The organism is Microbacterium luticellae, from assembly GCF_050408645.1.
In the GTDB taxonomy this organism is placed as follows: Bacteria; Actinomycetota; Actinomycetes; order Actinomycetales; family Microbacteriaceae; genus Microbacterium.
This window is the reverse complement of the sequence record NZ_JBNTKE010000006.1, coordinates 55,710-111,920: the sequence shown is the minus strand read 5'-3', so window position 1 is coordinate 111,920 and position 56,211 is coordinate 55,710. Positions and strand designations below refer to the sequence as shown.

Sequence of the window (56,211 nt, the reverse complement as noted above, 5' to 3'; positions counted from 1 at the left end):
GTGCTGTTTTCTTTGTTCGTATGGATGATATTGCGGTCGGTGAACCCAAGTGCCGCCTTTCCTCCGACCATGGTGTGGGCAAACCTTGCGCTTTTGCCAGTGAACGTTGTTTGCTTCGTGCTTGTGCGCCGCTGGTACCGCGCCGACAACAAAAATTTTTCTGACGTGCTCGGTATTCAAATAGGCCGCGTGGGGCGCGATGTGCTGTGGGGCCTGCTGTGGCTTTTTGTCATGAACATCCCGTTCAGTCTGGTCGTCGCGGGCACCGTGTTTGCTATGTATGGGGCCGATGCGCCTCGGGCATTTGAGACCATTTTTTACAATGCAAACGATGATGTGATCACGAGCCCTGCGTGGGCACTCGCAGTTGCGATAATCAGTGTCATACCGTTCATGCTGATCAACGCGCCGACCGAGGAACTGGTATACCGGGGCTATGCTCTCACCGGCATCTCCCGTCGGTTCGGACCAACAATCGGTGTGCCCTCTACTTCGCTGCTATTTGGTGCGCAACACGTTCTCTTTGCTGCAAGTGCGTCGGGAATGCTCGTTTATTTCATCGCCTTCACCGTATGGGGCGCGATCGCTGCGGTTATCGCTCGCCGTCAAGGGCGTCTGTTTCCCATCGTGATCGCACACTGGCTCATCAATATCATGATGTCGGCACCGGGGATTATTTTCCCTGCCCTCGCGCTTGCCGGCTTCGCCGTGTTCTAGCGCGGCAACTCACGACGCTCACGTGTGTCGGTGCTCGCGGCGGCCGGGCAAGGATATTCCACGTGACTGATCGATGAAGCGTCGATGACAATGAGCTAGCTGCGGCCCGTGGCTTCGTGTCACAGGTTTGCGGGTGTCCAGAGCCGCACCTACCCGACCACCGCATTCGTTTCATAGGTGCCGTGAAATAGTAGCGTTCCCGTGCGCGGACGACAGTTTCATAATTGTGAAATCGGGCTCGGTATGGTGTGCGGTACAGCGGAGTTCCGCTTACGTTGTGTCTTTCTATGAGGAGCAGCTATGAAACTCCGTTTAGCTACGGCTGTGGTCGCCGCTTTTGTGCTCGCGTTTACGGCAACCGGATGCGCCGCCGAAGCGCCCGTCTCGCCGAAGGCAGATGCTGATTCTGGCGCTGTAACAAGTGAGCAGGCACCAGAAGAAGTGGTCGAGGTGCTTAATGATGCGCTCAGCGGGCCCGATGCAGACGGTGATGACGACCGTGCCTTCGGGGCAACGCGAGAAATGGTCATCGAGGCAGTGGAAAAGACGTTCAAGAGTAAGAATGCGCGCGCTACGTGGGACGACACCATACTCAGGGTAGAACTCGACGGCAGCGTCGACGACCCGGTCGCTTCTTTGCCCTGCAGCGCTCTAGAGGCCTTGCTGGCCGACGGTGAGGCAGCAGTGATCGTCTTCGAAGACGGCGACCTCATTTGTGCCGACCGCTACAACAATGGCTAAGGCGCGCGGTATGAAGCGTTCACACTGGTGGTTGCTCGGCGGAGGACTGGTTGTTGTTGCACTCGGGGCGGCAGCGGCCGTTGTCATTCCGCAGGTGTTGCATCAGCAGCGAGTAGCGCAATACAACGAAACCGTGGAGCAGATTAATACTGCTTTTGCCCAAACCCAACATGCTCAGCTCGAGACCGACAGGGCAATAGTGCTGTATGCCCTGCAGCTCGATGAGGCACACGCTTTTCAGGCCGTTGTTGAAGAGCTTGCTGGCTATAGCGATCACTACTTTTCTACCGAGAGTCTGGCTGCGCTTGCCGGCGCGAACGAGAGTCTTCTGTCTCGGCTTGCCGATGACGAACTGGAAGAGGCCGAACACGATCTTATTGCGCAGGCGCGCAGCATGATCGACGAGCACGGGTACGTGTGGCAGACCGATTTTCTCAACCTCGACATCGATGCGGTAGAACAACTTTTGTCGCCAGCCAGTGCCACAACACCGACTCCTGTGGCCGATGACCAGGTAACGACAGCAGTGCTCGAAGATGCCCGCGACGTTCTCGAGGCTGCGCTCGAAGAAAAACAGCAGGTCGATCAGCAGTTAACGGTGGCGCGCGAGAGGGCACAATCGCTCATCGATGAATTGGAGGCAGCCCTCGTGCCGCTGACACAGTGTGCTTTCGAGGCGCCCGATCAGGCCGAGCAGGTGCTGGTGATGTATCCGGATGCCGCAGTCGAGGCGGTAACGCAGTTGCGCGACTCGGCAGCGATGGCCGCCGCATCGGTCGACGCCAAAGTGTTCACCACCAATGACGATTACGCTGTCGTGCCGGTGATAGGCGAACCCGATGCTGACAAGCCGAGCTTCGCGGCCACTGATTCGTGGCGTGCAACTGTCATCGCCACGCATCTGACGAAGTACTCCAATGCGATCACAGCAGCATGGATTACTGACGCGGGTAGCCTCGAAGACGCTTTAGGATTCAACCCTTATCTTCCGTTTTTTGCGCTGGCAGCACCGTAGGCTTCGCGCAGCAGTGTGGCGTTTCTTATGTGAATGAGGCGTCGCACATAGGGCACCAGTATGAGGCGTTCGGCGAGGGACCCGAAGACGGGTGATGCGAGCGTGATGGTGTCTGTCATGCGGCATCCGGTGTCTGTGTCTTCGAAAATGTGCTCATGGTGAAACGACCGGAAAGGGCCGCGCACCTGCTCGTCGACAAAACGGTGCGGGTGGTCGAGGGCCGTGATTTTTGACGTCATAGTGAACCAGATGCCGAAGTGGCGGGCGCGCCATGTCACCGTTTGGCCCAGACCGATTTTTCCTGAGGTCACGCCATTGATAGCGCGTTCGCCCGACTGGCTCATCGAATCGATATGGGCGTCGATATCGAGCGAAATGTCGAACATTGCGGCAGCGTGTGCCGAGCATTCGGTAACAACAGTGAAGCTCGAAGCCATAGCGCTGACTGTAGTCGAGCACCCTGAAAAGGTTGCCGAAAACAGGGTGATCGCCGAGATCCACACGATTGGGCCTGAATTGTGCGTCATTCGGCAATTTTGCTGTTTTCGGCAAACGGGGAGCGGGTGGCCCCGGATGCTACCCACCGCACCGGTTTAAGAATGGTTTAAGGGCTGGTGGCTATGGTTTTTGCACGCGCAGATCGAAGGTCGTGCGAACCGAAGCCTGTCGGCACAGGGGTGTGTTTGTGGAGAGGGAATCATGAGCATTTTCACGAAGATGCGGAATGCGTTCGGCGGGGGCGTCAGCATAAAGATTGAGATGCCGCGCGATTTCGCATGGGAAGACAAAGTGATTCCTGTGCAGGTGCATGTGACTGGCCACGGTACCGAGCCGCGGGTGATCGACGAGCTGCGGTTTCATTTTTTTGACGAAAAGCAGGGCACCCGGTCGAACAGTGGTGAAGAAAACGGCATTAACTATCACTGGGTGATGGACGACCCGATCGATGTGCCGGCGGGTGCTTCGGTGACGGAAACGGTCGAGATGCCGCTGCCGTTTGATGTTGATGCGATCGCCGAGGCATCGGCAGAGCTTGGCCAGGGTTCGTCGATGACCGAGAAGGTTTTGGGAAGCATTATGCGCGGCGCCATGCGCCCACCCACTCATATTGAATGGTTTCGCACGAGTGTTGCCGCCAAGGTGGAGGGTGCACGCTTTACAGCAAAGGCATCGAAGAAGCTTCGCTGCCGAAATGCTCGCGGCCATTTTTCTGTCGGACCGGTCCGCTTCTAGCAGCATCCGGTATCTGGCCCACCACGCGCTGCACACGGCGCTGGCGTTCGGCTAAGCTCGCTCACGACACGGGGTGCCCGCACGGGCTGAGAACACACCCGAAGAACCTGACCGAGTTCGCACTTGCGTAGGGATGTCGACTGCACTGCCCCGAGTGGTTGCTGTTGTGCAGCATCCGGGATTGTGTGGCACTTCTGCGTTGCGTCTCGGCGTGAGCGGAGAAAATATGCGCACTGCAGCTGTACCGAATATTTTGTCGATTGCCGGAACAGATCCGACGGGTGGGGCCGGTATTCACGCCGACCTCAAGGCTTTTTCGGCGCAGGGCGCCTATGGCATGAGTGTGATTACGGCTGTGGTGGCGCAGAACACGCGGGGTGTGCACAGTTTTGTTGCGCTGGAGCCGGCATTTGTTGCCGACCAGTTAGCGAGTGTTTTTGATGATGTGCGGGTGGATGCGGTCAAGATCGGAATGGTTGCGAATGCCGAAATCGCAGCGGTTATTGCCGAAGCTCTCGACCGGTACGAGCATGGCCCAGTGGTTGTGGATCCGGTAATGGTGGCAAAGAGTGGTGACCATTTGCTGGCACCGGATGCCGTTGCCACCGTGCGCGAACTGCTGGTGCCGCGTTCGACCGTGATCACCCCGAATCTGCCGGAAGCCGCCGTGCTCGCCCAGTCGGCGCGCGCAGCGACAAGCCTGACAGAAATGCGCGAGATTGTTCCGGCACTGCACGAAATCGGTGCGCCGTGGGTGCTGCTGAAGGGCGGGCATCTGCCCGACGCGCCGACCAGCACCGATCTGCTGAGCCATACGGGCACGCGCGAGCAGCCGATAGAGTTCACTGCCACGCGCGTACACACGAATAACAATCATGGAACCGGATGCACCCTGTCGGCCGCCATCGCTGCGCTGCTACCGCGACACGACATGGCCGCGAGCGTGCGTGCCGCGAAGGCATACCTGACTGCTGCGCTGCAGCATGCCGATGCGCTTGACGTGGGCTCGGGCCACGGCCCCGTGCACCATTTTCATGCACTGTGGGCCGCGGGGGCCTAACCCCACGTAGCTAACCCCACGCGCGAACGAATGCGTCGGCGGTGGCGCGGGCATCGTCGGCTGCGCAGATGGCTGATACGACGGCAACACCTGCCGCGCCGGCCCGGCGCAGGGGAGCGATGTCGCTGAGCTTCACGCCCCCGATAGCGACGCACGGCACGGTGTTCGTGCCAGCCAGCTGCGCGAAACCGTCTATGCCGAGTGCGGGCGGGTGGTCGGGTTTTGTTGAGGTGGGTCGAATAACGCCCACTCCCAGGTAGTCGACGGTTCCGGGTGGCCACTGCGCGACAGTGTTGAAGTGTTCGCGAGTGTTGGCGGTGAGGCCAATAATCGCATCGGGGCCGAGGAGGTCGCGCGCGCGAGGTGCCGAGTCGTCGCTTTGCCCCACGTGCAGGCCGTCGAGCGCGATGCCACGCTGGCGGGCGGCGACGGCAACATCGAGTCGGTCGTTGATGAGTAGCCGTGCCCGCCCGGCGATGACACCGGCCAATGCTTCTAGAGTGCGCAGCTGCGTCGCGGCATCCGAATTTTTATCGCGCAGCTGTACCGTGCTCACCCCTGCGTCGACGGCGCACCGCACGGTTTTGATGACTCCGCGCTCGCCGCAGAGCGCCTGGTCGGTGACCAGGTAGATGCCGTATGTCATGACGACAGCGCTGTTTCGGCAGCCGAGAAGCGTGTGCGGGCGTCGGCGTCGATATCGTCGGCGGTGATGGCGCTCAGCTGGTCGAGCAGGTGCACGGCAAAGCTGCCCGGATGCCTGGCAGCCTGCGCCGCACGCTCGGCTGCAACACCGTACACAATATGTGCGGCCGTGACGGCGGTGAGGGGTGATTCTTCGCCGCGTGCGGCGAGAAAAGCGGCCACGAGTGCGCCGAGCGCACACCCGCCGCCGGTGACTTTGGTGAGCAGGGCGCTGCCGTTGGCGACGCGGATGATGCGTTGTCCGTCGGTGATGGCGTCTTCGGCGCCCGAGACAGCCACGATGGTCTTGTGCGTGCGTGCCAGTGTGACGGCGGCGTGCAGTGCGCTGTCGGTGGTGTCGGTAGAGTCAACGCCTTTGCCGCCACTGCCAACGCCTGCCAGCGCCATGATTTCTGAGGGGTTACCGCGAACAGCTGCCGGATGCTGCGCGACAACTTCGTGCGCCAGATCGGTGCGTACCGGTAGCGCTCCGATCGCAACAGGGTCGAGCACCCAGGGTGTTCCGGCGTCGCCTGCGGCGGCGATGGCTTCGCGCTGTGCTTCTCGTGGTTCGTGTTGTGGGGTGCCGAGGTTGATGAGCAGTGCGCCAGCGACGCGGGTAAAAGGCCCTGCTTCGCCGATGACGTCGACCATGGCGGGGGCAGCGCCGAGGGCGAGCAGTGCGTTGGCGGTGAAGTTGGTGACGACGTTATTGGTGATGCAGTGCACGAGTGGTTCTGTGTCGCGCAGTGCGTTGAGTAGGGTGGCCGAGCGGTGGGCGATGGGTATGGCGGTGGCAGACAAAGTGGTTTCCCTTCCGGCGAAGAAGAAACGAGCCGTTATCGCCGAAGCGTGGGCTGCAGACATTCCCTTCGCCAGTACGAACTGGATCAGGTTCTACGGGTGTGTTCTCAGCCGCCGCGGCGGCACCCCGTGTCACTGCGACCACCATACCGGGTGTGTGAAGTAGGTGTTCACGACCGAGATGTGTGACCGTCACAAAAGTGTGATTAGATGAACTAGTCTTTTCTTGACTAGTTTGAAGTAAACTCAGTTCTTGACTACCCCAGAGGTCACTCATGAAAGGCGGACGACGGTGTCCTTAGCAGCAAAGAAGCGAAGCGGTTTCGCGATGATCGGTGCGCTCGCAGGTATGGCTCTGCTTGCCGGATGCAGCGGCGCGGGCAACGCCCCCGCAGCAAACACCGAGAACTCGATCATCAGCCAAGAAGCCTGCGATCGAAACTCGGCCGAAAAAATCACCTATATCTCAGGCTACGGCTACTCGGCCAGTGCCGGGCAGCTCGACGTTTTTATGGCCAAAGAGCTTGGCTATTTTGACGAGCTGTGCTTGAACGTTGAAATCAACGCGGCTGGCGGTAACGGTCAGCAGCTGGTTTCTTCGGGTAAGGCGCATTTTACTGAGCTTGGCTCGGCAGAAGACGTGCTGATGGCCGCCGCCAACAGCCAAAACCTCACAGCGATCGCCACCTTCGGCACCACCTCGCCGTTCTGCCTGTTCGCCAACAAAGACATTAAAGACTTAAAAGACCTCGAGGGTAAGCAGCTCGGCTACTTCATTAACCTCACCCCCGTGGCCGTTGCCATGATCGACGCCGCAGGCGCCGACATTGACAAGATCAACCTGGTCAAGATGACCAACTACGACCCGACCGTTGTGCTGCGCAGCCAGCCCGACGCAATTGTTGGCTACGCCTCGAACCAGTGCGAGACTCTGCGCTCCATGGGCGAAGAGTTCACCGAGTTCACGCCCGCCGACTTCGATCTCGAAGGCACCTACAACGTGATGGAGGTCAACAAGGAGTTCTACGAGAAGAACCCCGAGGTCGTGGCCGACTTCATGCGTGCCGACCTTAAGGCTCTGCAGTACTGCCTCGACAACGAAGAAGACTGCATCGAGCGCATCGCGGCTCTGGCGAAAGAGGGCGGACAGGGAGATGCCTTCCCCATTGAGCAGCTCAGACGCACGTGGAAAGTGGAATCGCAGTGGGTGCGTGACAGCACGGCGGGCGCACCCGGTGTGCAAACAGTAGAGCAGTGGCAAGCGGCATCCGACATCGTGAAGGCCTACGGAAACGTAAAGAATATTCCGGATGTCACGGACATCATCGACGTTGACCTTGTGGCCAACCTGTACGACGCCAACGGCAACCTGATCTGGCCGGGAGAGGGAGACAGCAAATGACGGTGGGATTGAGCGCCGGGCACGGCGTTGAAGTAAAAAACCTCGTAAAGACTTTTGGTAAGCCCGGGCAAGAAATGCTCGCCCTGAGCGACGTCAACCTCACCGTGAATCCTGGCGAATTTGTGTCGGTGATCGGCCCGAGCGGATGCGGTAAATCAACGCTGCTCAAGGTTGTGGCAGGTCTCTACGAGGCCAACCGTGGCTCGGTGACGATCGGTAACGAGAGCGTGCGTGCAGCAGCAAAACGCAAGCGCATCGGCCTGGTGCCGCAGGCACCCGCGCTGTTGCCGTGGAAGACGGTGCGCGACAACGTCAAGCTTCCCGTGCGCATTAACCCCAAAGCCAATGAGGGCCGCACCCTGCGCGACCCCGACGCACTGCTGCGGTCATTTGGGCTGGGCGCCGCGCTCGAAAAATATCCCAAACAGCTGTCGGGTGGAATGCAGCAGCGCGTAGCGATTGCCCGTGCCTTCTCGTTCGACCCCGACATTCTGCTCATGGACGAACCGTTCTCGGCGCTCGATGAGATCAACCGCGACCAGCAGCGACTCGGCCTGCTTAATTTCTGGCAGTCAAACCGCAAATCGGTCATGTTTGTGACCCACTCGGTGCCCGAAGCCATCGTGCTCTCGGACCGCATCGTGCTGATGGCCGCACACCCCGGCCGGATCGAAGAAATTATTGACGTCAATCTGCCGCGACCCCGCACAGAAGAGTCGTATGCGAGCGACGCCTTCCGCGAACTCGAAGGCTATGTGCGTCAGCGCCTCAGTGACGTGATGGAGGAGAGTGCTCATGTCGGCTGAATCTAATGGGCTCACTGCAACGCAGGTCGTTGCCGTGAATGAAGCAAAGCGTGCCGGAGGCCAGCGATTTGCGTTTGTGGCCTGGGCACACCCGCGCGTGTGGGGCCCCACCGCCGTCGTGTTCGTCATCGTGGGTGCACTGTGGCACCTCGTGGCCGTCACCAACCCCTATATCTTGCCGACCTTCGGGCAGATCGCCGCCAGCTTTGCCTCCGACCCCGGCATGTACTGGCAGAACTTCTTCATCACCCTGCAAGAGGTGGCGATCGGTGCCGGTTCGGCGATTATTTTGGGCTTCGTTGTGGCCGTGATCATGAGCGAGTTCGAAATCGTCGAGCGCGCCGTCATGCCACTCATCGTGCTGATTATGGTGACACCGGTTATTGCCATCGCACCCGCCCTCGTGGTGGCATTCGGTTTCGGGATGCTGCCGAAATACATCGTGACCGGAATCGTGGTGTTCTTCCCCGTGCTGGTCAACTCGCTGGCGGGCTTGCGCAGTGTTGACCCGCGAACGATGGACGTCTTCCACACCCTGCACGCATCGCGGTGGGAAATCTTCCGCGACCTGCGTTTTCCAGGCAGCATGCCGTACTTCTTCGCAGGTCTGCGCATCAGCCTGCCGCTCGCGGTAGTCGGTGCAGCGGTTGCCGAATTCGTTGCGGCAGGAACAGCAGCCGGACTCGGCTCGCTTGTGACGACTGCGGCAGCGCAGGCCAACCTCGCCGTCACCTGGGCTGCCATCTTCATGCTCTGCCTCATGGGCATCATGCTCATCGCCCTGCTGGCCATCGTGCGCAAGCGGGTGCTCTGGTGGAGCGACGAAGTCACTGCGCAGTAGTCGCTACCGCGCGATCAACAACAAGTTTTTTGGGAGAAATGAGGAACCCGTGAAGAAATTGCACTTCGGTCTATTCGAAAATGCACAGGCAAACGACAGCGGACGCGCAACGTGGCGGCATCCGGAAAACCAGCGTGACCAGTACGACACGCTCGACTACTGGATGACACTGGCGAAGGTGTGTGAAGAGGGAGGCCTCGACTTTCTCTTCCTCGCCGACGCCTGGGGGTGGGCAGAGGTTAACGGCGAACGCCCCGATATCGCATCGGTCGAGGGGCTTGACCTGCCGCGCCTTGACCCGTTCATTGTTGCCTCGGCGATTCTGGCGCACACCTCGAAACTGGGTGTTGTGATGACCGGGTCGACCCTGCTCGAGCAGCCGTACGCTTTTGCCCGCCGCATGGCCACGCTCGACCAGTTGTCGGGCGGCCGTACCGGCTGGAACATCGTAACCACCGGTACTGCAGACACCGCAGTCAAGGCTTTCGGTGTGCCGATGGTTGCCCACGATGAGCGCTACGAAATGGCCGACGACTTTGTGCGCCTGGTGTACAAGCTGTGGGAGGGCGCATGGGAACCCGACGCACTGACGAAAGACAAGCAGGGCAACTTTGCTGACCCGGCCAAGGTGCACACGATTGATCACCAGGGTCCGTACTTTACGAGCCAGGGATATGGCAACTCGGCCTACAGCCCGCAGGGAACCCCCGTGCTGTTCCAGGCCGGCGCCTCACCGGCAGGCCGCGCCTTCGGTGGTCGTCACGGCGAGTGCATGTTTGTGGGCGGTGGCACGGTCGAGCAGCTTGCCGCGCACAGCAAAGCGATTCGCGAAGCCGCCGTTGAGTCGGGTCGCAGTGCCGATTCGGTCAAGGTGATGGCGGAGTTCCGCTGCATTATCGGTGACACAAAAGAAGATGCCCAGCGCCGTTACGATGAGGTGCTCGCCTCTCAGACGCCCGAGGTCACGATTGCATCGTATGCGTGGTTTACCGGCCTTGACCTTTCGGCTTACGACCCTGAAACGCCCATGACCGAGCTGCACACCGAACTCTCGCAGTCGCAGGTGTCTCGTTTTGCCGGCCTCACGGTGGGCGATGTGCTGAAAGACTGGCACGAGCATGGCGTGGGCTCGAAGGCGTTTGTGGGAACAGCCGAAGAGGTCGCCGACCACGTGATTGCGATGGCCGAGGGCGCCAACCTCGACGGCTTCTTGCTCTCGCCAGTTATTCAGCCCGGCTCAACCATTGACTTTGTCGAGAAGGTTATGCCGATTCTGCGTGAGCGTGGCGTGGTGGCGCCCAGCGAAGGCAGTACGCTGCGTGAACGTCTGACCGAATCGACCAGCCCCACACTGCCCGCCGACCACCCCGCAGTGTCGGCTCGCGCATATGAGTCGGTGACCGCTGCGTCATGAGTGCGGCATCGGTCTGCGTCGTCGGCAGTTTGAACGTTGACCGGTACATTGGTCTCTTCCGGCTCCCCGAGCCGGGAGAGACCGTGCTTGGTGCCGGTATGGGAACCTATCCGGGCGGCAAGGGGCTGAACCAGGCTGTTGCGGCCGCGCGGTGCGGGGCTGCCACTCGTATGGGCGGTGCGATTGGTGACGACGCCGATGGGCAGCTTTTGCGTGCGACCCTGCACGAGGTGCACGTTGACCCAACACATATTGCTACTGACTCTTCGGCGCCCAGTGGAATCGCTCAGATTTTGTCGCTGGACGGCGGCGAGAACAGCATCATCGTGGTTCCCGGTGCTAATGCGCAGCTGACCCCTCAGCAGGCGGCGGCCGCCGTTGCCGATGCGGGCGTTGTACTTGTGCAACTGGAGATCAGCATTGAAGCGGCCTCGGCGGCGTTGGCCGCGGGCCGTGCAGCAGGGGCAGTCACGGTGCTCAACGCTGCACCCGCACACGACGATGCACTCCGGATGCTCGACGACGTCGACATTCTTATCGTCAATGACTCTGAACTCGCAGCACTCGGCGGTATCAATGCCCTGCGCTCGCGCGCGAGCGTTGTGCACACCCGCGGTGGAGATGGACTCACCGTTTACCCGCAGGACGCCGAGCCGTTCGAGGTTGCGGCCTTTGCTATCGATGTTGTGGATACCACGGGCGCGGGTGACGCGTTTTGTGGCGGTTTTGTTGCTGCGCTCGCGCGCGGTGAGTCACTGGAATCGGCTGCCCGGCACGGGGCAGCGGCCGGTGCGATTGTCGCCTCACATCGCGGGGCGCAAACGCCAGAGCTTACGGTGAGCGCTGTGGACGCGCTCGTGCGCGCTTAAGCCACTGCAGCCCCCGTGGCCGTTGGTAACGCTAAGAGTTGCCGCGGAGCGGGGGCTTAGGCGTGTTCGTCTTCGTCGGCAAAAACATATTCGCCGTCTTTGAGGCGCGTAATCAGTTCACGCGCCCAGGTTTGCTCGGCCCGTAACCGCACAGAGGAAAGCTCGAAGATCTCACGTACGTACTTGGGTGTTGTCTCAGAGCGCAGCGTGTCTTTGATCTGGAACGAGTTCGTCGTAATGAGCGCATCGATCTTGCTCACGCGGTTTTCGAGCCCCGCGATGACCTCGCTGCGGCTGAGCGCAAACATAAACGAGGTGAGTGCCATGACCGAGTTGGTGTCGAACGCCTCGACGCGCCACAGCGTGTCGCGCAGCATCCGGAGCAGTTCTACCTTGCCCGTGGGAGTGACGCTATAGACGGTGCGAGCGGGATATTTGCCGTCGGTCTCGGTGCCATCGTCGATGATGTAGCCGTCGCGCGTGAGCGATTTTAACGCGTTGTAGATCGACCCCGGTTGAATGTTTGCCCACTCGTCTACATGCCAGGTCGACAGTTCGCGCCGCAGAAAGTAGCCGTGCACCGGCTGGAACTGGTAAACGGCGCCGAGCACGATCAGACGGGTGTAGGAAGCCATTCACTCATCGTAGGGGCAGCACGATCACTAATCAATGTTGACGAGTTTTATGTTAGAGTTATCTAGACAAATTTGACTAACGTGTCATTCGGAGGTTCCCATGACTGTCCAGCTCGCATCCGACGAAGAAGTTGGGCTCCAGCTGCGTCGCGCATTCTCGGCATTCCCCACCGGCGTCGTTGCCGTCAGTGCACTGCGCGAAGACAAAACACCCGTCGGCATGGCCGTGAACTCGTTCACATCCATCTCGCTCGACCCACCCCTGGTGGCTATTAGCCTTGCCAACACCTCGCGCACCTGGCCAGAATTCGCCCACACCCCCGTTATCGGCCTCAGCATCCTTGGCCAGACACAAGAGCGAGTCAGCCGCCAACTGTCGGCCCGTGAAGGCGACCGCTTTGCCGACATCGAATGGCAGGCCTCCGACGAAGGCGCCGTGTACTTTCCTGGCGCCGCGCTCTGGCTCAGCTGCTCAGTGCACGCAGAACTACCCGGCGGCGACCACACCATCGTGCTGCTGCAGGTGCGCAAAGTCCAGCCCTTCGCCGATGTCGAACCCCTGGTCTTTCACCAGAGTCGCTACCGCATCATCGGCGAGTAATGAACCGGATGCACTGGCGCGTTGTGGGCACGGTTGTTCACGGCGATGGGCGTGGACGCGAACTCGGCTACCCCACCGCCAACCTCGACACCCACGACCTGCTGCCACCGCCGGGCATTTATGCCGCATGGGTGCGTACGGCACCCGAGTCGCAAGCCGACGCCGCCGAGCGCGCACCGTGGCAAGAAGCGACCGTGAGTGTGGGCGATAACCCCACATTCGGCGACGTCGACACCGAGCGCGCCGAATGCTACTTGCACGATTTTTCGGGCGACCTCTATGGCGCACAGCTCGAAGTGGTGTTCGTGGCCTACATTCGAGAAATGGCAGCATTTAGCCACCTCGACGATCTCATCCGCAACGCGGCGGGTGACGTGGCACGGTCACGAGAACTACTCGCCCACTACCCGCAGGCGGCGATGTGATTGGTACACAACACAGAAAACCTTCCGGCTTCAGAACACGGCCAGCAGCCGTGGCTGGTATTTCTCGATATCGACGGCACGCTGGTTGACGACAGCCACCACCCGCCAGTCTCGGCCGTGCAGGCGATACGGCAGGCTCGCGCGCGCGGTCACCGGGTGTATATTTCTACCGGCCGCTCACGCTCGGGCATATCCGACGAAATTCTCGACATCGGCTTCGACGGTGTTGTTTCGGCGAGCGGCGGTTTTGTCGAAATCGCGGGCGCCCTTGCCCGCACACAAACCATGGCCCCAGCCGACGTTACGTACTTGATCGAACTGTTTGGCCACTACGACCTCGAATACACCCTGCAAGCAGAGCACCGCAGCTACGCCAGCGAAGGTTTAGCCGACCGGATGCAACCCCTGCTGCGCGAACAGCGGCAGCTGGCCGGTAGCGGGCGCAGCGCCCTCGCCCACCTGGAACAGCTCGAACAGCGGTTTGTGTACACGGGCCCACCACCCCTCACCGGCATCGCCAAGGCCACCTTTATTGGTCGCGACCATGAGGTCTTTTATGCGCTACGTGACGCCATAGACCCCCGCTTCTTGGCGGTGACCGGCACCATCCCCTACCTCGGCGCCCGCGGCGGAGAAGTGGGGCTGCGGCAAACCAACAAGGGCGACGCCCTCATGCACGTTGCGGCGGTGCACGGTATTCCGCCTGCCCGAACCATGGCGGTAGGCGACAGCGCCAATGACCACGAAATGGTACGCGAAGCCGGTGTTGGTGTAGCGATGGCCGACGCCCCCGCATCGCTGCGCTCTGTTGCCGACTTCATCACCGGCACTGTCGCAGAGGGCGGCATAAAAATGGCGTTGGAACGCTACGGGCTAATCAGTAGTGTGTGAAGAACCCCTCCCGATAGAAAAGGGTTCATGAACACCACGGAGCACCGCCCTCAACCGCTTCCCGAAGCGCCACCCGTACAGACCGGGCGAAACAGAAGCACGCGCCGTGCTCACGGCTGGATTCGCGCGCTTCTCCCTGCCGTACTCATTCTTGTCTGGCTCATAGGGGCCGGTATTGGCGGACCATACTTCGGCAAAGTCAGCGAGGTGTCATCCAACGACCAAACCTCGTATCTTCCGGAATCAGCCGAGGCCACGCAGGTGCACCAGCTGCAGCCAGAATTTAGTGATGTCGATGCGATTCCTGCCGTCGTCGTGATCACCAGCGAAACAGTCATCACCGATGCTCAGCAAGAAACCCTCGCGACGGCGCTTGACAGCATCACCGGCAGCCGCGGCATAGCGTCAGACATATCGCCGCTCATCCTCTCTGACGACAAAAAGGCCGCACAGGTCTTCGTGCCCATCGACTCGGATGCCGGCCTGGTTGATACCGTCGCACACATAGAAGACACACTCGCGCAACAGCTCGACGAAGGCATGAACGCCTTCGTGACAGGCCCAGCCGGTTTCACGGCCGACCTGGTGCAGGCGTTCGCCGGAATCGACGGCCTCCTTCTTGTTGTCGCGCTCGCGGCAGTATTTCTCATCCTCATCATCGTGTATCGGTCGCTACTGCTCCCTATCGCCGTGCTGTCGACCAGCATGTTTGCGTTGACCGTCGCGCTTCTTACCGTGTGGTGGCTGGCAAAAGCGGGCATATTCCTGTTGAGCGGGCAAACACAGGGGATTCTTTTCATCCTTGTGATTGGTGCGGCCACCGACTATTCGCTGCTCTACGTATCGCGCTACCGCGAAGCACTACGCATAGAACACGATCGTGGCGCCGCCACCCGGCAGGCGCTTCGCGGAGCATGGGAGCCCATCGTCGCCTCGGGTGGAACAGTGATCGTCGGACTTCTATGCTTGCTGTTCAGCGACCTGAAATCCAACAGCACACTCGGTCCCGTGGCATCCGTGGGCATTATTTTCGCCATGATGTCTGCGCTGACACTCCTTCCTTCTATCCTTTTCTTTTTCGGGCGGGCAGCATTTTGGCCACGCCGCCCACGGTTTGAGCCCGATGTTGTGCGCGCCGAAAATGGTGTGGCACAGCATGGACTATGGGCCAGGGTCGGTTCGCTCGTACGCCAGCATCCGCGTGCAGTGTGGAGCGTGACGGCGGTCGTACTCATCATTGGGGCACTGGGCGTCACCCAGTTGCAGGCGCAGGGAGTCGCGCAATCCGAACTTGTGCTCGGCGCATCGCAGGCGCGCGAAGGGCAGGCAGCGCTCGGCAAGCACTTTGCTGGTGGCTCGGGTAGCCCTGTTGTTGTCGTCGCCGAGGCCGAGAACATGCAGAATGTCGCCAACACTCTGCTCGACCACGATGGCATCGACAGCGTCTCGGTGATCAGCGCCGACTCGCCCTCAGGAACAGCGCCCGTCACCAGCGACGGCATCCAAGCCCTCGGTCCGCCCGGCACCCCTGCACCCGACCCCACCACGGTCGACGGCCGCATCATGCTGCAGGCAACACTCAACGCCGCGGCCGACTCGGTGGCGGCAGAGAACGTGGTTCGTGACGTACGCGCAGAGCTTGCTCACCAGCATCCGGAAACCCTCGTCGGGGGCGTCACCGCAACCGCTATCGATACCAACGACGCATCGATTCGCGACCGCACCGTGATCATTCCGATCGTGCTCGTGGTTATTCTGCTCATTCTGATGCTGCTGTTGCGCGCTATTGTCGCGCCAATTCTGCTGATAGCCACGACCGTTGTGTCGTTTGCCACCGCGCTGGGTGTGGCAGCGCTCGTCTTCAACGACGTGTTTCAGTTTGCGGGCGCCGACCCGGCCGTACCACTCTTTAGCTTCGTATTCCTGGTTGCCCTCGGTATCGACTACAACATTTTCTTGACCACCCGGGTGCGAGAAGAATCACTGCACCATGGCACACGCGACGGCATTATTCGCGGGCTGTCTGTTACGGGAGGAGTCATCACCTCTGCAGGACTCGTTTTGGCGGCAACCTTTGCTGCGCTGTCTGTTATTCCCATCCTGTTTCTTGTGCAGATAGCTTTCATTGTTGCTTTCGGTGTGCTGCTCGACACATTCCTGGTGCGCGCGCTGCTTGTGCCGGCGCTCATGTACGACATTGGGTCGCGCGTGTGGTGGCCATCGGCGCTGGGCCGGTCAACGGATCGGGGGCGCTCCTCTGCGCGGAGCGGTGCAAAAAATAAGTCGTAATACGACGAACTGTTGCGTCGTGTGTCGTCATATTCCCGAGCGGCATCCGGATGCTGAAGAGTGGGCGAGTGGCGCCATGGTCACGCGCCTTTCGCATTCAGGTATCCACCCGAAGGAACCCTCGCATGAAACTTTCACGCAGAATCGCCGTCGGCGCCGCCGTGGTCACTCTTGCTCTTGCAACAGCCGGATGCTCCGCCGAAAGCAGCGCTGTCGAACCCGTAACCGACATCGATGCCGCCACCAGCATCACGATCGGTTTTAACCCCGGCCCTTATAAACAAATGTTTGAAGAGGGCATTTTGTCATCGCTAGAAGAGCAGGGTTTTGAGGTGAAACTCGCCGACTTTACCGACGGGATTGTGGTGAACGTGGCGGTGGCTCGTGGCGAGATCGATGCCAACATCATGCAGCATCCGACCTACCTCGACTTTGTTAACGCTCAGGAGGGCATTGACAATGTGGGGCTCGTGCAGATTCCCACGCCGTCGATGGCGCTGTTCGGCGGCAAGAAAGCGTCGATCGACGACGTTGCTGACGGCTCGACCGTTACGGTGCCCAATTCGCCGTCAAACCTCTATCGGGGCCTGCTCATTTTGCGTGACATCGGCTGGATCGACTTCGACGACGTCGACGACCCGAATACGGCCGACCTTGGCATCATCACCGATAATCCGCATAATTTGCGCATCACCCCGATCGACAACGCGCAGCAGGTGCCTTCGCTGCCCGACGTCGACTACGCAGCCATTCAGGGCAACTTTGTTATCTCGGGCGGGCTCGATTATTCGGCAGCCCTCGCGGTCGAAGACCAGCCGCTCGAGTTCTCGAACGTGGTCACCATCCGCGCAGAAGACGTCGACACCGACTGGGCACAGGCACTGAAAGCCGCCTACGAGAGCGACGAGTTCGGTGCGTACCTCGCAGATAACCCGCTATATGTGNTCCGCGCAGAAGACGTCGACACCGACTGGGCACAGGCACTGAAAGCCGCCTACGAGAGCGACGAGTTCGGTGCGTACCTCGCAGATAACCCGCTATATGTGGGCTACAACCTGCCGGACTGGTATAAGTGACCGCACGTGGCGGACGCATAGTCTTCGATAGCGTCACGCGCGAATTTCCGGGGAGGGTCGCTGTGACGGCGGCCCTCCGCGACGTGTCGGTTGAGGTGCCTGCCGGAAAAATATTTGGTGTTATCGGATACTCGGGTGCAGGCAAAAGCACACTGATTCGCACAGTCAACGGCTTGGAGCGCCCCACGCGCGGCCACGTCTGGGTCGACGACGTCGACGTGGCGAGCCTGCACGGCGCGGCGCTGCGCGAAGCACAAAAACGCAGCGGGATGATTTTTCAGCAGTTCAACCTGCTCGACACGGTGCGCGTGCGCGATAACGTTGCGATCCCACTGCGACTCGATGGCACAAAAAAAGATGAGGCCCGCCGCCGTGCCGAAGAAGCACTCGAGTTTGTGGGGTTGTCCGATAAATCCGACGCCTACCCCGGAGAACTCTCGGGAGGGCAAAAACAGCGCGTCGCTATCGCCCGCGCCCTCGTGCGGCGCCCCAAAATTTTGCTCGCTGATGAAGCGACCAGCGCCCTCGACCCCTCCACGACAGCGCTCATCATTCAACTGCTGCGCGACATCAACCGCGAATACGGCACCACCATTCTTGTCGTCACCCACGAGATGGAGGTCATTAAAGACCTCGCCGACGAAGTGGCCGTGATGGAATCGGGCCAGGTGGTTGAGCACGGCAGTGTGCTCGACGTTTTTGTGCGACCACAGCAGCCCATCACGCGCGACTTTGTCGGCTCAATCATTCAACAAAAAGTGCCCCGCCAGGTGATCGACCACCTGGGCTCCGCAGGTCTGTGGCGTTTGCTGCTGTTGGGCGACGAAACAGCACAGCCACTCATGCACGGCCTCATCACGCAGATCGGCGTCGACGTGAACATGCTGCACGCCGAGATGACCGAAATACATGACCGCATGGTGGGACAAATGATCGTGAAGGTCGACGGCACACCCGAACAGGTAGCGGCCGCACGCACCTATTTGGCTGACCGTGTTGTGAGCGTAGAGGACCTCGAAGCATGAATGACAAGTGGACGCTCATCACACCCGAGCTCTTTTTTCGTGCGCTCGCCGAAACACTCACGATGCTCGGATGGGGCCTGGCGCTGGGGTCGATTCTCGGTGTGATTATCGGCACGACACTGGCTGTTACCCGGCCCGGCGGTATCGTAGAAAACCGGTGGGTCTACGCGGTGCTCGGTGCCGTCGTCAACGTTATTCGGGCTCTGCCATTCATCGTGCTGCTGGTAGCGATCCTGCCGTTTACTCGACTCATTGCCGGTACGTCGATTGGCGTGTGGGCGGCGATTGTTCCGCTCACCGTCATGATCTCGCCCTATATCGGGCGGCTGGTAGAAAATTCGCTCCTCGAAGTGCCTCGTGGCGTCATCGAAGCAGCCCGTGCGATGGGTGCGACACCGTGGCAAATATTTTGGCGATTCTTGCTCCCCGAAGCGCGAGGGTCGCTCATTCTTGCCGTGACGATCGCCACCGTCGGACTCATCGACGCCTCAGCCATGGCCGGTACGGTCGGCGCGGGCGGTATCGGTGATGTCGCAATTTCTTATGGATACCAGCGCTACGACGGTTTTGCGATGCTGCTCACCTGTGCCACGCTCATCGCACTGGTAATGATTATTCAGTTCGCCGGAAACACTCTGGCACGCCGATTCCGGAAGCGATAGATGACCGATTCTTCTGCAGCACAGCGCGTATTCTCGCCTGCCGAGCGCGTTGCGATCTTGCCGCCCAACTTTTGGAGCGAAATGGATGCCGCGATTGCGCGGCTGGCAGCACAGCCCGGACCGCGGGTGATCGACGTGTCGAAGGGCAACCCAGACACCCCCACACCCGAACACATCGTCGCCGCCATGCAGGCACAGGTGGCCGAGCCCCGTAACCATAGGTACCCCTCGTACGAGGCCCGGCCGAGTCTGCGTCAGGCCGTAGCCGAACGGTATCGCGTCGACCACGGCGTGACGGTCGACCCCGAAACCGAAGTGGCAGTATTCCACGGCTCCCACGAAGCCATCCTCGCCTCCGTACAGGCGCTGGCCGACCCCGGCAGCACGGTTGTTCTTCCCGACCCCGGCTATCCGCTGTACCGCTCGGCGGCCAGCCTCGCCCAAGCGCACGTGGCACCGCTTGTGCTGCGGCATCCGGAATACGCCCCCGACTGGTCGAGCATCAGCGAAGTAAAAGATGCCCGGATGCTGCTGCTGAACTATCCCAACAACCCCACCGGTGCCCTCGCCACGACCCGCATCTTCTCTGAAGCGCTCGACTTTGCTGCCGCGACCGGTGCCGCATTCATCCATGACTTTGCTTACTCGTCGCTTGGATTCAACGGACAAACGCCCCTATCGGCCCTCGCCGTCGACACGCAGCTGCGTGCGACCGTCGAACTACAAACACTGTCGAAAACGTATTCGATGGCCGGGTGGCGCTGCGGTATGGCGGCGGGCAATGCATCGATCATCGACGCCATGAAAGCGTTTCAGCGCCACGCATACTCGACGATGTTCGGCGCCCTGCAAGAAACCGCGGCCGTCGCACTCAGTGCCAACCAAGACGCCGCTCACGAACTCGTCACCGTCTATCAGCGCCGCCGTGACCAGGTAGTTGCCGCCCTTCGCCAACTCGGATGGGACGTCGTGCAACCCGAAGGCACCTTCTTTGTGTGGGCGCGAGTGCCCTATGGAGGCGACGCCATCGACTTCGCGAACAGACTGCGCGAAGAGCAGCGCGTAGCAGTGGCACCCGGTGATGGTTTTGGTAGCCAGGGGCGCGGCCACATTCGTATCGGGCTCGTACACGATGAAGAAACCCTGGCCGAAATGTTGCAGCGACTGGCAGATTTCACTGGCCCATCTGTAGCATCCGGCGCCGTGGTGTGACGACATTGTTTACGGTCTGTGTCGCACAGTGAAACAGTGAGTCACGCGCAGTAATAAACAGCGACAAGACCGCCGTTGCTGACTACCGTGGCGACTATGAGTCAGATTCCCGTCCTCGATATCTCGCAGCTCGAGCAGGGTCCCGAGGCGCGGGCCCGCTTTCTTGACGACCTGCGTTCCGCCACCCACAACATCGGCTTCTTTGTTTTGACCGGGCACGGTATTCCCGATGCCCTGCAGGCCGACCTGCTTCGTGTGTCCCGAGAATTTTTTGCCCTGCCAGAAGAAGAAAAACTGGCGATTGAAAACAGCCACTCGCCGCACTTCTTTGGCTATACCCGCGTCGGCGGCGAACGCACACAGGGCCGAGTCGACTGGCGTGAACAGATCGACCTGGGGCCCGATCGTCCCGCCCGTGAACTCCAGTCCGGTGACCCCGAATACCTGCGCCTCGACGGCCCTAACCAGTGGCCCGCCTCGCTGCCCGAATTCCGCACCGTGCTGACCGACTGGCGTGAGACGGTCAACGCCATCGCCGTGCGCCTCTTGCACGCCTGGCTTGAATCTCTGCAACTCGACCCGGCCGCACTGGACCCCACCTTCGGCGACAAACCGCAGACATTCATTAAAGTGATTCGCTACCCCGGAAAAGACGAGGGCGACCGACAGGGCGTTGGTGGTCACAAAGACTCCGGCATGATCACACTGCTGTGGATCGAACCCGGCAAGGGCGGGCTGCAAGTCGAAGTCGACGGCGAATGGGCCGACATTCCCTACGCACCCGGCGGACTCGTCGTCAACATCGGTGAACTGCTCGAACGAGCCACCGGCGGCTACCTCCGCGCCACCATCCACCGCGTTATTTCACCCGCTGCAGGTGACGACCGTATTTCGGTGCCGCTGTTTTACAACCCGCAACTCGACCAGACCGTGCCCACGCTCGAACTGCCACCGGAGCTGGCCGCACACGCCCGCGGCATCGAAGCGTACGGCGAAGACAACCCGATCCTCGAGTCGTACGGCGAAAACGCTTTCCTTGCCCGTCTACGCTCACACCCTAACGTGGCCGAAAAACACTACCCGCACCTCGTGGCGACGCCGGTGGCGTAGTTACGCCCGGCGCCCCTATTCGAGCCGGGGGCGCACGACAATATCGGTGATCTGCGCATCGGCTGTCGCATCGACAATGAGCCGCACCGTTGACGCAATCGAGTCAGGCTGAATGTATTTTTCTGACTCATATTCGCGGTCGGCTTTGCGCAGATCACCCGCGAGCATCGGTGTGTCAGTGGGGCCCGGATGCACCGTGGCCACGCGCACACCGTGCTCACGCTCTTCTCCACGCAACCCATCAGCGAGAGCTTTCAAAGCAAACTTCGTTGCCGAGTAGAGCGTGTGTGTGGGGTACGAGCGTAGCCCGGCACCAGAGTTGATAAATACCAGCTGGCCCTGAGATGCACGTAAGAGGGGCAGAGCCACCCGGCTCAGCTCGGCCGGTACAACCACGTTGAGCTCGAGCTGGTGACGCCACTCAGCGGCATCCGCTTCTTCTACCGTAAATCGATCGCTGACCGCCGCGGAGTGCACCAGCACGTCGAGGCGAGACAGCTGGCTGATATACGAGCAGGTTGCTTCAAGATCGAGCAGGTCGAGAGCAACCGGCTCGATATGGGGCGTGGAGGCAAGGTCGGCGAGTTTGCTGACCTTGCGACCAATCGCCAGCACGTAGTGCGTCGAAGCGAGGCTGCGCGCGATCGCGCTACCGATCCCTCCCGTGCCACCGGTGACGAGCGCTACAGGACGATTCGGGTCAGACTGAGGCATATATTTTACTTTCGTGCGAAGTAGACAGTGCGGAGTTAGCGAAGCTTGCTCAGGGCGTCCCGGATGCTACCGAGAGCCTGTTCGATGATCTCTTCGCTCGTGGCGAAGGAGATACGAAAGTAGGGCGAGAGGCCATAAGCAGCACCGTGCACGACGGCCACCTGAGCTTCGTTCAGCAGGTACATGGTGAGGGCTTCGTCAGAGTCGATCGCGCTGCCATCCGGTGCTGTTTTGCCCATAACACCGCTGCAGTTGACGTACACATAGAAGGCGCCCTCGGGTGTCGAGCAGCTGAGGCCCGGGATGCTGTTGAAGCCGTCAACAGCGAGATCACGACGGCGACGATAGACGTCGCGCGATTCGTGCACGAACGTTTGGTCGCCTGTGAGTGCTTCAACGGCGGCCGCCTGGCTGACCGATGCCGTGCATGAAGAAATTTGTGACTGCAGTTTGTTCATTGCACCGATGAGTTCGGCCGGACCAATTCCCCAGCCGATACGCCACCCCGTCATCGCGTATGTCTTGGACACCCCGTTGACCGTAACAACACGGTCACGCAGGTCGGGGGCCACTTCGATGAGCGCTGAAATCTGCCCTTCACCATAAAAAAGCTCGTCATATATTTCGTCGGTCAGCACACCGACGTGAGGGTAACGACGCAGTACTTCAGCAAGCGACTCAAGGTCGGCACGAGAGTAGACGGCGCCTGTGGGGTTGCTCGGGGTGTTGAGAATGAGCCACGCCGTATTGTCAGTGATCGCCTGGTCTAAGGCATCCGGTGTTAATAAAAAACGATCGCTTTCGTTGGTTTCAACGATCACGGGAGTACCGTTATTAGCCAGCACCATATCGGGGTACGACACCCAATAGGGGGCGGGAATGATAACTTCGTCGCCCTTTTGCACTGAGGCCATGAGCGCTAAGAAAATAACCTGCTTGCCGCCGCCACCCACAGCAAGCTCACTGGGTGTGTAACTTACTCCCGTGCGCGTGCGCATGCGGTCAAGGATGGCTTGTTGCAGCTCGGGGGTGCCGTTGACCGGCGTGTATTTGGTGTCTCCAGCGGCAAGGGCCTCTTCGGCTGCGCGCTTAATGTTGTCGGGCGTATCGAAGTCGGGTTCGCCAACAGTAAGGCTCACGATAGGCACGCCCTGTGCGCGCAGGTCGCGCACACGCTGAGCGGCAGCCCCGCTGGCTGATTCGTGAATACGGTTGACGCGGTCGGCGATTGTGATGGCCATGGTGTCCTCGTTGACGTGAGCGGTGGGAATTAGTGACGGTCGAAGGTGAGTCCGCCGGGCACCTGATAGGTGGGCATGATTTCGATCAACCCCACATTCATGTGCTCGGGTGAACGAAGCGCAAACTCGATCGAGTTCGCGACATCGTCGGTGGTGAGCGACTCGTAACCTTCGAAATAGGTTTTGTGAGCCTCGGCGATGGCCTCAGGGCTGCCACCAAGGTTGCGAGCAAAAATCTCGGTCTCGACACGGCCGGGTGAAATTTCAGTAACCCGGATGCGGCGGCCCAGCACGTCGTTGCGAATCTGGCGCGAAAGCTGGTGTACCGCTGCTTTTGTCGCGTGGTAGGCGGTGTGGCCAAAAAAGTTGTAATGCCCGGCGATGGAGCTGATGTTGACAATATGGCCGCGGTCACGCTCGACCATCCCCGGCAGTGTGAGACGAACAAGGTGGAGAACGGCGGCGAGGTTGATGTCGACGAGAGCGTCGATATCGTCGCGGGAGGAGTCAAGAACGTTGCCCATGCGTGAAACACCAGCGATATTGGCGAGAACATCAACCTCGAGGGTGGGTACGAGTTCTTCGAGGGCAGCCGTATCGCCGAGATCGAGCGCATGAGGAATAGCACCTGTGCGCTGCGCCAGTTCATCGAGTCGTGAAGCGTCGCGGGCAATAGCGTGCACGGTTAGGCCAGCGCCGGTGAGCCGTTCGACCAGCTTGGCGCCGATTCCGGTTGATGCGCCGGTCACAAGAGCCGTGCGATATTTCTCCAACGTCACGTCGGTCCTCCTCCGAGAGATTCAATAGTGCCTAGATCGTGCCCAGTGCACTGCGTCGACTCCACGCTAGGTTGCGCGCGAGAGTTCCGCATCGGTTCGGTTATCCCTGTTCTCTATATGCCCATAGCGATTGCGTTATCTTTCGCCCCGGAGGGTGGGTGAGTCTTCGAGAAAGCGGCGAGGTGCGGCGAGCAGCCCGATTCCCACGGTGAGTACGGCCACGACGATCATCGCAATGAGACTGGGTGCCCAGCTTCCCGTAAGAACCATCACGGCACCCATGAGGAGCGGGCCCGTAGCGGCGATCGTGTAGGCGATCGATTGCGAGGCACTACCCAACCACACGGCGCCCTCGACGGTTCTTGTGCGCAACGCAATGAGCGTTAGTGAGAGAGGGAACAGCATCTGCCCCATTCCGGTCAGTGACGCCCAGAGCCATGGTGCACTGGCCGGGACCGTAAGAAAACCGGCGAACCCGGCGACGAAGAACAGCCCACCCGCCACGATGAGTAGCCCGCTGCGCTGTGTTCGCGCCGCGATGACCGGAACAACGAGCCCGGCAGGAGTGCCCATAGCGGCGTACAGTGCGAGAAGTGTTCCACTCGTCGTGGCACTGGCGCCGATGAGATCATGGAGCATAGGCGGCAACCAGAGAAAGAGCGCGTAGGCGATAAATCCCGGGCCCGCGCACAGCGCTATAACACCCCACAGAATCGGGTTCGACCAGCGCACTGTGGCTGGACGGCGGGGGAGCGGCAGCGCCGCATGCCCTGTTGTGCGCGGCTGCCGCGCGGTGAGAGTGAGCCACACAAGAGCGCCGATAAGCGCGAGTAGGGCCCACTGGCCGAGCGACACTCGCCAACCCCATCGCTGTTCGATGGGGTGAGAAATGAGCGGGGGCAAGAACGTGCCCACCGACATGAGGGTGACGTACACGGTTGTTACGAGCCCTATGCGATGAGGAAAATGCGCCTTTACGAGTGCCGGCATGAGCACGTTCATCACGCCCAGGGCTGTGAAAGTAAGCGCGCTCGCCGCGATGAGCATGGGGCTGTGAACAGCACCGCCCCGCAACGCGAGGGCGAGTGCGAGGGCCGTGAGACTGAACAGCATCGCTTTATCAATGCCGATGCGGTGCGTAATAAGAGGTGTTGCTAGGGCACCTATGGCAAAGCACAGGGGTGGCAGCATGCCGAGAACAGACAGGATGCTGGCGCTGAGCGGGATTTCTGCGCCTATGGCATCGATGAGAGGAGACAGTGAAGCAACGGCTGTGCGCAGGTTGAGCGCGGAGAGCACAATAGCGGTGAAAGCGAGGATCCCGAACCGTGAGCGCGTCAACTGGACGACCCCCTTGCCAAAAAAGTGGGGCCGGGCGAATAGTTCGCCCGGCCCCTGGAGTGGTGTTATTGCGAGATGATTTCGCGCTTCCAGATGTCGGTCCACGGGTCGCGGACACCGGCGAGGAAGTCAACGTCGAACGGAAGGATCTTGATCGATCCGTCAGTGGCGATGATGCGGTCGGCGGTTTCGGCAGGAATATCTACCTCGACTGACGGCGCGTAGTACAGTGCTTCCGCGAAGGCCAGCTGTGCCTCTGCCGAGAGCGCGTAGTCAACAAACGCGATGGCTGCCTCTTCGTTGGGTGCGCCCTCAACCAGGTTGATGGTGTTCAACTGGTAGAAGGTGCCCTCTTCGGGGAAGGCGATGCCGAGTTTGCCGTTGCTCTCATCGGCGTAGTACTGCCCGCGAGCATTCTGGCCAATGCCGATCACGGTCTGGCCGGTGATAATGCTCTGCCACTCGTCGGGGTTAGGCGCGAATGTTTGCACATTGGGTGCTAGTTCCTTTAGCTTTGCAACGCCCTTGTCGATCGACTGTGTGTAGTCCTCGCCCTCAATGGTTGAGGCCGCGGCGGTTGCCGCAAGCCCGAGCAGCGACGGTGGGGCCATGAGGTTGACCTTGCCCGCCCACTCCGGGTTCCACAGTTCTTCCCAGCTCGTGGGAGCGCTGTCGAAGACCTCGGTGTCATAGAGAATGCCGATGGCGTCAAGGTGCAAGACAGGACCAAAACCGTCGGGGTCGAGGAACTCATCTTTGACACTCGCAATATTGGGAGTGATCGACTCATCGAGCTTGGCAAAGATGCCCTGCTCGTTGCCGCTCTGTGCCACCGATTGGTCCATGATCGCAACATCGGTTCCGGGGCGTGAGCCCTGGCTCTGCAGGGCGCTGAGCATTTCGGCGGAGGAGCGCTTGGCAACATAGTTGACATTCACGCCGGGGTGAGCATCTTGGAAAGGCTGGATAACAGCCTCGGTGTAGCGTTGCTCCCAGATTCCCGAGTAGCCGATGATGTTGATGGTTCCGGAGATCCCATCGTCACCGTCGCCACCGGAGGGTGCGCTGCTGCCGCCGCTGCAGGCGCTCAGCGCGAGGGCGAGTACTGTGGCGCCTGCTGCGACGCCAGCGAGCCGAAAACGGCTGTTCTTTGAGAGAGACATGTGATGTCTACCTTCCTGGTGAGGGTATGTGTGGTGTGGTCAGCCACGAATGATTTCGCGCTTCCAAATGTCAGTCCATTCGTCACGGGCTGTGTGTAGGAAGTCATTATCAAGCGGGATGATCGTAAGCGAGCCGTCGGTGGGGACGACGCGCGCTGCGATGTCGGCGGGAACGTCGACATCAATGGAGGGCGCATAAAACATGCGTTCTGCGAACGCCAGTTGCGCTTCGGGTGAGAGCGAATAATCGATGAACGCTTCGGCTACGGCTTTATTGTCGGAGCCTTCAACAAGATTGACGGTGTTGATCTGGTATGTCGTTCCTTCGGTGGGGAACACGATTCCGAGCTTGCCGTCGACCTGGTCGGTGTAATACTGGGCGCGTGCGCTGGGGCCCATACCCATCACGGTCTGACCGCTGATGACGTTTTGGTACTCGTCGGGGTTGGGTGCCCACGTTTGCACGCTGGGTGCCAGTTCTTTCAATTTTACGAGCGCCTTATCGATGCTCTCGGTGTAATCTTCTCCTTCCATAGAAGCGGCGATGGCGGTCAAAGCGATGCCGCCGAGCGCCGGGGGAGCCGTGATGTTAAGTTGTCCGGCGTACTGCGGGTCCCACAGCACTTCCCAGCTCGTGGGCGCCTGGTCAATGACCTCGGTGTCGTAGAGCAGGGCGATGGCGTCGAGCATGACGTAGGGGCCATACCCGTCGGGGTCAAGGAATTCTTCCTTCACGTTGGCGAGGTTGGGGACAGCTGACTCATCAAACTTTTCAAAAATTCCCTGCGTATTGGCGGATGCCGATACGGTGCTGTCCATGATGACGACGTCGGTTGTGGGGTTTGCTTTTTCTGCTTGAAGCGCGCTGAGCATCTCTGCTGATGTGCGCTTGGAAACGTAATTAACGCTCACTCCCGGATGCGCATCGAGGAAGGGTTGAATAACGGCCTCCTGATACGCCTCTTCCCAAATGCTGGTGTAAGCCATGAAGTTGATCGATCCGGAGAGTGCGTCGTCATCGGCGCCGCTAGGAGCGGGGGTGTTAGTGCTGCCGCATCCGGTGAGCGCTAGAACTCCCACCGTTAGTAGGGCACAGACCGATGCGCGTGGACTGATTGTGTTCACTTCACTACACCTCTCGCTTCAACGTGGTGTCGACGAGTTCAGGGGTTCCGCGAACGGGCGGAGTCCGACCTCACTGTCGACTCATTTTCTACATTCTATATAATATCTACCTTCTCGACAAGACTCAGCCCACCTCGCTCAACTCATCAATGGTGCGCATCTCGTCGTCGGTCAAGGTGAAGTCGACGGCAAGGTTCACGGCCATACGCTCGCGATGGGCCGATTTGGGTACCACGGCAACTCCGTGCTGTACGTTCCAGCGCACAATGACCTGCCGCGGCGAGACTCCATAGCGCCCGGCGATGGCTGACAGCACGGGGTCGTCTAATCGAGCACTGCGGAAGGGGCTATGAGCACCCACAACAACACCACGGTCATGGCAGCCGCGCAGCATCCGGTTGGTGAAATGCACAGGGCTCCACTGGCGCTGATTGACCTCGGGATAAACGCCGGTGGACTCGTGAAGAACATCGAGCAGCCGCAGAGAATAGTTGCTCACGCCAATGGCTCGAACGAGCCCTTCTTCCCGCGCTTGGATCATTGCCTCCCAGGCTTTGACGCCAGCGCTACCGCCCGGAGGCCAGTGGATAAGCCAGAGATCAACGTAGTCGACCCGCAGACTTTTGAGGCTCTGCGCGAGTGTTTCTCGCTCACGCCCCACGGCATCGGGCGGCAGCTTGGTGGTGAGAAACACCTCGCCTCGGTCAACCCCCGACCGGCGAACGCCCTCACCCACTCCGTCTTCGTTGCGATACCGCGTGGCGGTATCAACGCTGCGGTAGCCGACCTCCAGTGCGGTGGTCACCGCACGAGCGGCATCTTCACCGCGCAATGGGTGGGTGCCGTATCCGATAAGCGGCATCGGAGTGCCGCTGGCGAGCTTCGTTATGGGAACAGAAACAGTGTTCATAGTGAATTCATCCGCCTCAGTACAGTTCGATGAGTCGCAGGGGAATAACCGTGTCGAGCCGTTCGGAACCCTGCGGCGTGATCAGCACGGTCGTCTGAAAGAACACGCCTGGAGCTCCATGAGCGCCCGGCGCCCCGGCGCGTAGTACAAGCACCTCACGGTCCTCGAGAGGGCGGGAACACGCCGGGCCAACAGCAAGCGGCCCGGGCCCCATGCCCGACTCGAATCCAACAAGGTAGGCACCCTCGACCCCACCGACGTGCTGAGTAAACGTGGCGTGAATCTCGGCTCCCGTGGTTCCTGGTGAGAGCGCTTCGATCGCACGGCGAAGCCCTTCCGCTGCTGACGCCGCAGTGGAACGAAGGCGAGCATCGGGCTCGCGAAACACCACCGTGGTGCCCGAGGCGCCCATCCAGCCCGCTTCGAGCGGATGCAACTGGAACGGTAGCGGATGCATGCGATCAAGCACGCCGGATTCTGGCACACGATCAAGAAGACCCACGATTGCTTCACGCGGAAAAACAGTGGTCGCGCCGAGTGCGGCGTCGGCCTCGTCGAGACTCCATGCTGCGCCGTCGCCCATCGCTCGGATCGACCGATCAACGTTGCGAACAATTTCATAGGCGCGTAATTCCGGATGCAGCCTGTCGACGGTTGCCGTGTAGGCCACATCGGTGACATTGGCTGCCGTGCGCAACGCCGCAACATCGTCGTCTGATTTCGTGCGCTGTGCTCGGGCCACCACTGCTGTGGCCTCAGCGTCTGCAGCACCGATGCCATGCTGCGTCGGCGTGGTGGCATCGAGGCCGAGAGAGGTCAGGGCGCGGGCTCTTCCCGCCGCGCCCTCATAGCGTGGCCACGTGACGACTGTGCCGGTGAATCCACTGGTCTGGATGGCGGGGAGGTCGCAGTCGGCAGCAATAACGACCGCGCTGTCGGATGTGACAGCCACAGCTGCCCGCCGGTCAATAAACGTGCGCGGATCGATGCCCGTGGCAAAGGCGATGCTCCCGGGTGTTGTGACGATGACTGCGTTGAGGGCCGACCGCTCGACCTCTCTTGCTATTCGTTCCCAGCGTTCCTGGGGTGCCTGCATGGCGACATTGCTCATGAGAAAACCTTTCGACGGTAAAGACGCGGTTTATTCGACCGTCAGTCCCTTGTCTTTAAGTTTTTCGAGCAGTCCGTGCAGCTCGATGACTTCGCCTTCGCGGCGGCGGTGCCGTTCGCGCAGTTCTGCCTCGTGGTCTTCACGTTCTTGGCACAGGCGAATGAGTTCTTCTGCCTCATCGGGCTTGACCACGACGATGCCGTCGGCGTCGCCGCGCAGAATGTCGCCCGGTTCAACGATCTGGTCACCCACCGACAGTGAGTGGTTAATGAGCCCGAGGGTTTCTTTTACTGTCCCGTCGATGCAGATGGTGCCGGAGAAAACAGGAAAACCCATTTCGCGAATATCGGCGCTGTCACGTACGCCAGAATCGGTAACAAACGCTGCGAGCCCTTTCGACTGGCACGCTGTGGCCAGCACGTCGCCGAATGATCCCGACTGTTCGAGCTGCCCGGCATTGACAATAATGACGTCGCCTTGCTGTGCGTAGCTGATGGCGACCTGAATCATGATGTTGTCGCCGGGTTGTGACCGCACAGTAAAGGCGGGCCCACAAAAAGACATAGCCGGGTCGACGGGCTTGATGCGGTGAGACAGTGCACCCTTGCGGCCCTGAGCCTCGTGAATGGTGGCAGAAGAGTACTGCGCGAGTCCGTCGATCAGTTTCTGGTCGGGGCGGTTGATGGTGGTGATGACGTGGGGCATCGTTACTTCTTTCTTGTGAGAGCCGCTCAGGCGGCGGGCGTCAGCGTGCGCTGCGTTGCGACGCCGTGGGTAGCGAGAAGATAGGAGCACTGCTGTTCTAAACGGTCGAGCACGATGGCGCGATCGAGGTAGGTGCTGCGCGCCTGGTCAACATCGACGCGGCGGAACCGCACATGCTGGCCAGGTTGCACCTGGCCGATCGCGTCGAGTCCTGTGGCTGTCACGACCGCGAGCACGGGGTACCCGGCGGTGACGCCACGTCCCCTATGCAGTACCAGGAGTCCCTCTGAGGACGGCACTTCGATGGCCCCGACAGGCACTCCGCGCGAGAGCACCTCGCCCGTCGCCTGCCGGGTCGGAAGAACACCGCTGAGCCGTAACCCCACGTGGTTGCTGCGCGGACCCACGAGGTAGTCGTGTTTGTACAGCAGCGAGGCGGTGTCACCAAATTCTTCGAGATCGGGCCCGTCGGTGGTGTCGACGGTGATGGTGCCGCCGACGGGGGTTTCGGGTATGGCGAAGCGAAAAAGAGGAAGACCGAACACCGGATGCTGCAGCTCGGGCGTATCAACAGGCCCCTCGAGGTGATCGCCCGCTTGTAGTTGCGTGCCGAAGCTGAGCATGCTGTCACGCGCACAACTGCCCAGTAGCTGGGGTGCGTTGATTCCCCCGCGCACCGCAACATAGTTGCGCAGACCGTGCTGTGCATAGCCGAGGTGCACGGTTTGCCCGGCGTGCACGCTGAGGGGAGTGTTTTTAGGTGCGGGACGATCGTTAATGGTGATGGCGCATTCAGCCCCGGTCACGGCTATGAGAAGGTTCTGCTCGGCAGTAAATGTGAGGCCGAGCTGGGTCGCTTCGAGCAGTGCCGTGTTGCGATTGTTTCCGACGAGGATGTTGGCGAGGGTGGCCGAGAATTGGTCGAGTGCGCCATTAATGGAAAACCCCAGGCTCGGCCCCTGCGTGCGACCGAGGTCTGTCACCCAGGTGTGACCGGGGTCAACGATCAGCATGCTTCCTCCATCTGATGCAGAAACATGCCTTCGTAGTCGCGCCATTCCGATGCATCGATGGCGCGAAAGCGCACGAGGTCACCGGGCCGATAGGGGATAAGGTTTTCGTGCGTCATATCCATGATTTCCACCGGCGTGAGCCCGATGAGACGCCAGCCGCTCGGCGCGCGCACGGGGCCGATAACGCCCTGTCTCCCGGCGACTGAAATAGCGTTGGGTGGTACCTGCAGGCGTGGGTCGGGCAGCCGCGGGATGGGGGCTGAAAATTCGGGGCCATCGATCATGCACGAGGCTGCGGGGCCACCGAGGCAGCGCACAACACGGTCGGCACCCGTGTGCAGAGCAATAACGTCGTCTTCTGTAATACCGAGGTGCTCGGCCGTGAACCCAAGGTCAGGGCCGTATTCCCCGCCGTAGACGACGGGCAGCACAAATCGTTTGGGCTCATGAGACGGAAAGTCAGCGCTGTGCTCCATGGCCGCTTCCACCACCGGTGCCAGTGAACCCGCAGTGACGCGCACGGGATCAAACTCAATCAGCATCGAGTCGTAGGTAGGAACACAGCTGTACACACCGTCGATCGGATGCTCGCGCATCCATTCGGCGAGGGCGTGCACGAATCGCCACTGCTCTGCCGCGTCATTGTGGAGTGCAGTCACTCGCAAAGCACCCTCTCCGCAGGGCGCAAGCAGCGCTGTTTTCATCGGTTAGTCCGCACGTCCGAGGGAACGGTGAATGGGCTGGATCGTTACGCCTGCGGCTTCGAGTTCTTTGCGGATGCGACGCGCCAGGGCCACAGCATCCGGCCCGTCGCCGTGCAGCAGTACCGTGTCTGTTTGCGCGGGCAGTTCGACGCCGTTGCGGCTGATAATTGTGCCCTCGAGCACCATGCGAACGGTGCGTTCAGCGATCACATCGGGGTCGCTGAGCACAGCGTCGGGAAGCGAGCGCGGCGTGAGTGTGCCGTCGTCTTCGTAGTTGCGGTCAACAGCACCGACCATGGCAATATCGAGGCCATGCTGCTGCGCGAATGGCTCAACGGCTCCTGGCTGGGTGAACATGATGATGCTGGGGTCAAAAGCCGCAACAGCCTGAACCATTGCCTCGGCGTAATCGGGCCGGGTGATGACCAGGTTGCCGAGGCGACCGTGCGGGCACAGGTGAGTCACGCGGCGGCCGTGCGAGCGGGCAAAAGCCGAGAGCGCGCCGAGCTGGTAAAGGATGTCGGTGCGTACTTCGTCGGGGGTGAGGTCCATGGCACGGCGACCGAAACCGACAAGGTCGGGAAAGCTCGGGTGAGCACCGATGCCGACTCCGCGGCGAGCACACTCACCTACCGTGCGATCCATAACCCGTGGGTCTCCGGCATGAAAACCACAGGCAATATTGGCCGATGAGACGATGTCGAGCAGCGCGTCGTCGTCGCCCATCGTGTAAGAGCCGAAACTTTCTCCCAGGTCAGCGACGAGATCAACGGTGATCGACATGGCGATGCTCCTCTCGAGGCCGCGACGGCGATGCGCGCGAGCGGCAGGTGGACAACTGCTCTTCACGGTAAGGAGAGATGGCGCATGCTGGCCAATACGCAGATCTAATGCACGTATAGGTTTCGGTTATCGTGATCGGCGTTACGCTGTGAACCATGGAGACCCGACGCCTGCACTACTTCGTCACGATTGTCGACAGTGGAACAATCACGCGGGCCGCTGAGCTTTTGCACATTGCCCAGCCGGCTCTGAGTCAGCACGTTGCTGCTCTCGAGAATGAGTTCGGCCAGCAGTTGCTGGTGCGCAGCAGGCAGGGTGTGCAGGCAACGGCGGCAGGCCGTTCGCTGTACCGCTATGCGCAGGGAATCCTGCGTCTTGAGCAGGCTGCTCGCCACGATATTGAAAACGATGTGTCGAGTCCCAGCGGTACGGTGACCGTGGGAATCGCACCGTATACGACGTTTTCGCACCAGATTATCCCGATCATTCGGGCTATCCGGTCGCGCTACCCGAAGGTTTTGGTGCGGGCGATCGAGACGCTGTCGGTCACGCATAGCCAGGCAATTCGTCAGGGCCAGTTAGATGCCGGGCTCATTTATGATCCCGGTATTGTGCGAGGCATCCGGTTTGAACGGGTCACGACCGAGGAGCTGTGCCTTGTTGTTCCCGATGGCTGGAAGGGGCCGGAGGGCGTTGTTGACGACGAGGTTCCGGTAGAGAGCCTGGTACCGATGGAGTTTGTGATGCCGCGCAGCGAGCACACGCTGCGGCGCCGACTCGATTCAGCGATGTTTGAGTTGGGTGCCCAGCTGCGAGTGGCGGTTGAGCTGGAGCACACGTATCCTCTCGCCGAGGCCGTTTCTGCACGCTTGGGGGCAGCTGTTTTGCCGCGGTCGACAGCCGAGTTGCTGTTTGGTGACACGGAGCACCGAATATTGCGGATCGTGCAGCCGACCCTGCCGGTGACGCTGTCTTTGGCGACGGCAGAAGATCAACCGCTGTCGCGTGCGGCAGAAGTTGTTATCGAGGTGCTGCGCGAATTCACGCTGCAGCGGTGAGTGGCCGCCGAGAGGCTAAAAATTACCCGCGACCCGCTTTTCGATATAATATTGAAACACTTCTTTTCTGAACCGCCCGCCCCAAGAAAGGCTCTGCCATGGCATATCGCGCCGCCGTCACACGCGGGTACGCACACCCCGATGGCTCCACCATCTTCGGCCGCTTGCCATGGGAGCGCCTGACCGAGGCCGGTATTGAATGGCAGGTGCTCGACGAGGCAACATCGCCCGTCACCGCCAGCATGCTGCAGGGTTTTGACGCCGTCATGGTGCTGGGGCCCGAGCGCATCGACGAAAGTTCTCTTCCGGTCGATGGCAGACTGCGCCACGTCGCACGGTTCGGTGCGGGATACGACGCCGTGGATGTTGCTGCTCTTCAGGCTCGCGGCATCCGGCTCACTAATACTCCGGACGCTGTGCGTGAGCCCATGGCACATACGGCACTGACGCTGTTGCTGGCTCTCGGGCATAACCTGCCAGCAAAAGACCGTCTCGTGCGTGAAGGGCGCTGGGATGAACGCGGAAAGTATCGCGGTCGCGGCCTGATAGGTGCGACAGTGGGCATTGTGGGCTTCGGCGGAATTGGCCAAGCCATTGCAGCGCTGTTGCAGCCTTTCGGTGTGCGTGTTGTGGCCAGCAATCGTTCGGATCGCTCCGCACAAGCGGCCACGCTCGGAGTAGAGATGCTTGCGTTGCCCGGGCTGATGCAGACAAGCGACTATGTGGTTGTGACGGTTCCTGGCGGAGAAGCCACGCGCCATCTGATCGGCGCAGCAGAACTCGACGCCCTCGGTCCGCACGGCTTTCTTGTGAATATTGCGCGCGGCAGCGTGGTCGATGAGCAGGCGCTTATTGATCGTCTGGGTGACGGACGGCTGGCGGGAGCAGGCCTCGACGTTTTTGAACGCGAGCCACTACCCGAAGGGCACCCTCTCACCACCCTCGACAACGTCATCTTGGCACCCCATTCGCTGTGCTGGACCGATGCTTTTACTGAGCGGGTGGCTGGCAGCATGTTCGACTCGGTCATTGCCATCTCGCGCGGAGAAGAGCCCGAACATGCCGTGGTGTGAAGCATGCGCGGCAGACCGCAGCAGCGTACGGTGTGTACGCTGAGGGTGTGGGGGTAGATGTGAGCATGACGCGCAAGCGTCCGGTACGCCGTGCAGGGTTGCGAGACGAAGTTTATCGGTCGATCAGCGCCATGCTGATCGAGAACGAGTTTCACGCGGGTATGCCGCTGCGGGTCGAGGCTCTTGCGCAGATGCTAGAGGTGTCGCACACACCGGTTCGTGAAGCACTTGTGCAACTCGAAGCGACCGGGCTCGTCGACTATGTTGCCAATAAGGGCTATACGGTTGCGCCTCTTCCGACCGAAGAAGAAATGCGGTCGATTATGGATGCCCGTCTTGTGCTCGAGGTCGCATCTGCGCGGCGTGCCGCAGCACAGAATGATCGCGAATTCACCGCCGAACTGGCGCGACTTATCGATGCGCAGTGTGCTGCCGCCGAGCGCATGCTGAACACTGGCGGCGAGGATCATCGTTCAGCTGTGCGCGACTATCTGCAGGTAGACCGTAGTTTTCACGAGGTTATTTTTCGCGCCACCAAGAACCCTTTTCTCATGCGCCTAGCGCAGACGATTGATGGCCAGGCACAGCGCTCGCGGCAGTCGTTTTTGCACGGAGTCGGAGACGCCCAACAGGCTATCGACGAGCACCGCGTTATTCTGTCGGCTCTGGAAGCGGGCGACCCGGATGCCGCTGAATGGGCGATGCAGGAGCACTTGCAGCGCGTGCTCGCTCAGGCCGTGGGCGATATTCGCCCATAATTGGGTGCGACACCGCGCCGTGTATCTGTCATACTAATTATATATAATATCGAGTTAGGAGCGAACATGGCTGTTCGTCAGGGCGGAGCAACCGCCATCATCACAGGCGCAGGATCACAGCGTGGCATTGGCCGCACCACGGCGGCACGATTGGCCCGCGATGGCTGGAGCATTGCCGTGCTTGATCTCGACGGCGAAGCCGCAAGCGCCGTGGCGGAGCAGCTGCGTACCGAGCACGGTGTGCAGGCGATCGGCGTGGCCTGCGATGTCAGTGACCCGGATGCCGTTGACCAGGCGGTTACCCGGGTCGAAGCCGAACTGCCGGCCGTCGACGCGCTCGTCAACTGTGCGGGCATTAGCTCACCGGTGCCGTTTTTGGAGTCAACGCTTGACCAGTGGAACACAGTTATGCGCATCAACGCCACGGGAACGTATCTCATGATGAAAAGGGTCATGCCCGGCTTCGTTGAACGCGGTTACGGGCGCATTGTGAGCCTCGGGTCGACAGCGGCGCAAAACGGCGGCGGAACTTACAGCAAATCGGCCTATGCCGCGGCCAAGGGAGCCATCGAATCGCTCAGTCGGGCCGTCGCTCTCGAGATGGCACCGCACGGGGTAACCGTTAACGTGGTCGCACCGGCAACCATTGACACCGACATTATGGGCGGGCGCATCACCGAAGAGCGAAAGCCCACGTTCCTTGCCCAGCTACCCGTCGGGCGCCTCGGAACAACAGACGAAGTTGCAGCCCTTCTCGAATTTCTCATCGGCAGCGACGCGGGCTACATCACCGGCGCCACCTACAACATCAATGGGGGAATCCGCATTGGCTAGACAGCAGTGCCCCGACACCGCCCTGCGTCCCCGTGCCGCGCAGTGGCCCATTGCCGCGGCCCTGCTACAGCTGCCGGCGACAGATGAACACGGCACTCCGACCACCGAGTTGCCGGCCGAAGAGTGGCATCGTCAGCTGCAACAGGTGAGCGACCTCGGGTACACCTCTATCGAGCTGCCGTCGTCGTGGGTACGAGTCGGTGATCTTTCTGCTTCGCGCCTCGACGAACTCAACGACGTCGTGCGCTCTCTGGGGCTGAGCATTGCCGGCGTCTCGGTTGTGCGCGAAAGCGTGATCCACCCCACGCGGGCCGAAAAGAACCTTGAATTCTCACGACGTACGCTCGATGCAGCAGCTGCGCTCGGAGTCACCGTGGTGTGTTACGGACCCCACGACGCCTTGACCCCTCAGCAGCAAGAAGTGCAGTGGTTCTGGACGATTCCGGGCACCCCTTATCCCACCGACCCCGACGTGCGCGACCAAGCCATTCGCGCATACCGGAGCCTTGCTGAGCACGCCGGGTCGCTGGGCCTGCAAATCTCAATCGAAATGTACGAGGATACATTTCTTGGCACGGGGGCCGGAGCCATCCGTTTTCTCGATGATATTAACCATCCGGCTGCAGGGCTCAACCCCGACCTCGGCAACCTCATTCGTCGCCAGGGGCACATCGAAGCCTGGCAAGACCTGGTAATTGCAACGATGCCGCGCGCCAATTACTGGCACGTAAAAAACTATGCGCGGCTGGAAGACCCAGCATCCGGTCGCGTTTTTACCCACCCCACAGGTCTCGACATGGGAATCATCGATTACAGGCAGGCGATTCCCTATGCCGTCAGTGTCGGGTTCACCGGACCCATCGTGGTGGAGCATTACGGCGGCGACACCCTCTCGGTCGGCGCACGCCACGAGCGTTATGTGCGTTCGCTGCTACCCAAAGACTCCGAAACTCCTCCTCTTCCTACCGTCGCACTCACCAGAAGGGCACAACGATGACGTCTGCCACACCCCACGAACTCCCCACCGAGCGCACCGCCATTGTTACGGGGGCAGCGTCTCCGCGAGGCATAGGCCGAGCCACAGCACACCGCCTGGCGCGAGAAGGTTGGGCCGTTGCTGTTATCGATCTCGATGAAAACGCGGCGCGCAGCGTCGCGGCGGAGGTAGCCGAAAACTATGGCCAGGCCACCTGCGGAATTGGTCTTGACGTGACTGATCGGGCAGGTGCCTTTGCTGCCGTAGAACGCATCAACGCCGAACTGCCGCAATTAGTGGGCCTGGTCAATAATGCCGGTATCAGTTCGCCCACACCGTTTCTCGAAGTAACCGATGAAGAGTGGCGGCGCGTTATCGACGTCAACCTGCACGGTGCCTTTCATATCACGCAGGCAGCGGCCAGAACGATGGCCGCAAACGAAGTCGGGCGCATCGTCAACGTCGCCTCCGCCTCGGCGCAGCGCGGCGGGGGAGTCTATGGCCGGGCGGCCTATTCAGCGTCAAAAGCAGCGCTGTTAGGGTTTGCTCGCACGCTTGCACGTGAACTCGGACCCCACGGGATAACAGCCAACTCGGTCTCGCCCGGCTCAATTGACACCGACATCATGGGCGGGCGGTTGAGTGAAGACCGCAAACAGGTGCTGCTGCAAGAGCTGCCTGTCGGCCGCATCGGGACCGTCGACGACGTCGCCGGTGTCATCGCTTTTCTGCTCGGCCCTGATGGTGGCTACCTGACAGGGGTCACCTACGACGTCAACGGTGGCTCGCACATCGCGTAACCGCGCCGCCGAGCCACGAGAAAGGAATCATCATGACTTCTTCGCCATTTAGGGTTGACCTCACCGGGCAAACTGCTGTTGTAACCGGGGCGCGCTCGGGTATTGGCGCGGCAATTTGCGACGCCCTCCTGGCCAGCGGTGCCCACGTGATTGGACTGCAACGCAGCGTTGATCCGCGCACACACGAGCGCTATCGCAGCGTGCAGCTTGATTTGGCCAACCTCGACGCTGTCGATTCGGTGTCTGCCCAACTGGCAGCCGACCACAACGTTGACATTCTCATCAACAACGCCGGAATCAACATCCGGCATCCGTTCGAAGACTTTCCCGCCGAAGAGTGGGATACGGTTCTCGACGTCAACCTGCGCGCCCTCATGCGCATGACGCAGCACTTTGGTCGCCCTATGCTCCAGCGTGGCTCTGGCAGCATCGTGAACATCGCATCGATGCTGTCATTCTTCGGCGGGTTTACTGCATCGGCCTATGCGGCATCGAAGGGTGGGGTGGGACAACTCACCAAGTCGATTGCCAACGAATGGGCCAGTAAAGGCGTGCGCGTTAACGCCATCGCGCCGGGCTTTATCGCCACAGAAATGAACACCGCCCTGATGGCAGACGAAACACGCGACCGACAAATTCGCGAACGCATTCCCGCCGGCGACTGGGGTCGCGCGCACGACATTGCTGGTGCAGCTCTCTTTCTTGTCTCTGACGCCGCCGCCTATGTTCACGGCGCGGTCATCCCCGTCGACGGAGGGTACCTGAGTCGATGACTACCGCATCACCATCACACAGCCCCGTGACGTCACACAGCCCCGTGCGAGCGATCGTCGCTCACGGAGCAGGCGACCTGCGGGTCGACCAGCATCCGCTGCCGCAGCCCGGGCCGGGCGAAGTGCGCGTGCGCATTGCTTTCGGCGGAATTTGTGGCTCTGATCTGCACTACGCGGCAACGGGTCGCAATGGAATATATGAGATTCGTGAGCCGCTCACACTCGGACACGAAGTGGTCGGCACCGTCGACGGCTACGGGCCCGGGGCATCCGGAACATACCCGCCAGGAACCCCCGTTGCGATTCACCCGGCAACACCCACACCCGCGCCCGGAGCATCACGGGGCAGCGGACTTAACCTTGCCGTAGGCGGTAGCTACCTCGGCAGCGCCTCGACCACACCGCACACGCACGGCGGTTTTACCGACGCCCTCATCGTGACCGAGGCGCAGCTGCGGCCTCTTCCTACCGGTCTCGACCTGCGCCGCGCGGTGCTGACCGAGCCGCTCGCCGTGGCGATTCACGCCGTCGGCCTTATCGAAGAACAGGTCGGTGGGTCTCGCGTTCTCGTGAGCGGATGCGGACCCATCGGTGCACTGGCGGTTGCCGCGCTCCGCCATGCCGGGGCAGCACACATTACTGCGTGCGACCTGCACCGGATGCCACTCGACATCGCCACACGCGTTGGAGCCAACCAGACAATTCAGCTCGGCACCGACCCCGCGCCCGAAAGTGACAGTTACGACATTGTCGTTGAAGCAGCCGGTGTTGTGCCCTCACTCACCACCGCACTGAACTCGGTGCGACGAGGCGGCACAATCGTGCAACTAGGCATGCTGCCACCCGGCGAACTTGCCGTTGCGCTCGCAGCAGTCGTATCAAAAGAGGTGCGCCTGCAGGGCACTCAGCGTTTTGACTCAGAGTTCGACGAAGCGCTCGCGATGCTGGCTGTCGACCCGACGATAGAAGAGGTCATTAGTCACGAATTTGACGCCGATGATGCGGCCGAAGCCTTCCGTGCCGCAGCTGATTCTGCGCGCTCAGGCAAGGTCATCGTGCGCATGAACGCATGATCTGTTCTGCCCTCATAACGACTGCTTATGGAAGACCCGGTTACCTCAGGCCTCCTGTGCGGCAATATGGCCCATGACTACGGCGACATCATGTTGCACGTCGCTCAGGAGATATGCAACGGAGCCCCTGATACCACCGCGGGAGCGCACATGACGAATGTGAAACTCGATCTCATCGATCTCACGAAACAGTACGCGCCGGGAATTGACCCGGCCGTAGACAAACTCAATATGCAGGTCGATGAAGGCGACCTGGTAGCCCTACTGGGGCCTTCCGGATGCGGCAAAACCACGACTCTTCGTATGGTTGCCGGGCTGATGGACCCCAGCGCCGGAACCATCGTTGTCGATGGCAAAGACATCACCCGCACGCCCGTACACAAACGTGGCATGGGGATGGTCTTTCAGTCGTACGCGCTGTTTCCACACATGAACGTCGCAGAAAATGTGGCGTTCGGTCTGCAGATGCGCAAGATCGGTAAAGACCAACAGAAGCAGCGCATCGACCAGGCACTCGACATGGTGCAGCTGGGACACCTCTCGCAGCGCCCCGTGAAGGCACTCTCGGGTGGTCAGCAGCAGCGCATCGCGCTGGCACGCGCCCTCGTGGTTGAACCAACCCTGCTGTTGCTCGACGAACCGCTGTCGAACCTCGACGCGAAATTGCGCGAAACCATGCGCACCGAAATTCGCGCTATCCAGCAGCGCACCCGTGCAACAACGCTGTTCGTGACACACGACCAAGACGAAGCCCTCGACATGGCCGACCGCATCGCCATCATGAACGGCGGGCTCATTGAGCAGTTCGGTACACCCACCGAGGTCTACGAACGCCCGCGCACACGCTTCGTCGCCCACTTCGTCGGCCGCGCCAACCTGTTCGATGCCACGATCGGCAACGCCACAGGACGCACCGCCGAGGGCGACACCATTTATGAGTTCACCGTCGACGGACTCGGTGCGGGCCATGCGATTGGCGATGCAGGGCTAGAAAACTCGGCACGCACCGTGCTCATTCGCCCCCATCGGGTAGGAATCGCAGCATCCGGAGAATCATTTACCGGAGAGAGCCTGCAGGGCACCGTCGAAACCACCAGCTACACCGGCGACTCTTTCGCGCTGTCTGTGCGAGTGGGGAGCCACACCATTTCGGCCGAGTCACTGACGGCAGGAAACCGAATTCCGCAGCGCGGCGACTCGGTCTATGTCACGTGGGATGTCGAGAACGCCCTCGTCATCCCCGAGAAGGTCAACGGTTGATATGAGCATCACAGAAACCGCCACGATTCAGGGCATCACTCCCGGAAAGTCACGCGGGGGCGGCGATCAAGAGCGCGCCCGTAAACGCCACGACTCCCGCATCCGGTGGGCACTTCTCGCCCCCGGAATCCTCGGGCTCATTGTGAGCTTCGTTTTTCCGCTGCTGTTCATGGCGCGTATGTCATTCAACATCGGAGAACCCAATGGTGTCGTGCATGAGACATTCACGTTCGAGACCTACATGCGTTCGCTCTCCGACCCCTACTACTGGAAAGTAACGGTCGACACCTTCTGGATGGGTTTGGCCACCGGTGTGCTGTGCGTGCTGGTCTCGTACCCCATTGCGCTGTTCCTGGCGCGCACCGAGAGCAAGTGGAAAGGCGTGCTCATTGCACTCGCTATCGCCCCGCTTCTCACAAGTGCGGTCGTGCGCACCTTCGGATGGATGGTCATTCTGGGCAACCAGGGTTTGATCAACACGACCCTCATGGAATGGGGTCTCATCGATACCCCGATAGTGCTGGCAAACAACATGACCGGCGTGATTATCGGGCTCGTCGAAATATTTATGCCGTACGCCATATTGGCGATGATGTCGGGCTTCGGCCGCATCAATACGCAGCTAGAAGAAGCAGCAGGATCCCTCGGCGCCAGCAAAACTAAAGTGTTTACCCGCATTACGCTGCCGCTGAGCCTGCCCGGTGTTCTCACCGGCTTCCTGCTCGTCTTCGTGCTCTCGATCTCGACATTCATTACACCGCGACTCCTCGGCGGAGGCGTGGTGCAGGTTCTCGCCACCGAGATCTACGACCAGACAACCGGCCTCTTGAACTGGCCATTCGCAGCAGCACTCTCGATGATTTTGCTTGTGCTGTTCGGAGTCGTGATCGCCCTGTATTCGGCCATCGTTCGCAAGATGGGATTCTCATCATGAGTACCGCACAGTTGACGTTTAAAAAGCGCCCGAGCGGCGGTCGCATCGCGTTCATTTCGCTCGTCGTGCTCATGTACATTTTCTTGCTGGCACCACTGGCGATCGTCGTGGTCATATCGTTCAGCTCGAACCAGTACATTTCGTTCCCACCCGAGGGCTTCACGCTCAAGTGGTACCAGATGCTGCCGTCGAAACAGCAGTTCATGACGGGCCTTGGGCACAGCCTGGTGACAGCCAGCATTGCCACAGCGATCGTGCTGGCCATCGGTGTTCCGGCGGCTCTGGCTATTAGTAAGTTTGAGTTTCGCGGCAAGGGTGCGATCGAAGCCTTCTTCCTTTCGCCCCTCCTCGTACCCTCGATTGTGATCGCCCTCGGACTCGTGCTGCTGCTCGGGCCCTACGGACTCACCAACACGTATCTGAGCATCATTCTCGGACACGTCGGAATCACCATCCCGTACCTCATGCGCACAACACTGATGAGTCTTGCCACATCAGATACCTCGTGCGAAGAGGCAGCAAAAGTGCTCGGAGCGTCGGGCTTCACCGTCTTCCGACGCGTGACACTGCCGATCATCGCTCCGGGCGTCATCGCCGGTGCGGTACTGGCATTCATCGTGTCATTCGACGAAATCGTTATCTCGCTGTTCGTGGCCGAGTCGGGCAAGCCGACACTGCCCGTACAGGTGATGCGCTACGTCGAAAACTCGGCAGACGCTGTTGTCGCAGCGCTATCGGTCATCCTCATCCTGTTCTCGATACTCGTCGTCGTCATTGTTGAACGCCTGACGGGCCTGCGCAAGGCGCTGAACTAAGAAAGGTCCACAGAACCGTGATGAGCACCCAGCGCTTGCGGGTTGTTGTTGCCGCGCCCTTTCACGCCGAAAATGCCGCGGTGATCACCGACAAAGAACCCCGGATCGAGCTCGTCTACGAGCCCGAGCTGCTACCACCTATGCGGCATCCGGCCGACTTCTCAGGTGACCCCAGTTATCAGCGCACAGCGGAGCAGCAGCGTCGCTACTGCGAACTGCTCGACTCGGCAGATGCCCTGTACGGAATACCGGACGTGAATCCGCTCGAGCTGGCCCGCACCGTGCGCGCTAACCCCCGACTGCAATGGGTACACACCATGGCAGCCGGGGGTGGCGGGCAAGTGAAAGCAGCCAACCTCAGCGACGAAGAGCTCGCCCGAGTAACATTCACCACCTCGGCAGGCGTGCATGGTGAACCACTCGCAGAATTCGCTCTATTCGGTGTTCTTGCCGGGGCAAAAGACCTCCACCGGTTGCTCCACCAACAGCAGCAGAAAAACTGGAGCGACCGGTGGGCCATGCGGCAGATTACCGACATGACCATCCTGGTTTTGGGCGTCGGCGGAATCGGACGCAGTGTCGCCACGAAAGCATCGGCTCTCGGCGCGCGGGTTGTGGGATACTCGCGTCGCACAGAAGTCCCCGATGGTTTCGACGCCGTGGTGGGTCCAGCGGAACTGAAGAAAGCCGTGGCCGCAGCAGACGCCATTGTGACAACGCTTCCCGGCACAGCGCACACCGAAAACCTCATCAACGCCGATCTTCTCGAGCATGCTCGCGAGAATGTCATTATCGTCAACGTAGGGCGCGGCACCGTCATTAACGAGCCCGAGCTGACGGCCTTCTTGCAGCAGCATCCGGCAGCATTCGCGGCTCTTGACGTCTTTGCACACGAACCGCTTTCCGCTGACAGCCCCCTGTGGGCCATGAGCAACGTGCTTATCGCGCCGCACACGGCAGCGCTGACCACCAGCGAAGAGAAACGCATCGCTGAACTATTTGCCAGCAACGCCACGAGCCTGCTCAACGGCGAACCGCTGCGCAATGTTGTCGACACCGTGGAGTTTTACTGACAATCACACGCCACAGTGCGACAACCAGCACGGCCGACCACTTCGCCGATCTGTATCCGGGGGGATGACAGTGAAGCAGTGGTCGGCCGTGCACAGGGCATGCTAAACGCCCTACTTCCGCCCTGCTTCCGCCCTACTTCACCGCCCTACTTCACCGCCTTGATCGGCCACACGGCAAACGCGCCCAGAATAGAAAGCGCAATGCCTACGGGAAAAACCCCGGCGAACCCGAAAAGCAGCACAATGACCCCCGAAACACCGGGAGCCAGTGTTTGAGGCAGCGTGGCGGCAATATTCACGACGCCAAGATCTCTTGCGAACGGCCTGCAAACCCAGTAGTTTTTTGACCGATCGATCGACATGGCCGAACAAATTCGCGAGACGGTTTTTGACTGGATGACCGAAAATGGGCGTAAAAAGATCACCGCCGTCGCAGGGTGATCTAACGACACGCGAGACCGGCCAAAAACATGCTCTGACATGGACATGTTTGCTGTCTTGGCCTACTCTGGGTAGGCGCGTTGAACACATGACTGCGCCGCCTATTCTCCCCAAGTATGGCGGATGGTTTCCCCAGAACCGAGTGGTCGTTCGGCGCCATTAGGGCCCTCTCGAGTCGGCCAGTCCCCAATGGGCGTCTCGAGGGGGCCGCTGCTTTTCTTCCGCGGGGCTGTGCGCGGGCGTTCTCTCGTTCGCGACCGGGCACGACATGCCGCGTTGCGTTTCGCGCCCGGCGGCGTTGTGCTCTGTTGTGCAGGTGTGTTCTCCACTGTCGCGACCGGGCACGACATGCCGTCCCTGTTCGCGGGACGCGGCGTGTTGCGCCCGGTCGCGCAGGGAAGGCTGCGGCGTAACGGCGTGTTGTGCCCGGTCGCGGGCGCGTCACGGCGGGCGCGTCACGGGGGGAGCGTCACGGCGGGAGCGTAACGGTGCGGCGCGCGACGGCGGCCCACGGGCCAGATCGCGCGGCGAAGGCAGCGACGCCGGATGCCAGCATCCGGGAGCAACACACAAAAAACGCCAGCCCAACTCCGCAAAAATATCTCGTCGTGCAACACGCGCTTTTGTCCCCCATTTGGGGGACAAAACTCAGCTTTTGCATGTAATCTTGACGTGACGCACCCTCCGGTCGTCTCTGGCCCTCACCACACCCCCCGTGGTGGGGGCCATTTTGGTATAAAAAACTGTTATGCAACGTTTATGTCACCATCTCCTATGGGCTCTTGCGTTATAAGCCTGCTCCGCTAGCGTTAGGGGGTCGGTGCTAGTCAGCGTCGGCTCCGCCCCCAGTAAGAAAGCATTAAATGAGTACCCAGGGCACAGTGAAGTGGTTCAACGCGGAGAAGGGCTTCGGCTTTATCTCCCCCGATGAGGGCGGCGCAGACGTTTTCGCGCACTACTCCGCCATTCAGACCTCCGGCTTCCGTTCACTCGAAGAAAACCAGCGTGTTGAGTTCGAGGTAGCACAGGGCCCCAAGGGCCTTCAGGCCGAGAACATCCGCGCCATCTGAGCGGACTTTTATAAAATCTCCCCACCGAACCCGTTTCGGTGGGGAGATTTTTTGTTTCCGGATGCTGCGCCGCTAGCGCCCCTCCGGCAGAATGAGCTCGCGCAGTTCGTCGACGGTGGCGACTCTGGCGATCGATCCTTCTGCTTCGCTGGCTTCGCCGAAGCCCCAGTCGACAAAAATCACGGGAATGTCGTAGAGCGCGGCTCCGTCGATGTCATGGTGACGGTCGCCGATGAGAACGGGGCGCGATACGTCGACTCCGGCAGCCGAGAGTCGGGTGAGGGCGCGTTGCAGAACTTCGGCTTTGCCTTCGTGTTGCCCTTCGGGGCCGGATGCTGCCCCGGATACCGCTTCGAACTGGTCGATGAGTTCGTAGTGTTCGAGAATGGCACGCACCTGGTTTTCGGGTTTCGTGCTGGCTGTTGACTGTGGAATACCTGCCGCATGAACGTCGCGTACGAGTTCGGGTACCCCCTCGTAGAGGTCGACGGCTGCCGCGTACCCGTCTTCGGCGGCGAGGGCGCGGTACCGGGCGACGGCTTCTGCGGCCTGGTCGATTCCCATGCCTCCCAGTCGCTGGAATGATTCGAGCATGGGTGGGCCGATCCAGAGCGAAAGGCTCGAGGCATCCGGAACAGGCAAACCGTACGACTCAAACACAGCGACGAGTCGGGGCAAAATTCCTCGCGAAGCATCGGCGATAGTTCCGTCGACGTCCCACAGCACGCACGTGTATTCAGTAGTAGGCATACTTCTACCCTATGGCCGAATAGGTGTCCGGCTGCGGCGAGGGCTCGGTCGCGGGTACGTAGCATCCGGTTAGAACAACCGCGGTGCGCCCGATTCGATACCTTTCATGTCTTCGTAGTCAAGAACGAGGCACCGGATGCCGCGGTCTTCGGCGAGTACTCGCGCTTGGGGTTTAATTTCTTGGGCCGCAAAAACGCCTTCGACGGGTGCGAGGTGGGGGTCGCGGCGTAAGAGTTCGAGGTAGCGGGTGAGCTGTTCAACGCCGTCGATTTCGCCGCGGCGTTTGATTTCGACGGCGATGGCGGCCCCGGCCGAGTCGCGCACCAGCAGGTCGACCGGGCCTATCGCTGTGGGGTATTCGCGGCGCACGAGGGTGGCACCTTCGGCGATGCGATCAACCTGTTCGGCGAGCAGGCGTTGCAGGTCGGCTTCGACGCCGTCTTTTTGGAGCCCGGGATCGACACCCAGTTCATGCTGCGAGTCGTGCAGCACTTCATATATTTGTACGCGCAGCGCATCGCCTGTTTTAGTGTGTGTGACTGTCCACACGTCAATAACTCCGGCGGTGGCTTCTTCTTTACCGGGCGTCTCGGTTTCGAGGCGGCACGGTGGGCTCATCCAGTTGAGTGGCTTATAGCTGCCGCCATCAGAGTGTACGAGCAGACTGCCGTCTTCTTTATGCACAAGAAGTCGGGTCGCGAGGGGCAGGTGGGCATGGAGGCGGCCGGTGTAGTCAACAGCGCAGCGGGCGATAACAAGACGCACGCGTCGAGCCTACCTGCCACAACCGACACGGGCATGGTGAGGATTCCGGATGCTGCACGGGCAGCGGCATCCGGTGATTACACCGCCGTGCCTGCTGACCGCATCGCCGGGGTCGACATTTCGTCGTCGCGCAGGGGCCGTGCAGCGCCCGAGAACAGGCACGAGAGTGCGGCGAGAGCCACCAGCACCCACAGGGTGTTGAGGAGGCCGATGTGTTCGCTGATGAGGCCGAGAATGGGCGGGCCGCCAAGAAATGCGACGTAGCCGATAGTGGCGCAGGCGCTGACGCGTGCGGCTGCTTTGGCGGGGTCGTCGGCGGCTGCGGACATGCCGAGGGGGAAGCCGAGTGAGGCTCCGACTCCCCACAGGGCTGCGCCGGTAAAGACGAGGACGAGGTTGCCGTTGGCGAGAATAAACAGTGCGATGCCTGCTGCGGCGGTAACTCCCAGTACGCGCAGTACGGTCACGCGGCCGAAGCGGTCGACGAGCGGCCCGCCAATAAGGCGCACGGCGGTCATGGCGACCGAGAATACGGCCAGCGCTGCAGCGCCCACCGCGGCAGCCCCGCCGTGCCCTTCGACGACGCCGAGTGCGAGCCAGTCGTTGGCACCGCCCTCGGCAAAAGACATGCCGAGCATGACGATGCCGAGCGCCCAAATGCGCGGCTCGCGCCACACCTCGAGGGCCGTGTGCATGCGTTCGCCCCAGCTCGGTGGGGTATCGGTCTCGGGCGCAGGCTGCTCATGCTGCGGTACGGCACTAAAGCACAAAAATGCGAGGGCAATGATGACGATACCGATGGTGCTCGCGTGCGTAGCAACGTCGAAACCAAAACGGGCGGCCACTGCGCCCAGGCCCGCGCCAATCACGGTGCCGAAGCTAAAGAAGGCGTGAAAGACCGGCAGGATCGTTTTGCCCATGCGTTGCTCGATGGCGGTGGCTTCGACGTTCATCATGACGTCGAGGCAGCCGTTGCCGAAGCCGAACATGACAAGGCCAAGGAGCACGACCGGCACCGAGCCGAGAACGTTAGCTCCCACACCGATGAGCGTCACGCCGACGCCGAACATCAGCATCGATATCAGCATGCCCAGGCGTGCACCGGTTCGTGCCATGACAGCGGGGCTGGATGAAATGCCGATGATCGAGGCGATACCCATACCCAGCAAAAGTAGGCCTACCTGGGCTTTATCGATCTCGAGTGCGACTTTAATATCGGGCACACGAGACGCCCAGGTTGCAATGGAGAGGCCGCTCGCCAGAAAGATGGCAAAAATGGCGGCGCGCCAGCGCACGAACTGGGCGCGGCTAAGAACCGTGTGCATCGTCCCATTCTATCGAATCGATTCGACTGCGGAGGCACACAGCGAGTATTCTCGCCCTATGGCTCCTGCACCTGCGTCCGCTCGGCGCCGCGCCACGATCGCCGATGTCGCGCGTCACGCGGGAGTCTCACCATCCACCGCTTCGGTCGTTTTCAGCGGCAAAGCGCCGGTTGCCGAAGCCACCCGCGAACGGGTCTTGCAGGTGGCCGAAGAGCTGCCGGACCCGACCCGCGCGCGGCGTCTCTGCGTCGCGGGCGCAGCGGAATCGTGGCCGTGGTTATTGAAGGGCGTTTGCGTGCGGCTTTTCGCGACCCGGTCACAACCGCCACCATGGACGGCCTTACCGAGGGGCTGGCGAGAGTGGGCGCCGGTGTGCTGCTGTTGCGCGATGACCACCAGCATCCGGATGCCCCGAGTCTTGCCACCGCACCGATCGATGCGGTTGTGCTTATCGGATGCAACGGTCGTATGAGGGCTGCGCTTGATCAGGTGCGTGCGCGGCACCTGCCGGTGGTGGTTATTGAGGGCGATGCGGGTGACGATATTCCACGAATTGAGCTCGATAACTATGAGGCCGCGGCGCTTATTGCGCGTCATGTGGCCGACCTTGGCCACGACGATGTGGCGACTGTGACGCTGCCCTTTGATAGTGACCGGGTGCGCGGTGATGCGAGTGCGCAGCGCCAGGCGAGCATCGAGGTCGATGTCACGCGCGACCGATTGACGGGCGTGCACGAGGTGTTTCCTGCCTCTCGCGTTGTGTCGACAGCGGCCAGCTCGATTGACGAGGGTGTTCTTGCTGGGCGTTTGCTGCTCGAAGGGCCTGTGCGCCCCACCGCGATCCTGGCGCAGAGTGATCTTTTAGCGGCCGGAATTATTCGCGCGGCGGCCGAGCTCGGCGTGCGCGTGCCCGAAGACGTCAGCGTTACCGGGTTTGATGGCATTGCCATTGATGGTCTCGAGGGTCGAGTGCTCACAACAGCGGTGCAACCGGCGGCCGAGAAGGGGCGCGCCGCAGGCGAAACAATTGCCCGGATGCTAGAGGGCGAAGCCGTCGCCTCGCGGCGATTTACGAGCCAGTTTCGTGCCGGATCAACCACAGCCGCACCCGCAACGCGAGCACGGCAGGCCCGGTGACAGCACTGATGGGGCTGGAGAAATTTGTGGGAACTACCTATTCCACCACACGCATTTATGCAGAATCGGACCAGAAAGTCAGATTCTGCCCGTAAAATGATCGGGTACTGACCGCCTTCCTGCCCGGGGACTGACGAGCCAGAGGAGCCGCCGCATGCTGATGCTCCTTGCCGTCTTCACGGTGGCCGCGCTTGTACTGCCGCTGATGGTTTCGTGGTGGGGGGCTCGTGCTTTTGCGGTGGCCAGCCTTATTCCTGCTGCGGCATTTGTTCACGCTGTCGTGCTGGGGCCACAAGTGTTGGCGGCTGCGTCGCCCGACGATGTTCCGGTCGAGTCGGTTGCCTGGATTCCTTCGCTCGACATTGCCCTGTCGTTCCGGATGGACGTGCTCAGCTGGGTGCTGGCCCTCATCGTGACCGGTGTTGGTGCTCTCGTGCTGCTGTATTGCACCTGGTATTTTCGCGATGATCGCGACGGCCTAGGCCAATTCGCCGCAGTACTGCTGGCGTTTGCCGGGGCGATGTATGGGCTCGTGCTCACGGATGACGCCATGTTGCTGGTGATGTTTTGGGAGACCACCAGCATCCTGTCGTATCTGCTCATTGGGTATTACCATCGCCGGGGTGCCAGCCGTCGTTCGGCACTGCAGGCATTGCTGGTAACCACGCTCGGTGGCCTCGTGATGTTCGTGGGCATGATTCTGCTGGTCGTTGCCACGGGCACTTCGAGTATTAGCGGCATTATTGCGGCGGCACCGTCGGGGCCGCTGGTCAACGCCGCGGTTGTGATGCTGCTGGTGGGGGCGCTGAGCAAATCGGCTATTTTTCCCTTCCATTTTTGGCTTCCCGGTGCCATGGCGGCTCCCACGCCGGTCAGTGCCTATCTGCACGCGGCTGCCATGGTCAAGGCGGGCATTTATTTGGTGGCCCGGTTTGCGCCGGCTTTCGCGCTGAGCGAGCCGTGGCGGCCACTCACCGTCGGCCTGGGTGTTTTTACCATGCTGCTGGGAGGGCTGCAGGCGCTACGCGAGACCGACCTAAAACGAATTTTGGCTTTCGGTACGGTCAGCCAGCTGGGTATGTTCACGGCTGTTCTTGGTTTGGGTACACCGGATGCTGCGCTGGCAGGTTTTGCCCTGGTGCTCGGCCATGCCCTCTTTAAGTCGACACTGTTTTTAATTGTGGGCGTTATTGACCGCCAGTTGGCGACGCGTGACGTGCGCGAGCTTTCGGGGGTGGGTAAGCAGGCGCCGGTGATGACGGTGGCGGCTTTTATCGCGGTGGCCTCGATGATGGGCGTCGCGCCCACGCTCGGTTTTGTGGCGAAGGAGTCGACCCTTGCAGCGCTTGTCGGTGATGCGCAGAGTGGCTCGCTATGGGGTTGGGTTGCCATTGTTGGCGTTGTTGCCGGCTCTATTCTTACCGCGGCCTATGGGCTGCGCTTTTTGTGGGGTGCATTCTGGACAAAAAAGACTGCGGCGGGCGAGCCTGTTCCCACAACGCCCTGGCCCGATCCGCCGCTGGGCTTTCTGGCGGCGCCGATCGTGCTGGCGGGCCTTTCTCTGGCAGGCGGGTTTGCCGCACCGCTGGTTGACTCGGCGCTGCGTGGCTACGCCGAATCACTGTCTATTCCGCGGGCAGATGGTGTGGTTCCGGCCGTGGGCCATTTGGCGCTGTGGCACGGGTTTGAGCCTGCACTGTTTCTTTCGCTCTTCGCTGTTGTCGCAGGTATTGCGCTGTTTTTTGTTGCACAGCGCACACGGTGGCATGAGCGCCCGCGCCTGGTGACATTTACGGCACAGGAGGCGTATAACACGGTCACGCGCGGTGTCGACCGGCTTTCTGTCATCACCACAGCGTTGACTCAACGCGGCTCACTGCCGGTGTACTTGGGCACGATTGTGGTCGTGGTGGTGCTGGCCGAAACGGCCGCCCTATTCATGGCTGGCCCGCGCGATGTGCAGTTGAGTCCCTGGCACTCGCCGATTCAGTTGATTGTTGCACCGGTCATGATGGCCGCTGCTGTTTTGGCGATTCGTGCCCAAAAGCGGTACACGGGGGTTGTGCTCGCATCGGTGACCGGCCTCGGTATGGTCACGCTGTTTGCCACCAGCGGTGCCCCCGATTTGGCTCTGACCCAGATTCTTATCGAGACGGTCACCCTGGTTACTTTTGCGCTGGTGTTGCGTCGCCTACCTGCACGGCTGGGGGAGCACAATGCCTCGGTGGGCCGCCTGCCCCGGGCAATTTTGGGCGCGGCAGCCGGTGTCACGATGGCCGTTGTCGCCATTGTTGCTACGGGTGCTCGCGTGGCAGATCCGGTCTCCAAGAATTTTGCCGACATGGCCTACGAATTGGGCCATGGCAAAAACGTTGTGAATGTGGCGCTGGTTGATCTTCGTGGTTGGGACACCATGGGCGAGATTACCGTGCTGGTGCTGGCGGCGACCGGTGTGGCGTCATTGGTGTTTGTGACGCACCGCACCGACCTGCTCTCGAATACGCGCAGTCTTCCTCCTGCTGGGCGGCGGCTCTCTCGGCGACCGCTGGTCGAAACAACCGAGGGTGCACGCTTCCAAACGGCAGAGAACCGTGGCAGCCCTCGTGCCTGGTTGATTGGCGGGCAGACGCAGCGGCCTGAAGAGCGCTCACTGCTGCTCGAAGTGATTGTGCGGGTGCTTTTCCACACGATCATTGTGGTGTCGATCTTCTTGCTCTTTGCCGGTCATAATCTGCCCGGCGGCGGTTTTGCTGGTGGTCTGGTCGCCGGTATGGCCTTGGTTATGCGCTATATCGCGGGCGGACCGTGGGAGCTGGGTGCGGCTGCGCCCACCGATGCCGGTCGTCTGCTGGGTGCCGGTGTGATTCTTGCCGTAGGGGCCGCGATGGCTCCGCTGTTTTTTGGTTTGCCGCCACTGGCCAGTGTTATGTGGGAGGCCACGGTGCCGCTGCTCGGCCATATTGAATTTGTCACCTCGACCATTTTCGATATTGGCGTGTACCTGGTGGTGATCGGGCTGGTTCTCGACGTGCTGCGCAGCCTCGGAGCAGAGGTTGATCGTCAGGCGATGTCTCGTCGTACGAGGGGAGCGCGTGCGTAGTGGATACGTCACTGACCCTCATCATCATCATGGCTGTGCTTTTCGGATGCGGCGTGTACGCCATGCTCGAACGAAGCCTGACGCGTGTGCTCATCGGCTTCATACTGCTGGGCAATGCGGTGAACCTGCTGCTGTTGATTGTTATGGGCAAGCCCGGAGCTGCACCGTTCTTTGGCGACGAGGGCCCACTCAGTGATCCCTTGCCACAGGCGCTGACGCTGACGGCGATCGTGATTAGTTTTGCCGTCACCGCTTTTCTGCTCGCCCTCATCTACCGTTCGTGGCAGCTGGGTCGTGCCGACACCGTCGAGGATGACGTTGACGATATTGCCGTGCGTGAACGCAGTGATATCGAAGAAGAGATTATGGATGAAGAGTCGGCGGGCGCCGATGACGATGCCGTGACCGACTTCGTCGATGTCGCAACCGCCCCGATTCGTATTCTGCATCATCGTGACGAAGACGCCATCGTGGATAACGCGCCGGTGAATACGTCTTCGCGCCGCCCGAAGCGGTCGCAGCGACCGCTGTCCCGCGACGACCGTGGTGCGAACCCTGGCGATGATTCCGATGGCGGTGGTGCTCGATGATGCACGCACTGGTTCCGCTTCTCGTGGGTCTGCCGCTATTGGGGGCGGCAATAACTCTTGTTGCGGGTCGTCGCACGCGACTGCAGGCGATTGTCTCAATCATGATGCTGGTGGCTGTGGCGATCATTGCCACCGTGCTGCTGGTGGCTGTTGATGCTGGTCAGGCTATTGCTGTCGAGGTGGGAGGCTGGCAAGCGCCGTTCGGTATCGTGCTGTACGTTGACCGCTTGGCTGCGCTACTGGTTGTGGTGTCGAGCATTGTGCTGCTGGCTGTTTTACTCTTTGCCATGGGACAGGGCTTTGCCGATGGGCCCGAAGAGACACCAATTTCGATCTTCAACCCCTCCTATCTCATTCTCGCGGCCGGTATTTTTACTGCCTTTATTGCCGGCGACCTGTTCAACCTCTACGTGGGTTTTGAAATCTTGCTCGTGGCCTCGTATGTGCTGATTACGCTCGGCAGCACCGAGTCGCGTATTCGCACGGGCGCGGTTTACATTGTTGTTTCGCTGGTTTCTTCGGTGCTGTTCCTGGCTGGAATCGCCATGATCTATGGCGCGCTGGGCACGGTAAACATGGCGCACATTGCCGAGCGTATGCATGAGCTACCGCAAGAAACTCAGCTGGTGCTGCATGTGTTGCTGGTGGCGGCGTTCGGTATTAAGGCCGCTATTTTTCCGGTGTCGTTCTGGCTTCCCGACTCATACCCCACGGCTCCGGCCCCGGTAACAGCGGTGTTTGCGGGTCTGTTGACCAAGGTGGGCGTGTATGCGCTCATTCGCACCGAGACGATGCTGTTCGTCGATAACAACATCAATATGGCCCTGCTCATTGTGGCGCTCGCCACACTTGTGGTGGGTGTGCTGGGTGCAGTAGCCCAGGCCGAGCTCAAGCGTATTCTGTCGTTTACGCTCGTGAGCCACGTGGGTTACATGATCTTTGGTCTTGCGATCGCTACACCCACTGCTTTGGGCGCGACGGTGTACTACATCGTGCACCATATTGTGGTGCAGACCACACTGTTCTTGGCGGTTGGTCTTATTGAGCGGCGCGCGGGCAGCACGTCGATCTTGAAGGTGAAGGGGCTCATGAAGGCGGCTCCGGTCATCGCCGTGCTGTATTTTGTGTCCGCCGTCAACCTGGGTGGTATCCCGCCCTTCTCGGGATTCATCGGCAAGGTGGCTCTGTTCGATGCTGCTGCGCAGGTGGGAACACCCATCATGATGGTGCTGATCGCCGGGGGTGTTGTTACTTCGCTGCTCACGCTGTATGCCCTCATGCGTGCGTGGAACCTGGCGTTTTGGCGTGACGACAGTGAACCGGCCGAGGCCGAGAGTAAACGCATCGCCTACCTGGGCGGGGCGCCGGCCGCCGAAGACGAGCACGAGCGCCGTCGTATTCCGCGCATCATGACGGCCGCGACCACCGGAATGGTTGTCGTCACCGTGGCGCTGACGATTTTTGCGGGGCCGCTGTATGCGCTGTGTGAACGTATTGGCGATACTCTTCTCGAACCGGTGCAACTGGTAAGTCTGCAGGAGGGTGAGTCGTGAGCCCTGAGATACCCCGCAATGCGTGGCGCGATGTGCGCATCCAGCTGCCCTTTTTACTGTGGCTTGTTGTGCTGTGGATGCTGCTGTGGAACCAGTTCACGGTGCTGTCACTGGTAACAGGCATTGTGGTTGCCATATTTGTTACCCGCGTTTTTCGGTTGCCGACAGTGGAGCTTTCGGGTCGCATAAACGTGTGGTGGAGCGCAGTGTTTCTCACCCAGTTCCTGGCGGCCGTAGTGCACGGCGCGCTGCTGGTCGCCTGGCAGGTGATTGATTTTCGGAGGCAGCCGGGCACGGCCATTATTGAGGTGAAACTGCGTTATCCCGACGATCTGGTGATGACGCACGTTTCTGTGACTGCGTCGCTTATTCCCGGCTCGTTCGTGGTGGAAACCGACCGCCTGCGCGGAATTTTGTATCTGCACTTCATTGGTGCGCGGTCGATGGACGAGGTTGAAAAGCAGCGTCAAGATGTGTTGCGCTGGGAGCGACGCATTGTTCGAGCAGTGGGCAGTCGGGAACAGTATGCCGCGCTGCGTGCTGATGAGGGGCGACCGCTCGCCCACACCCGCGCCCGCACGAATGCGTCCGGGGGGCAGGCCTCATGAACACGCTTCTCCTGATCATCATGATCGTTTTTGGTATCGCCGCGGTCATCACCGTCATTCGTATCGTGCTGGGTCCGTCGATACTTGACCGTGCGGTTGCCGCCGACGTTCTCATGACCGAGGTGATGTGTGTTCTCGGCGCAGAAATGGCCATCAATCAACACACGCGCACAATACCCGTGCTCATCATTATGGGAGCAGTGGGCGTGTTCGGTTCGATAGCGGTTGCCCGCTATGTAGCGCGAAGGGACAACACTCCATCATGACTGTTTTTAACTTCGTGATTCCGGATGCCGTTATCGACGTCTCTGTTCTGGCATTGATTCTTGCCGGCGCTCTCCTGT

General features: G+C 60.7%; 59 protein-coding genes, 1 pseudogene and 2 riboswitches (2 of these 62 running past the window's edge). Of the genes and pseudogenes, 40 read left to right on the top strand and 20 right to left on the bottom strand.

Features of this window, described 5'->3' with window-relative positions; translation table 11 throughout:
* The 3 genes from ACQUSW_RS13020 to ACQUSW_RS13010 all read left to right on the top strand — a co-directional run.
* Positions 1-717, top strand: partial view of a CPBP family intramembrane glutamic endopeptidase gene (locus tag ACQUSW_RS13020; protein WP_428932741.1) — the 3' portion only. Its footprint begins 63 nt before the window's first position; 717 of the gene's 780 nt are visible here — the last part of the coding sequence; the start codon falls outside the window, past its left edge; its stop codon occupies positions 715-717.
* A 300-nt stretch (positions 718-1,017) separates the two neighbouring features.
* Positions 1,018-1,458, top strand: a complete 441-nt coding sequence (locus tag ACQUSW_RS13015) for an amidohydrolase family protein (protein WP_428932740.1) — start codon at positions 1,018-1,020, stop codon at positions 1,456-1,458.
* Positions 1,459-1,468: 10 nt separating this feature from the next.
* Positions 1,469-2,473, top strand: a complete 1,005-nt coding sequence (locus tag ACQUSW_RS13010) for a hypothetical protein (protein ID WP_428932739.1) — start codon at positions 1,469-1,471, stop codon at positions 2,471-2,473.
* Here the strand turns inward: ACQUSW_RS13010 and ACQUSW_RS13005 are convergent.
* Entirely contained in the window at positions 2,440-2,910 is a 471-nt protein-coding gene (locus tag ACQUSW_RS13005; protein ID WP_428932738.1) for an SRPBCC family protein, read from the bottom strand. The genes ACQUSW_RS13010 and ACQUSW_RS13005 overlap by 34 nt on opposite strands.
* Positions 2,911-3,172: 262 nt before the next feature.
* Between ACQUSW_RS13005 and ACQUSW_RS13000 the strand changes: the two genes are divergently transcribed.
* Both ACQUSW_RS13000 and thiD read left to right on the top strand, forming a co-directional pair.
* Positions 3,173-3,706, top strand: coding sequence for a hypothetical protein (locus ACQUSW_RS13000; RefSeq protein WP_428932737.1), 534 nt, complete (start codon positions 3,173-3,175; stop codon positions 3,704-3,706).
* A gap of 59 nt (positions 3,707-3,765) precedes the next feature.
* A riboswitch (TPP riboswitch) is annotated at positions 3,766-3,857 on the top strand.
* Between the two features lie 75 nt (positions 3,858-3,932).
* Positions 3,933-4,766, top strand: a complete 834-nt coding sequence (gene thiD, locus ACQUSW_RS12995; protein ID WP_428932736.1) for a bifunctional hydroxymethylpyrimidine kinase/phosphomethylpyrimidine kinase — start codon at positions 3,933-3,935, stop codon at positions 4,764-4,766.
* Between the two features lie 10 nt (positions 4,767-4,776).
* Here thiD and thiE read toward each other — a convergent pair whose 3' ends face one another.
* Positions 4,777-5,412: a thiamine phosphate synthase gene (gene thiE, locus ACQUSW_RS12990; protein WP_428932735.1), complete on the bottom strand. Its 636-nt coding sequence runs from the start codon at positions 5,410-5,412 to the stop codon at positions 4,777-4,779.
* Positions 5,409-6,254, bottom strand: coding sequence for a hydroxyethylthiazole kinase (thiM, locus tag ACQUSW_RS12985; protein WP_428932734.1), 846 nt, complete (start codon positions 6,252-6,254; stop codon positions 5,409-5,411). The genes thiE and thiM overlap by 4 nt, the downstream gene beginning before the upstream one ends.
* 45 nt (positions 6,255-6,299) lie before the next feature.
* A riboswitch (TPP riboswitch) is annotated at positions 6,300-6,394 on the bottom strand.
* A 113-nt stretch (positions 6,395-6,507) separates the two neighbouring features.
* Between thiM and ACQUSW_RS12980 the strand changes: the two genes are divergently transcribed.
* The 5 genes from ACQUSW_RS12980 to ACQUSW_RS12960 are packed head-to-tail and all read left to right on the top strand — an operon-like array spanning position 6,508 to position 11,586.
* Positions 6,508-7,656, top strand: a complete 1,149-nt coding sequence (locus ACQUSW_RS12980) for an ABC transporter substrate-binding protein (RefSeq protein WP_428932733.1) — start codon at positions 6,508-6,510, stop codon at positions 7,654-7,656.
* A complete protein-coding gene (locus ACQUSW_RS12975; protein ID WP_428932732.1) occupies positions 7,653-8,462 on the top strand; it encodes an ABC transporter ATP-binding protein in 810 nt (269 codons plus the stop codon). Before ACQUSW_RS12980 ends, ACQUSW_RS12975 begins: the two co-directional genes overlap by 4 nt.
* Positions 8,452-9,303, top strand: coding sequence for an ABC transporter permease (locus ACQUSW_RS12970; RefSeq protein WP_428932731.1), 852 nt, complete (start codon positions 8,452-8,454; stop codon positions 9,301-9,303). Before ACQUSW_RS12975 ends, ACQUSW_RS12970 begins: the two co-directional genes overlap by 11 nt.
* Positions 9,304-9,352: 49 nt before the next feature.
* Positions 9,353-10,717 (top strand): NtaA/DmoA family FMN-dependent monooxygenase, encoded by a 1,365-nt coding sequence (locus tag ACQUSW_RS12965; protein ID WP_428932730.1) that lies wholly within the window; start codon positions 9,353-9,355, stop codon positions 10,715-10,717.
* Entirely contained in the window at positions 10,714-11,586 is an 873-nt protein-coding gene (locus ACQUSW_RS12960) for a PfkB family carbohydrate kinase (RefSeq protein ID WP_428932729.1), read from the top strand. Before ACQUSW_RS12965 ends, ACQUSW_RS12960 begins: the two co-directional genes overlap by 4 nt.
* A 56-nt stretch (positions 11,587-11,642) precedes the next feature.
* On the opposite strand, the gene ACQUSW_RS12955 is transcribed toward ACQUSW_RS12960, so the two are convergent.
* Entirely contained in the window at positions 11,643-12,221 is a 579-nt protein-coding gene (locus tag ACQUSW_RS12955) for a PadR family transcriptional regulator (RefSeq protein ID WP_428932728.1), read from the bottom strand.
* Positions 12,222-12,321: 100 nt separating this feature from the next.
* Here ACQUSW_RS12955 and ACQUSW_RS12950 point away from each other — a divergent pair, with 100 nt between their 5' ends.
* From ACQUSW_RS12950 to ACQUSW_RS12910, 9 genes are all read left to right on the top strand, one after another.
* Positions 12,322-12,822, top strand: a complete 501-nt coding sequence (locus tag ACQUSW_RS12950; RefSeq protein WP_428932727.1) for a flavin reductase family protein — start codon at positions 12,322-12,324, stop codon at positions 12,820-12,822.
* Positions 12,823-12,830: 8 nt separating this feature from the next.
* A complete protein-coding gene (locus ACQUSW_RS12945) occupies positions 12,831-13,247 on the top strand; it encodes a riboflavin kinase (protein WP_428932726.1) in 417 nt (138 codons plus the stop codon).
* Positions 13,248-14,138 carry an HAD-IIB family hydrolase gene (locus ACQUSW_RS12940; RefSeq protein ID WP_428932725.1) on the top strand — a complete coding sequence of 297 codons (891 nt, stop codon included), beginning with the start codon at positions 13,248-13,250 and terminating at the stop codon, positions 14,136-14,138.
* Positions 14,139-14,165: 27 nt separating this feature from the next.
* Entirely contained in the window at positions 14,166-16,427 is a 2,262-nt protein-coding gene (locus tag ACQUSW_RS12935) for an MMPL family transporter (protein WP_428932724.1), read from the top strand.
* A gap of 50 nt (positions 16,428-16,477) precedes the next feature.
* On the top strand, positions 16,478-17,503 hold the full coding sequence (locus ACQUSW_RS12930; protein WP_428932723.1) for a MetQ/NlpA family ABC transporter substrate-binding protein: 1,026 nt from the start codon (positions 16,478-16,480) through the stop codon (positions 17,501-17,503).
* 62 nt (positions 17,504-17,565) lie between these two features.
* Positions 17,566-18,528, top strand: coding sequence for a methionine ABC transporter ATP-binding protein (locus ACQUSW_RS12925; RefSeq protein ID WP_428932722.1), 963 nt, complete (start codon positions 17,566-17,568; stop codon positions 18,526-18,528).
* Positions 18,525-19,190 carry a methionine ABC transporter permease gene (locus tag ACQUSW_RS12920; RefSeq protein ID WP_428932721.1) on the top strand — a complete coding sequence of 222 codons (666 nt, stop codon included), beginning with the start codon at positions 18,525-18,527 and terminating at the stop codon, positions 19,188-19,190. The genes ACQUSW_RS12925 and ACQUSW_RS12920 overlap by 4 nt, the downstream gene beginning before the upstream one ends.
* On the top strand, positions 19,191-20,402 hold the full coding sequence (locus ACQUSW_RS12915; protein WP_428932720.1) for an aminotransferase class I/II-fold pyridoxal phosphate-dependent enzyme: 1,212 nt from the start codon (positions 19,191-19,193) through the stop codon (positions 20,400-20,402). It abuts the gene before it with no gap.
* A 96-nt stretch (positions 20,403-20,498) separates the two neighbouring features.
* Entirely contained in the window at positions 20,499-21,512 is a 1,014-nt protein-coding gene (locus ACQUSW_RS12910; protein WP_428932719.1) for an isopenicillin N synthase family dioxygenase, read from the top strand.
* A gap of 15 nt (positions 21,513-21,527) precedes the next feature.
* Here the strand turns inward: ACQUSW_RS12910 and ACQUSW_RS12905 are convergent, their stop codons facing one another.
* The 12 genes from ACQUSW_RS12905 to ACQUSW_RS12850 form a co-directional block, all read right to left on the bottom strand.
* Entirely contained in the window at positions 21,528-22,226 is a 699-nt protein-coding gene (locus ACQUSW_RS12905; RefSeq protein ID WP_428932718.1) for an SDR family oxidoreductase, read from the bottom strand.
* 35 nt (positions 22,227-22,261) lie between these two features.
* A complete protein-coding gene (locus tag ACQUSW_RS12900; RefSeq protein ID WP_428932717.1) occupies positions 22,262-23,467 on the bottom strand; it encodes an aspartate transaminase in 1,206 nt (401 codons plus the stop codon).
* Between the two features lie 29 nt (positions 23,468-23,496).
* Positions 23,497-24,246, bottom strand: coding sequence for an SDR family oxidoreductase (locus ACQUSW_RS12895; RefSeq protein ID WP_428932716.1), 750 nt, complete (start codon positions 24,244-24,246; stop codon positions 23,497-23,499).
* 135 nt (positions 24,247-24,381) lie between these two features.
* The gene (locus tag ACQUSW_RS12890; RefSeq protein WP_428932715.1) at positions 24,382-25,587 is read right to left on the bottom strand and encodes an MFS transporter; all 1,206 of its coding nucleotides are present in this window, start codon (positions 25,585-25,587) and stop codon (positions 24,382-24,384) included.
* Positions 25,588-25,652: 65 nt separating this feature from the next.
* Positions 25,653-26,750, bottom strand: a complete 1,098-nt coding sequence (locus ACQUSW_RS12885; RefSeq protein WP_428932714.1) for an ABC transporter substrate-binding protein — start codon at positions 26,748-26,750, stop codon at positions 25,653-25,655.
* A gap of 39 nt (positions 26,751-26,789) precedes the next feature.
* Complete coding sequence (locus ACQUSW_RS12880; protein WP_428932713.1) at positions 26,790-27,737, bottom strand: ABC transporter substrate-binding protein; 948 nt, start codon at positions 27,735-27,737, stop codon at positions 26,790-26,792.
* Between the two features lie 262 nt (positions 27,738-27,999).
* Complete coding sequence (locus ACQUSW_RS12875; RefSeq protein ID WP_428932712.1) at positions 28,000-28,785, bottom strand: aldo/keto reductase; 786 nt, start codon at positions 28,783-28,785, stop codon at positions 28,000-28,002.
* Between the two features lie 16 nt (positions 28,786-28,801).
* A complete protein-coding gene (locus tag ACQUSW_RS12870; protein ID WP_428932711.1) occupies positions 28,802-29,896 on the bottom strand; it encodes a M24 family metallopeptidase in 1,095 nt (364 codons plus the stop codon).
* A 30-nt stretch (positions 29,897-29,926) separates the two neighbouring features.
* Positions 29,927-30,601, bottom strand: a complete 675-nt coding sequence (locus ACQUSW_RS12865; RefSeq protein ID WP_428932710.1) for a 4-carboxy-4-hydroxy-2-oxoadipate aldolase/oxaloacetate decarboxylase — start codon at positions 30,599-30,601, stop codon at positions 29,927-29,929.
* 26 nt (positions 30,602-30,627) lie between these two features.
* Positions 30,628-31,614, bottom strand: a complete 987-nt coding sequence (locus ACQUSW_RS12860; protein WP_428932709.1) for a 5-oxoprolinase subunit C family protein — start codon at positions 31,612-31,614, stop codon at positions 30,628-30,630.
* Complete coding sequence (locus tag ACQUSW_RS12855; protein ID WP_428932708.1) at positions 31,608-32,318, bottom strand: 5-oxoprolinase subunit B family protein; 711 nt, start codon at positions 32,316-32,318, stop codon at positions 31,608-31,610. The genes ACQUSW_RS12860 and ACQUSW_RS12855 overlap by 7 nt, the downstream gene beginning before the upstream one ends.
* Positions 32,319-32,321: 3 nt before the next feature.
* Complete coding sequence (locus tag ACQUSW_RS12850) at positions 32,322-33,101, bottom strand: LamB/YcsF family protein (RefSeq protein WP_428932707.1); 780 nt, start codon at positions 33,099-33,101, stop codon at positions 32,322-32,324.
* Between the two features lie 155 nt (positions 33,102-33,256).
* Here ACQUSW_RS12850 and ACQUSW_RS12845 point away from each other — a divergent pair, with 155 nt between their 5' ends.
* From ACQUSW_RS12845 to ACQUSW_RS12790, 12 genes are all read left to right on the top strand, one after another.
* Positions 33,257-34,159, top strand: a complete 903-nt coding sequence (locus ACQUSW_RS12845) for a LysR substrate-binding domain-containing protein (protein ID WP_428932706.1) — start codon at positions 33,257-33,259, stop codon at positions 34,157-34,159.
* Between the two features lie 98 nt (positions 34,160-34,257).
* Positions 34,258-35,232, top strand: a complete 975-nt coding sequence (locus ACQUSW_RS12840) for a 2-hydroxyacid dehydrogenase (protein ID WP_428932705.1) — start codon at positions 34,258-34,260, stop codon at positions 35,230-35,232.
* A gap of 65 nt (positions 35,233-35,297) precedes the next feature.
* Positions 35,298-35,990, top strand: a complete 693-nt coding sequence (locus ACQUSW_RS12835; protein ID WP_428932704.1) for a GntR family transcriptional regulator — start codon at positions 35,298-35,300, stop codon at positions 35,988-35,990.
* A gap of 66 nt (positions 35,991-36,056) precedes the next feature.
* Positions 36,057-36,824 (top strand): SDR family NAD(P)-dependent oxidoreductase, encoded by a 768-nt coding sequence (locus ACQUSW_RS12830; protein WP_428932703.1) that lies wholly within the window; start codon positions 36,057-36,059, stop codon positions 36,822-36,824.
* On the top strand, positions 36,817-37,821 hold the full coding sequence (locus ACQUSW_RS12825) for a sugar phosphate isomerase/epimerase family protein (RefSeq protein WP_428932702.1): 1,005 nt from the start codon (positions 36,817-36,819) through the stop codon (positions 37,819-37,821). Before ACQUSW_RS12830 ends, ACQUSW_RS12825 begins: the two co-directional genes overlap by 8 nt.
* On the top strand, positions 37,818-38,600 hold the full coding sequence (locus tag ACQUSW_RS12820) for an SDR family NAD(P)-dependent oxidoreductase (RefSeq protein WP_428932701.1): 783 nt from the start codon (positions 37,818-37,820) through the stop codon (positions 38,598-38,600). Before ACQUSW_RS12825 ends, ACQUSW_RS12820 begins: the two co-directional genes overlap by 4 nt.
* A gap of 32 nt (positions 38,601-38,632) precedes the next feature.
* Positions 38,633-39,373, top strand: a complete 741-nt coding sequence (locus ACQUSW_RS12815; protein ID WP_428932700.1) for an SDR family NAD(P)-dependent oxidoreductase — start codon at positions 38,633-38,635, stop codon at positions 39,371-39,373.
* The gene (locus tag ACQUSW_RS12810) at positions 39,370-40,446 is read left to right on the top strand and encodes a zinc-binding dehydrogenase (RefSeq protein WP_428932699.1); all 1,077 of its coding nucleotides are present in this window, start codon (positions 39,370-39,372) and stop codon (positions 40,444-40,446) included. The genes ACQUSW_RS12815 and ACQUSW_RS12810 overlap by 4 nt, the downstream gene beginning before the upstream one ends.
* 150 nt (positions 40,447-40,596) lie before the next feature.
* A complete protein-coding gene (locus tag ACQUSW_RS12805) occupies positions 40,597-41,706 on the top strand; it encodes an ABC transporter ATP-binding protein (RefSeq protein ID WP_428932698.1) in 1,110 nt (369 codons plus the stop codon).
* Position 41,707: 1 nt separating this feature from the next.
* Positions 41,708-42,640, top strand: coding sequence for an ABC transporter permease (locus tag ACQUSW_RS12800; RefSeq protein ID WP_428932697.1), 933 nt, complete (start codon positions 41,708-41,710; stop codon positions 42,638-42,640).
* Positions 42,637-43,455: an ABC transporter permease gene (locus ACQUSW_RS12795; protein ID WP_428932696.1), complete on the top strand. Its 819-nt coding sequence runs from the start codon at positions 42,637-42,639 to the stop codon at positions 43,453-43,455. The genes ACQUSW_RS12800 and ACQUSW_RS12795 overlap by 4 nt, the downstream gene beginning before the upstream one ends.
* Positions 43,456-43,475: 20 nt before the next feature.
* Complete coding sequence (locus tag ACQUSW_RS12790) at positions 43,476-44,528, top strand: D-2-hydroxyacid dehydrogenase (protein ID WP_428932695.1); 1,053 nt, start codon at positions 43,476-43,478, stop codon at positions 44,526-44,528.
* A 146-nt stretch (positions 44,529-44,674) separates the two neighbouring features.
* Here ACQUSW_RS12790 and ACQUSW_RS12785 read toward each other — a convergent pair whose 3' ends face one another.
* Positions 44,675-44,827 (bottom strand): hypothetical protein, encoded by a 153-nt coding sequence (locus ACQUSW_RS12785; RefSeq protein WP_428932694.1) that lies wholly within the window; start codon positions 44,825-44,827, stop codon positions 44,675-44,677.
* Positions 44,828-45,832: 1,005 nt separating this feature from the next.
* Here ACQUSW_RS12785 and ACQUSW_RS12780 point away from each other — a divergent pair.
* A complete protein-coding gene (locus ACQUSW_RS12780; RefSeq protein WP_428932693.1) occupies positions 45,833-46,039 on the top strand; it encodes a cold-shock protein in 207 nt (68 codons plus the stop codon).
* Positions 46,040-46,111: 72 nt separating this feature from the next.
* On the opposite strand, the gene ACQUSW_RS12775 is transcribed toward ACQUSW_RS12780, so the two are convergent.
* The 3 genes from ACQUSW_RS12775 to ACQUSW_RS12765 form a co-directional block, all read right to left on the bottom strand.
* A complete protein-coding gene (locus ACQUSW_RS12775) occupies positions 46,112-46,789 on the bottom strand; it encodes an HAD hydrolase-like protein (RefSeq protein WP_428932692.1) in 678 nt (225 codons plus the stop codon).
* A gap of 69 nt (positions 46,790-46,858) precedes the next feature.
* The gene (gene nucS / locus ACQUSW_RS12770; RefSeq protein ID WP_428932691.1) at positions 46,859-47,554 is read right to left on the bottom strand and encodes an endonuclease NucS; all 696 of its coding nucleotides are present in this window, start codon (positions 47,552-47,554) and stop codon (positions 46,859-46,861) included.
* A gap of 77 nt (positions 47,555-47,631) precedes the next feature.
* On the bottom strand, positions 47,632-48,879 hold the full coding sequence (locus tag ACQUSW_RS12765) for an MFS transporter (RefSeq protein WP_428932690.1): 1,248 nt from the start codon (positions 48,877-48,879) through the stop codon (positions 47,632-47,634).
* Between ACQUSW_RS12765 and ACQUSW_RS12760 the strand changes: the two are divergent.
* The 8 genes and pseudogenes from ACQUSW_RS12760 to mnhG form a co-directional block, all read left to right on the top strand.
* A pseudogene (locus ACQUSW_RS12760) lies at positions 48,797-49,039 on the top strand (hypothetical protein); the annotation flags it as partial. The gene ACQUSW_RS12765 and the pseudogene ACQUSW_RS12760 sit on opposite strands and share 83 nt — an antisense overlap.
* A 107-nt stretch (positions 49,040-49,146) precedes the next feature.
* Positions 49,147-50,016 (top strand): substrate-binding domain-containing protein, encoded by an 870-nt coding sequence (locus tag ACQUSW_RS12755; protein WP_428932689.1) that lies wholly within the window; start codon positions 49,147-49,149, stop codon positions 50,014-50,016.
* A 154-nt stretch (positions 50,017-50,170) separates the two neighbouring features.
* Positions 50,171-53,116 carry a Na+/H+ antiporter subunit A gene (locus tag ACQUSW_RS12750; protein ID WP_428932688.1) on the top strand — a complete coding sequence of 982 codons (2,946 nt, stop codon included), beginning with the start codon at positions 50,171-50,173 and terminating at the stop codon, positions 53,114-53,116.
* Positions 53,116-53,706: a Na(+)/H(+) antiporter subunit C gene (locus ACQUSW_RS12745; RefSeq protein WP_428932687.1), complete on the top strand. Its 591-nt coding sequence runs from the start codon at positions 53,116-53,118 to the stop codon at positions 53,704-53,706. The genes ACQUSW_RS12750 and ACQUSW_RS12745 overlap by 1 nt, the downstream gene beginning before the upstream one ends.
* On the top strand, positions 53,706-55,259 hold the full coding sequence (locus ACQUSW_RS12740; RefSeq protein WP_428932764.1) for a Na+/H+ antiporter subunit D: 1,554 nt from the start codon (positions 53,706-53,708) through the stop codon (positions 55,257-55,259). Before ACQUSW_RS12745 ends, ACQUSW_RS12740 begins: the two co-directional genes overlap by 1 nt.
* Complete coding sequence (locus ACQUSW_RS12735) at positions 55,256-55,867, top strand: Na+/H+ antiporter subunit E (RefSeq protein WP_428932686.1); 612 nt, start codon at positions 55,256-55,258, stop codon at positions 55,865-55,867. Before ACQUSW_RS12740 ends, ACQUSW_RS12735 begins: the two co-directional genes overlap by 4 nt.
* A complete protein-coding gene (locus ACQUSW_RS12730) occupies positions 55,864-56,133 on the top strand; it encodes an MrpF/PhaF family protein (protein ID WP_428932685.1) in 270 nt (89 codons plus the stop codon). The genes ACQUSW_RS12735 and ACQUSW_RS12730 overlap by 4 nt, the downstream gene beginning before the upstream one ends.
* Positions 56,130-56,211, top strand: partial view of a monovalent cation/H(+) antiporter subunit G gene (mnhG, locus tag ACQUSW_RS12725; RefSeq protein WP_428932684.1) — the beginning only. The gene runs 311 nt beyond the window's last position; the window shows 82 of its 393 coding nt (coding positions 1-82); its start codon is at positions 56,130-56,132; the stop codon falls past the right edge of the window. Before ACQUSW_RS12730 ends, mnhG begins: the two co-directional genes overlap by 4 nt.

Coding starts and splice junctions, on each gene's coding strand:
- ACQUSW_RS13015 (WP_428932740.1), top strand. CDS start 1,018: ATGAAACTCCGTTTAGCTACGGCTGTGGTCGCCGCTTTTGTGCTCGCG.
- ACQUSW_RS13010 (WP_428932739.1), top strand. CDS start 1,469: ATGAAGCGTTCACACTGGTGGTTGCTCGGCGGAGGACTGGTTGTTGTT.
- ACQUSW_RS13005 (WP_428932738.1), bottom strand. CDS start 2,910: ATGGCTTCGAGCTTCACTGTTGTTACCGAATGCTCGGCACACGCTGCC.
- ACQUSW_RS13000 (WP_428932737.1), top strand. CDS start 3,173: ATGAGCATTTTCACGAAGATGCGGAATGCGTTCGGCGGGGGCGTCAGC.
- thiD (WP_428932736.1), top strand. CDS start 3,933: ATGCGCACTGCAGCTGTACCGAATATTTTGTCGATTGCCGGAACAGAT.
- thiE (WP_428932735.1), bottom strand. CDS start 5,412: ATGACATACGGCATCTACCTGGTCACCGACCAGGCGCTCTGCGGCGAG.
- ACQUSW_RS12975 (WP_428932732.1), top strand. CDS start 7,653: ATGACGGTGGGATTGAGCGCCGGGCACGGCGTTGAAGTAAAAAACCTC.
- ACQUSW_RS12970 (WP_428932731.1), top strand. CDS start 8,452: ATGTCGGCTGAATCTAATGGGCTCACTGCAACGCAGGTCGTTGCCGTG.
- ACQUSW_RS12960 (WP_428932729.1), top strand. CDS start 10,714: ATGAGTGCGGCATCGGTCTGCGTCGTCGGCAGTTTGAACGTTGACCGG.
- ACQUSW_RS12955 (WP_428932728.1), bottom strand. CDS start 12,221: ATGGCTTCCTACACCCGTCTGATCGTGCTCGGCGCCGTTTACCAGTTC.
- ACQUSW_RS12950 (WP_428932727.1), top strand. CDS start 12,322: ATGACTGTCCAGCTCGCATCCGACGAAGAAGTTGGGCTCCAGCTGCGT.
- ACQUSW_RS12945 (WP_428932726.1), top strand. CDS start 12,831: ATGCACTGGCGCGTTGTGGGCACGGTTGTTCACGGCGATGGGCGTGGA.
- ACQUSW_RS12935 (WP_428932724.1), top strand. CDS start 14,166: ATGAACACCACGGAGCACCGCCCTCAACCGCTTCCCGAAGCGCCACCC.
- ACQUSW_RS12920 (WP_428932721.1), top strand. CDS start 18,525: ATGAATGACAAGTGGACGCTCATCACACCCGAGCTCTTTTTTCGTGCG.
- ACQUSW_RS12915 (WP_428932720.1), top strand. CDS start 19,191: ATGACCGATTCTTCTGCAGCACAGCGCGTATTCTCGCCTGCCGAGCGC.
- ACQUSW_RS12910 (WP_428932719.1), top strand. CDS start 20,499: ATGAGTCAGATTCCCGTCCTCGATATCTCGCAGCTCGAGCAGGGTCCC.
- ACQUSW_RS12905 (WP_428932718.1), bottom strand. CDS start 22,226: ATGCCTCAGTCTGACCCGAATCGTCCTGTAGCGCTCGTCACCGGTGGC.
- ACQUSW_RS12900 (WP_428932717.1), bottom strand. CDS start 23,467: ATGGCCATCACAATCGCCGACCGCGTCAACCGTATTCACGAATCAGCC.
- ACQUSW_RS12885 (WP_428932714.1), bottom strand. CDS start 26,750: ATGTCTCTCTCAAAGAACAGCCGTTTTCGGCTCGCTGGCGTCGCAGCA.
- ACQUSW_RS12880 (WP_428932713.1), bottom strand. CDS start 27,737: ATGGCTTACACCAGCATTTGGGAAGAGGCGTATCAGGAGGCCGTTATT.
- ACQUSW_RS12875 (WP_428932712.1), bottom strand. CDS start 28,785: ATGAACACTGTTTCTGTTCCCATAACGAAGCTCGCCAGCGGCACTCCG.
- ACQUSW_RS12870 (WP_428932711.1), bottom strand. CDS start 29,896: ATGAGCAATGTCGCCATGCAGGCACCCCAGGAACGCTGGGAACGAATA.
- ACQUSW_RS12865 (WP_428932710.1), bottom strand. CDS start 30,601: ATGCCCCACGTCATCACCACCATCAACCGCCCCGACCAGAAACTGATC.
- ACQUSW_RS12860 (WP_428932709.1), bottom strand. CDS start 31,614: ATGCTGATCGTTGACCCCGGTCACACCTGGGTGACAGACCTCGGTCGC.
- ACQUSW_RS12855 (WP_428932708.1), bottom strand. CDS start 32,318: ATGAAAACAGCGCTGCTTGCGCCCTGCGGAGAGGGTGCTTTGCGAGTG.
- ACQUSW_RS12850 (WP_428932707.1), bottom strand. CDS start 33,101: ATGTCGATCACCGTTGATCTCGTCGCTGACCTGGGAGAAAGTTTCGGC.
- ACQUSW_RS12845 (WP_428932706.1), top strand. CDS start 33,257: ATGGAGACCCGACGCCTGCACTACTTCGTCACGATTGTCGACAGTGGA.
- ACQUSW_RS12840 (WP_428932705.1), top strand. CDS start 34,258: ATGGCATATCGCGCCGCCGTCACACGCGGGTACGCACACCCCGATGGC.
- ACQUSW_RS12835 (WP_428932704.1), top strand. CDS start 35,298: ATGACGCGCAAGCGTCCGGTACGCCGTGCAGGGTTGCGAGACGAAGTT.
- ACQUSW_RS12830 (WP_428932703.1), top strand. CDS start 36,057: ATGGCTGTTCGTCAGGGCGGAGCAACCGCCATCATCACAGGCGCAGGA.
- ACQUSW_RS12820 (WP_428932701.1), top strand. CDS start 37,818: ATGACGTCTGCCACACCCCACGAACTCCCCACCGAGCGCACCGCCATT.
- ACQUSW_RS12815 (WP_428932700.1), top strand. CDS start 38,633: ATGACTTCTTCGCCATTTAGGGTTGACCTCACCGGGCAAACTGCTGTT.
- ACQUSW_RS12810 (WP_428932699.1), top strand. CDS start 39,370: ATGACTACCGCATCACCATCACACAGCCCCGTGACGTCACACAGCCCC.
- ACQUSW_RS12805 (WP_428932698.1), top strand. CDS start 40,597: ATGACGAATGTGAAACTCGATCTCATCGATCTCACGAAACAGTACGCG.
- ACQUSW_RS12800 (WP_428932697.1), top strand. CDS start 41,708: ATGAGCATCACAGAAACCGCCACGATTCAGGGCATCACTCCCGGAAAG.
- ACQUSW_RS12795 (WP_428932696.1), top strand. CDS start 42,637: ATGAGTACCGCACAGTTGACGTTTAAAAAGCGCCCGAGCGGCGGTCGC.
- ACQUSW_RS12790 (WP_428932695.1), top strand. CDS start 43,476: ATGAGCACCCAGCGCTTGCGGGTTGTTGTTGCCGCGCCCTTTCACGCC.
- ACQUSW_RS12780 (WP_428932693.1), top strand. CDS start 45,833: ATGAGTACCCAGGGCACAGTGAAGTGGTTCAACGCGGAGAAGGGCTTC.
- ACQUSW_RS12775 (WP_428932692.1), bottom strand. CDS start 46,789: ATGCCTACTACTGAATACACGTGCGTGCTGTGGGACGTCGACGGAACT.
- ACQUSW_RS12765 (WP_428932690.1), bottom strand. CDS start 48,879: ATGCACACGGTTCTTAGCCGCGCCCAGTTCGTGCGCTGGCGCGCCGCC.
- ACQUSW_RS12750 (WP_428932688.1), top strand. CDS start 50,171: ATGCTGATGCTCCTTGCCGTCTTCACGGTGGCCGCGCTTGTACTGCCG.
- ACQUSW_RS12740 (WP_428932764.1), top strand. CDS start 53,706: ATGCACGCACTGGTTCCGCTTCTCGTGGGTCTGCCGCTATTGGGGGCG.
- ACQUSW_RS12730 (WP_428932685.1), top strand. CDS start 55,864: ATGAACACGCTTCTCCTGATCATCATGATCGTTTTTGGTATCGCCGCG.